Annotated in this window: 38 protein-coding genes, 1 pseudogene and 1 riboswitch; of the genes and pseudogenes, 16 read left to right on the top strand and 23 right to left on the bottom strand. The window is 69.1% G+C overall.

What is annotated here, in order from left to right:
• Positions 1 to 33: 33 nt before the first annotated feature.
• Both P7D22_RS10875 and P7D22_RS10870 read right to left on the bottom strand, forming a co-directional pair.
• Positions 34 to 969 (bottom strand): 4-hydroxyproline epimerase, encoded by a 936-nt coding sequence (locus P7D22_RS10875; protein ID WP_319934250.1) that lies wholly within the window; start codon positions 967 to 969, stop codon positions 34 to 36.
• Between the two features lie 4 nt (positions 970 to 973).
• Entirely contained in the window at positions 974 to 1,936 is a 963-nt protein-coding gene (locus tag P7D22_RS10870) for a dihydrodipicolinate synthase family protein (RefSeq protein WP_319934249.1), read from the bottom strand.
• A 134-nt stretch (positions 1,937 to 2,070) separates the two neighbouring features.
• Here P7D22_RS10870 and P7D22_RS10865 point away from each other — a divergent pair, with 134 nt between their 5' ends.
• The 5 genes and pseudogenes from P7D22_RS10865 to P7D22_RS10840 all read left to right on the top strand — a co-directional run bounded on the left by P7D22_RS10865 (position 2,071) and on the right by P7D22_RS10840 (position 12,072).
• Positions 2,071 to 2,817 (top strand): helix-turn-helix transcriptional regulator, encoded by a 747-nt coding sequence (locus P7D22_RS10865; protein WP_319934248.1) that lies wholly within the window; start codon positions 2,071 to 2,073, stop codon positions 2,815 to 2,817.
• A 100-nt stretch (positions 2,818 to 2,917) separates the two neighbouring features.
• Positions 2,918 to 4,132, top strand: a complete 1,215-nt coding sequence (locus P7D22_RS10860) for a glycosyltransferase (RefSeq protein ID WP_319934247.1) — start codon at positions 2,918 to 2,920, stop codon at positions 4,130 to 4,132.
• Positions 4,133 to 4,342: 210 nt separating this feature from the next.
• Complete coding sequence (glf, locus tag P7D22_RS10855) at positions 4,343 to 6,613, top strand: UDP-galactopyranose mutase (protein ID WP_319934253.1); 2,271 nt, start codon at positions 4,343 to 4,345, stop codon at positions 6,611 to 6,613.
• Positions 6,614 to 6,681: 68 nt separating this feature from the next.
• Positions 6,682 to 9,820: pseudogene (locus tag P7D22_RS23465) on the top strand (glycosyltransferase).
• Entirely contained in the window at positions 9,820 to 12,072 is a 2,253-nt protein-coding gene (locus P7D22_RS10840) for a glycosyltransferase family 4 protein (RefSeq protein WP_319934244.1), read from the top strand. The pseudogene P7D22_RS23465 and the gene P7D22_RS10840 overlap by 1 nt, the downstream one beginning before the upstream one ends.
• Positions 12,073 to 12,202: 130 nt before the next feature.
• Here P7D22_RS10840 and xylB read toward each other — a convergent pair whose 3' ends face one another.
• Positions 12,203 to 13,663: a xylulokinase gene (gene xylB / locus P7D22_RS10835; RefSeq protein WP_319934243.1), complete on the bottom strand. Its 1,461-nt coding sequence runs from the start codon at positions 13,661 to 13,663 to the stop codon at positions 12,203 to 12,205.
• Between the two features lie 98 nt (positions 13,664 to 13,761).
• Here xylB and P7D22_RS10830 point away from each other — a divergent pair, with 98 nt between their 5' ends.
• The 4 genes from P7D22_RS10830 to P7D22_RS10815 all read left to right on the top strand — a co-directional run bounded on the left by P7D22_RS10830 (position 13,762) and on the right by P7D22_RS10815 (position 20,401).
• Positions 13,762 to 14,184, top strand: coding sequence for a secondary thiamine-phosphate synthase enzyme YjbQ (locus tag P7D22_RS10830; RefSeq protein WP_319934242.1), 423 nt, complete (start codon positions 13,762 to 13,764; stop codon positions 14,182 to 14,184).
• A 61-nt stretch (positions 14,185 to 14,245) separates the two neighbouring features.
• Complete coding sequence (locus P7D22_RS10825; RefSeq protein WP_319934241.1) at positions 14,246 to 14,521, top strand: hypothetical protein; 276 nt, start codon at positions 14,246 to 14,248, stop codon at positions 14,519 to 14,521.
• Positions 14,522 to 14,617: 96 nt separating this feature from the next.
• On the top strand, positions 14,618 to 16,060 hold the full coding sequence (locus tag P7D22_RS10820) for a hypothetical protein (protein WP_319934240.1): 1,443 nt from the start codon (positions 14,618 to 14,620) through the stop codon (positions 16,058 to 16,060).
• 147 nt (positions 16,061 to 16,207) lie between these two features.
• Positions 16,208 to 20,401 (top strand): PAS domain S-box protein, encoded by a 4,194-nt coding sequence (locus P7D22_RS10815; protein WP_319934239.1) that lies wholly within the window; start codon positions 16,208 to 16,210, stop codon positions 20,399 to 20,401.
• 28 nt (positions 20,402 to 20,429) lie between these two features.
• Here the strand turns inward: P7D22_RS10815 and P7D22_RS10810 are convergent, their stop codons facing one another.
• From P7D22_RS10810 to mnmA, 5 genes are all read right to left on the bottom strand, one after another.
• Positions 20,430 to 21,113 (bottom strand): hypothetical protein, encoded by a 684-nt coding sequence (locus P7D22_RS10810; RefSeq protein WP_319934238.1) that lies wholly within the window; start codon positions 21,111 to 21,113, stop codon positions 20,430 to 20,432.
• Between the two features lie 56 nt (positions 21,114 to 21,169).
• Positions 21,170 to 21,295: a type B 50S ribosomal protein L36 gene (gene ykgO / locus P7D22_RS10805; protein ID WP_319934237.1), complete on the bottom strand. Its 126-nt coding sequence runs from the start codon at positions 21,293 to 21,295 to the stop codon at positions 21,170 to 21,172.
• Positions 21,296 to 21,424: 129 nt separating this feature from the next.
• Positions 21,425 to 22,837 carry an FAD-binding oxidoreductase gene (locus P7D22_RS10800; RefSeq protein ID WP_319934236.1) on the bottom strand — a complete coding sequence of 471 codons (1,413 nt, stop codon included), beginning with the start codon at positions 22,835 to 22,837 and terminating at the stop codon, positions 21,425 to 21,427.
• Between the two features lie 111 nt (positions 22,838 to 22,948).
• A complete protein-coding gene (locus P7D22_RS10795) occupies positions 22,949 to 23,617 on the bottom strand; it encodes a class I SAM-dependent methyltransferase (protein WP_319934235.1) in 669 nt (222 codons plus the stop codon).
• The gene (gene mnmA, locus P7D22_RS10790) at positions 23,614 to 24,816 is read right to left on the bottom strand and encodes a tRNA 2-thiouridine(34) synthase MnmA (protein WP_319934234.1); all 1,203 of its coding nucleotides are present in this window, start codon (positions 24,814 to 24,816) and stop codon (positions 23,614 to 23,616) included. Before mnmA ends, P7D22_RS10795 begins: the two co-directional genes overlap by 4 nt.
• A 321-nt stretch (positions 24,817 to 25,137) precedes the next feature.
• On the opposite strand from mnmA, the gene sciP reads away from it, so the two are divergent.
• Entirely contained in the window at positions 25,138 to 25,413 is a 276-nt protein-coding gene (sciP, locus tag P7D22_RS10785; protein WP_319934233.1) for a CtrA inhibitor SciP, read from the top strand.
• Positions 25,414 to 25,511: 98 nt separating this feature from the next.
• Positions 25,512 to 25,763 (top strand): DUF3297 family protein, encoded by a 252-nt coding sequence (locus P7D22_RS10780; protein ID WP_319934232.1) that lies wholly within the window; start codon positions 25,512 to 25,514, stop codon positions 25,761 to 25,763.
• 55 nt (positions 25,764 to 25,818) lie between these two features.
• Here P7D22_RS10780 and P7D22_RS10775 read toward each other — a convergent pair whose 3' ends face one another.
• From P7D22_RS10775 to hemE, 3 genes are all read right to left on the bottom strand, one after another.
• A complete protein-coding gene (locus P7D22_RS10775; RefSeq protein WP_319934231.1) occupies positions 25,819 to 26,787 on the bottom strand; it encodes a lysylphosphatidylglycerol synthase transmembrane domain-containing protein in 969 nt (322 codons plus the stop codon).
• Between the two features lie 126 nt (positions 26,788 to 26,913).
• Positions 26,914 to 27,345: a protoporphyrinogen oxidase HemJ gene (gene hemJ, locus P7D22_RS10770; RefSeq protein ID WP_319934230.1), complete on the bottom strand. Its 432-nt coding sequence runs from the start codon at positions 27,343 to 27,345 to the stop codon at positions 26,914 to 26,916.
• Between the two features lie 49 nt (positions 27,346 to 27,394).
• Positions 27,395 to 28,429, bottom strand: coding sequence for a uroporphyrinogen decarboxylase (gene hemE, locus P7D22_RS10765; protein ID WP_319934229.1), 1,035 nt, complete (start codon positions 28,427 to 28,429; stop codon positions 27,395 to 27,397).
• A 735-nt stretch (positions 28,430 to 29,164) separates the two neighbouring features.
• Between hemE and P7D22_RS10760 the strand changes: the two genes are divergently transcribed.
• Together P7D22_RS10760 and P7D22_RS10755 are read left to right on the top strand one after the other, a co-directional pair.
• Complete coding sequence (locus tag P7D22_RS10760; RefSeq protein WP_319934252.1) at positions 29,165 to 29,788, top strand: Maf family protein; 624 nt, start codon at positions 29,165 to 29,167, stop codon at positions 29,786 to 29,788.
• A gap of 79 nt (positions 29,789 to 29,867) precedes the next feature.
• Positions 29,868 to 29,965: riboswitch (glycine riboswitch) on the top strand.
• Positions 29,966 to 30,118: 153 nt separating this feature from the next.
• Entirely contained in the window at positions 30,119 to 31,375 is a 1,257-nt protein-coding gene (locus P7D22_RS10755) for a D-amino acid dehydrogenase (RefSeq protein ID WP_319934228.1), read from the top strand.
• A gap of 2 nt (positions 31,376 to 31,377) precedes the next feature.
• Here P7D22_RS10755 and P7D22_RS10750 read toward each other — a convergent pair whose 3' ends face one another.
• The 5 genes from P7D22_RS10750 to P7D22_RS10730 form a co-directional block, all read right to left on the bottom strand.
• Positions 31,378 to 32,331: a glycosyltransferase family 9 protein gene (locus P7D22_RS10750; protein ID WP_319934227.1), complete on the bottom strand. Its 954-nt coding sequence runs from the start codon at positions 32,329 to 32,331 to the stop codon at positions 31,378 to 31,380.
• A 107-nt stretch (positions 32,332 to 32,438) separates the two neighbouring features.
• Positions 32,439 to 32,999: a YceI family protein gene (locus P7D22_RS10745; RefSeq protein WP_319934226.1), complete on the bottom strand. Its 561-nt coding sequence runs from the start codon at positions 32,997 to 32,999 to the stop codon at positions 32,439 to 32,441.
• Positions 32,996 to 33,610: a cytochrome b gene (locus P7D22_RS10740; protein ID WP_319934225.1), complete on the bottom strand. Its 615-nt coding sequence runs from the start codon at positions 33,608 to 33,610 to the stop codon at positions 32,996 to 32,998. The genes P7D22_RS10745 and P7D22_RS10740 overlap by 4 nt, the downstream gene beginning before the upstream one ends.
• Before the next feature lie 16 nt (positions 33,611 to 33,626).
• Positions 33,627 to 34,202, bottom strand: coding sequence for a YceI family protein (locus tag P7D22_RS10735; RefSeq protein WP_319934251.1), 576 nt, complete (start codon positions 34,200 to 34,202; stop codon positions 33,627 to 33,629).
• 159 nt (positions 34,203 to 34,361) lie between these two features.
• Positions 34,362 to 36,119: a glucan ABC transporter ATP-binding protein/ permease gene (locus tag P7D22_RS10730; RefSeq protein WP_319934224.1), complete on the bottom strand. Its 1,758-nt coding sequence runs from the start codon at positions 36,117 to 36,119 to the stop codon at positions 34,362 to 34,364.
• 191 nt (positions 36,120 to 36,310) lie between these two features.
• On the opposite strand from P7D22_RS10730, the gene P7D22_RS10725 reads away from it, so the two are divergent.
• A complete protein-coding gene (locus tag P7D22_RS10725) occupies positions 36,311 to 36,571 on the top strand; it encodes a hypothetical protein (RefSeq protein ID WP_319934223.1) in 261 nt (86 codons plus the stop codon).
• On the opposite strand, the gene P7D22_RS10720 is transcribed toward P7D22_RS10725, so the two are convergent.
• From P7D22_RS10720 to P7D22_RS10690, 7 genes are all read right to left on the bottom strand, one after another.
• The gene (locus P7D22_RS10720; RefSeq protein ID WP_319934222.1) at positions 36,568 to 37,092 is read right to left on the bottom strand and encodes a hypothetical protein; all 525 of its coding nucleotides are present in this window, start codon (positions 37,090 to 37,092) and stop codon (positions 36,568 to 36,570) included. The genes P7D22_RS10725 and P7D22_RS10720 overlap by 4 nt on opposite strands.
• A complete protein-coding gene (locus P7D22_RS10715; RefSeq protein WP_319934221.1) occupies positions 37,089 to 37,289 on the bottom strand; it encodes a hypothetical protein in 201 nt (66 codons plus the stop codon). Before P7D22_RS10715 ends, P7D22_RS10720 begins: the two co-directional genes overlap by 4 nt.
• 477 nt (positions 37,290 to 37,766) lie before the next feature.
• Positions 37,767 to 38,594 (bottom strand): hypothetical protein, encoded by an 828-nt coding sequence (locus P7D22_RS10710; RefSeq protein WP_319934220.1) that lies wholly within the window; start codon positions 38,592 to 38,594, stop codon positions 37,767 to 37,769.
• Between the two features lie 890 nt (positions 38,595 to 39,484).
• Positions 39,485 to 41,050 carry a TniQ family protein gene (locus P7D22_RS10705; protein WP_319934219.1) on the bottom strand — a complete coding sequence of 522 codons (1,566 nt, stop codon included), beginning with the start codon at positions 41,048 to 41,050 and terminating at the stop codon, positions 39,485 to 39,487.
• Positions 41,051 to 41,364: 314 nt separating this feature from the next.
• Positions 41,365 to 42,624 carry an AAA family ATPase gene (locus tag P7D22_RS10700; protein WP_319934218.1) on the bottom strand — a complete coding sequence of 420 codons (1,260 nt, stop codon included), beginning with the start codon at positions 42,622 to 42,624 and terminating at the stop codon, positions 41,365 to 41,367.
• 298 nt (positions 42,625 to 42,922) lie between these two features.
• Entirely contained in the window at positions 42,923 to 45,031 is a 2,109-nt protein-coding gene (locus P7D22_RS10695; RefSeq protein WP_319934217.1) for a Mu transposase C-terminal domain-containing protein, read from the bottom strand.
• A gap of 325 nt (positions 45,032 to 45,356) precedes the next feature.
• A complete protein-coding gene (locus P7D22_RS10690) occupies positions 45,357 to 46,211 on the bottom strand; it encodes a TnsA endonuclease N-terminal domain-containing protein (RefSeq protein WP_319934216.1) in 855 nt (284 codons plus the stop codon).
• Between the two features lie 259 nt (positions 46,212 to 46,470).
• Here P7D22_RS10690 and P7D22_RS10685 point away from each other — a divergent pair, with 259 nt between their 5' ends.
• Together P7D22_RS10685 and P7D22_RS10680 are read left to right on the top strand one after the other, a co-directional pair.
• Positions 46,471 to 47,988: a TniQ family protein gene (locus P7D22_RS10685; RefSeq protein WP_319934215.1), complete on the top strand. Its 1,518-nt coding sequence runs from the start codon at positions 46,471 to 46,473 to the stop codon at positions 47,986 to 47,988.
• A 669-nt stretch (positions 47,989 to 48,657) separates the two neighbouring features.
• Complete coding sequence (locus tag P7D22_RS10680; RefSeq protein ID WP_319934214.1) at positions 48,658 to 48,948, top strand: exonuclease domain-containing protein; 291 nt, start codon at positions 48,658 to 48,660, stop codon at positions 48,946 to 48,948.
• Positions 48,949 to 49,117 lie beyond the last annotated feature (169 nt).

Below are 49,117 nucleotides of genomic sequence, written 5' to 3'. Positions count from 1 at the left end.
CTCGTGGGCTCGGAGATGTGTATAAGAGACAGGTCACGGAACGCCGCCGATGCCGTTCGGGAACGGGTCGGTCGGGTCGCGCAGCAGCGTCGCCTCGGCGCTGACCCAGGCCCGGCCGGTGATGGAAGGCAGCACGGTGCCGTCCGGGCCGGGCGCGTAGCGCGCCGTGAAGCGGGTGCCGATGACGCTTTCCTGCACCCAGGGGGTGTCGGGCGCGAGCCCGCCATGCGCCGCCAGGCAGGCCAGCTTGGCGCTGGTGCCGGTGCCGCAAGGCGAACGGTCGTAGGCCCCGCCGGGGCACAGCACGAAGGAGCACGAATCGGCGCCGGCCGCGCCGGGGCCGAACAACTCGATGTGGTCGATCTCACCCCCGTCGCGTCCCGTCACGCCGTGCCGCACCAGCGCCTGCTTGATGCGCTGCGCGACATCGGTGAGGCCCGGGATGTTTTTCGCCAGGATCGCGTGGGGGGTATCCTCCGTCAGGAAGAACCAGTTGCCGCCCCAGGCGACATCGCCCGTGACGGTGCCGAGCCCCTCGACCGGCACCGTCACGGCGGAGCCATGCAGGTAACTCGGCACGTTGGCGATCGTGGCGGTGTTGCGGTCGTGCAGTTCGACGCCGACGACCCCGACGGGCGTGTCGAAGCGGTGCCGGCCGGGCAGGAGCCGGCCCATATGGGCCAGCGTCACCGCGGCCCCGATGGTCCCATGGCCGCACATGCCGAGGGTGCCGGCGTTGTTGAAGAAGATCAGACCGGCGGCGCAACCCGGCTCGGCCGGCTCGCACAGGAGCGCCCCCACGATCGCCTCGAAGCCGCGCGGCTCGTTCAGCACAAAGGTGCGCACCCCGTCGTGCTCGGCCGTGAAGCGCTGGCGCCGCGCGGCCAGCGCGCCCAAGCCGAGGTCGGGGCCGCCCGAGACGACGAGCCGGGTCGGCTCGCCTTCGGTGTGGGAATCGATGACCCGCATGGGTTCAGGCGGCCCGGCCGAGCGCCGGCGCGTCTTCCCCCACCCAGGCCGCGTACCAGGCCTCGAACAGGTCGAGCTGCCCCTTGGCATATTGCGCCTGGGCGGGCGACAGCGCGTCGGTTTCGTTGAAATGCAGCCCGTATTCCGCATGGCCGCGCAAGGTCATCAGATATTTGTAGTGCAGCACCAGGTCGGTGCCCTCGTCGAAGGACGACAGGGTGCCGAGCGCCTGCTCAAGCTCGGCCGCCCGGCGGCGCGGCGCAACCTCGCCCTTGGCGGCGCGCTCGCAAAGGTCGACGAGGTGCAGCACCTCGCGCGGCAGCACGTTGCCGATGCCCGTGATGGCGCCCGTGGCGCCGCAATTGACGAAGCCGTTCACCACCTGGGTGTCGACGCCGACCATCAGGGTCAGGGCCGGGTCGCGGCCGGTGATGTGCTCGGCCGCATAGCGCAGCGACGCGGCGCCGCCGAATTCCTTGAAGCCGACGAGGTGCGGATGGCGCGACCGCACGTCGAAGAACAGGTCGGCGCGCGTTTCGAAACCGTAATAGGGGCTGTTGTAGATCACCGACGGCAGGTCGACGGCGGCCCCGAGCACGGCATCGAAATGCGCCCGCTGGGCCGCCTGCGAGGAGCCGCGCGACAGCACCCGTGGTATGATCATCAGCCCGGCCGCGCCGCAAGCCTTGGCATGGGCCGCCAGCGCCGCAGCCCGCTTGGTGTTCTGGGCCCCGGTGCCGACGATCACCGAAACGCCGGCCTCGACCAGCTTGGCGACGCCCTCCATGCGCTCGGCGTCGTCGAGCAACGGCCAGTCGCCCATCGAGCCGCAATAAACGACGCCCGACATGCCGAGCCCGACGAGCTCCACGCCCTTGCGCACCAGGGCCGCGAAGTCCGGCTTGCGCTCGGGCGTACAAGGGGTCATCAGCGCCGGGATCGTGCCGGTGAAGGGATTGGACTGCATGGGCGCCTCGCGGGTCGGCATCGGGACGGGTGGATCGGGTTCGGGGCGCAGCATCGCATCGGCGCGGCACGGCGTCTTGGCCGAAACACGAGCCGGAATTGTTCAATCGGCACGAAGTCCGGGCGGGAGGGCCGGTGGAGCCGCTTGAAGCGCTGCTGGCGCGCCTCGACCGGCCGCTGTTCGTCGAAGCGCTGTTCGACGCCGTTCCGGACACGATCTTCTTCGTCAAGGATGCCGAGGGGCGCTACGTCGCGGCCAACCAGACCCTGGCCGAGCGCACGGGCTTCGGCCACAAGCAGGCCCTGATCGGCCGCACCGCCGACCAGGTGTTCCCGGGCGCGCTCGGCCGGCGCATCGCCGAACAAGACCGCACCCTCCTGCGCGACGCCCGATCGCTGAAGGGCGAACTCGAGCTGCACCTTTACCCCGATGGGCGCGAAGGCTGGTGCCTGACCTGGAAGGAGCCGCTGTTCGACCGCGACAGCACGGTGGCCGGGCTGGTCGGCCTGTCGCGCGATCTCAGGCCCGCCAATGCGGCACCGGACGAAACCGCGGCCTTGTCGCGCGCCCTGCAGGCCGCACAGGCGCGGCCGGGCGCCGGCCTCAAGGTGAGCGACCTCGCCGGCCTGGCCGGCCTGTCGGCGTTCCAGCTCGACCAGCGGCTGCGCACCATGTTCGGGCTGTCGGCCGGGCAATGGCTGACGCGGCTGCGGATCGACGAGGCCGGCCGCCTGTTGCGCCAGGGCGAGGCGCCGATCAGCGCCATCGCGCTCAGCTGCGGCTACGCCGACCAGACCAGCTTCACGCGGCAGTTCCGCAAGCTCGTCGGCCTGTCGCCGGGCGCCTATCGCAAGCTGAGCGCCGTGCCGCCGCGGCCGTGACGCAGGGCGTCAGGCCGACACGGTCGCGATAGGGCGGTGGCTTCCGGGGTGCGGTGCTGTAAGCCTGACCTCCGCCACCATTCTTCCGGAGACGACCCCGTTGCGCCCCCCAGTCCCGCTCAGCCGCACCCGGATGATCGTCGCGATCAGCGATTTCCAGGATGGCTGGCCGCCAGCCGACACGCCGGAACCTGACGTCGACCTGCTCCGTCAGCACTGGCACGACGGTGCGCTCGGGCCGGCCCCGGGGCCCGCCGGCCGTCCGGCCGGGCCGGTCGCGGTGGAAGGCGGCTACCTCGAACGGTTGCCGCTCGCCTGCGTGGCGTCTGGCCTCGTCGACGCGGCCGAAATCTGGCACCATTGGCGCCCCGACACCCCGGCCCCCTTCGGACGCGACTCGGATGTGCTGGCGCGGCGCGCCTTCCGGCTCGGCGACGCCACCCCGCCGTTCCGCTCGAACAGCATGCTGGGCTTCGTCGAGGCCTTTGGGGCGCCGCACATCTTGTGCGCCTGGGGCCTCGGCGTCGATGCGGCGCTGCTCGACGCCTGCGCCAACAGTTTCAAGATCTACAATTCCATCGACGCCCCGGCCCTGCGGGTGCCGCCCGAGGTGAGCGGCCGCTTCGACCTCGTGCTGACGGCGGCGGCGTGGCAATCGGCCGTCGTGCGCGAGCGCCATCCCGACATGCCCTGCGCCGTGCTGCCGATCGGCCCCGACTTCGCCGACCCGGATACGTTCCGGCCGCTCGGGCGCGAGAAGCCCTACGATGTGGTCTATGTGGCGGCGGCCCAGCCCTATAAGCGGCACGACATCCTGTTCGACGCCCTCGCCCGGGCGCCGCGCCGGCTGCGGGCGTTGTGCGTCTTCGGCTATGGCCACATGGCGGACGACCTGCGCCGCGAGGCGGCCGAGCGCAACCTCGACGTCAGCTTCGTGGGCCCGCCGGGCGTCGGCTTCGCCGAGGTCAACCGCCTGATGAACCTCGCCCGGGTCGGGGTGGTGTGCGGGGTGGACGACGGCGGCCCGGCCATCCTCACCGAATATATGCTGGCCGGGCTGCCGGTGCTGGCCAATGCGCAGTTGAGCTGCGGCCTGCAATACATCCGGCCCGACACCGGCCGGGCCGCGGCAGCCGAGGACTTCGCCGCCGCCCTGGTGGCGTTGATCGACGCCGCCCCGGCCATGGACCCGCGCGCCGCCGTGCTGGCCGAATGGGCCTGGCCGCATTCGGTGGCGCGGCTCCGGGCCCTCATGGCCGAGTTTCCAAAAGCACGCTCGCTCGGTTTCGATCCCGATCGGCCGCTGCGGCCTTGAGGCTGCTCGACAACCGCCACGCCCTTGCCATAGTGGAGAACCGGGACGCGCCGCTGGGGCCGGGCCCGTTGCCGGGAGACCGTGTTGAAGGCTTTGCATTTGCCGCTGCAGGGATGCGCCGCCTTCCAGTCTCCTTCCGCCCACCCAGCCCCGCTGATCTGCTTCAGCCATCTGCGCTGGGATTTCGTGTTCCAGCGGCCGCAGCACCTGATGAGCCGCTTCGCGCGCGAACAATCGGTGTTTGTTTGGGAGGAGGCGATCGCCTGCGACCACCACCGGCCCTTCCTGGAACATCACCCCTTCCCCGAACAGAACGTGGTCGCGCTCAGGCCGCGACTGCCGCATTGGTGGGACGAGGCCGCCAAGCAGAAAGCCCTGGCGGCGCTGCTGGACGGGCTGATCGCCAGCGTGGCGGGCAGTATCAGCCCGGTGCTGTGGTTCTACACACCCGCCATGTTCGGCTTCGCCCGGCACGTCGAGGCCGCCGCGGTCATCTATGACTGCATGGATGAATTGTCGGCCTTCCGCTTCGCGCCGCCCGAACTGAAGGCGCTCGAGGCCGAGCTGATGGACCGGGCCGATGCCGTGTTCACCGGCGGCTGGAGCCTTTACGAGGCCAAGCGCGACCGGCACGACAACATCCACCCCTTCCCGTCGAGCGTCGACGGGGCGCATTTCGCCCAGGCCCGGGGCGGCGCCCTCCCCGAGCCGGACGACCAGGCCGCGATCCCGCACCCGCGGCTCGGCTTCTACGGCGTCATCGACGAGCGCATGGACCTCGGCCTGCTGGCCGCGGTCGCGGCGGCCCGGCCCGACTGGCACATCGTCATGGTGGGCCCGGTCGTGAAGCTCAATCCGGCCGAGCTGCCGCACGCCAGCAACATCCACTACCTCGGCGGCAAGACCTATGAGGCGCTGCCCGGCTACCTGGCCGGCTGGGACGTGGCCCTGCTGCCCTTCGCCATCAATGCGGCGACGCGCTTCATCAGCCCGACCAAGACGCCCGAATATCTCGCGGCCGGCCGGCCCGTCGTGTCGACGCCCGTGACCGACGTGGTACGCCATTACGGCACCCTGCCGGGCGTCAGCATCGCCGATACGGCCGAGCGCTTCGTCGCGGCCTGCGCGGCCGCCCTGGCCCTGAAGCCGGACGACTGGCGCCCGCAGGCCGACGCCGCGCTGGCGACCCAATCCTGGGACGACACCTTTGGGCGCATGCGGGCCCTCGTCGATGCGGCCGTCGAACGCGGCCGCCCCGCCCCGGAGCCGCGCCGCTCGGCCGAGGTGATGCATCCGGCCATCCGGCCGGCAGGACGCCGCAAGCCCTTCGACGTGCTGGTGGCCGGCGCCGGTTTCGCGGGCGCGGTGCTGGCCGAGCGGCTGGCCGTCGGCTCCAACGCCCGCGTGCTGGTGGTCGACCGCCGCCCCCATATCGCCGGCAACGCCTTCGACCACCACGACAAGGCCGGCATCCTGGTGCATCGCTACGGCCCGCACATCTTCCACACCAACAGCCGCGAAGTGTTCGACCACCTGTCGAACTTCACGGCCTGGCGCCCCTACGAGCACCGGGTGCTGGCCGCCGTGCGGGGCCTGCAGGTGCCAATGCCGATCAACCGCACCACGCTGAACCAGCTGTTCGGCCTCGACCTCGCCGATGATGCGGCGGCCGCGGCCTTCCTGGCCGGGCGGGCCGAGCCGGTGGCAGAGGTCCGCACCGCCGCCGACGTGGTGATCTCGGCCGTCGGGCGCGAACTCTATGAATTGTTCTTCCGCGGCTACACCCGCAAGCAATGGGGCCTCGACCCGTCCGAGCTCGACCGCTCCGTCACCCAGCGGGTGCCGACCCGCACCACGACCGACGACCGCTATTTCACCGACACCTACCAGGCCATGCCGGCGAACGGCTATACGGCCATGTTCGAGCGGATGCTCGACCATCCCAACATCGTGGTCGAGACCGGCACCGAATTCGACGACGCCGCCCGCGACGTGGTGGTCGACCACACGGTGTTCACCGGCCCGGTGGACGCCTTCTTCGACCACCGCTTCGGACCCCTGCCCTACCGCAGCCTGGAGTTCCGCCACGAAAGCCACGCCCGGCGCCGCTTCCAGCCGGTCGGGGTCGTCAACTACCCGTCCGAGGACGTGCCCTACACCCGCATCACCGAATACAAGCACCTCACCGGGCAGGTGAGCCCTTCGACCTCGATCACCTACGAGGTGCCGAGCGCCACCGGCGACCCGTATTACCCGATCCCCCGGCCCGAGAACCAGGCGCTCTACAAGCGCTACGAGGCCCTGGCGCTGGCCCGCCGCGACGTCAGCTTCGTGGGCCGGCTCGCGACCTACCGGTATTACAACATGGACCAGGTGGTCGGGCAGGCGCTGGCGACCTACCGGCGCCTCGTCGAGCGCGGGATCGTGTCCGGCGCCGCCGCCACCGCGGCCGACTCGTCGAGCGCCGCAGCCCTGGCGTGAGTCGCGCCGAACCGTTGCGGCTCTGCCTCGCCACCGACAGCCGGGAGCCCTCGGGCGTGGGCGAGCACATGCTGGCGTTGGCGCTGGCGTTGCGCGACCGCTTTGCCGTGGTGCTGGCCTGCCCGGACAGTTCCGGGGGTGCGGCCCTGCTGGCCCGGGCGGCCCGGGGCGGTGTCGGGGTCAAGCGCCTCGATGACGATCCCGAGGCGACGCGGGCGTGGCTCGCGGCCAGTGGCTTCGACATCCTGCACCTTCACGCCGGCATCGGCTGGGAAGCGCACGGGCTGGCGCGGCTGGGGCGAGAGGCCGGCGTGCCGTACCTGCTGCGCACTGAACACCTGCCCGACCTCGTCACCGACCCGGAGCAGCGCCTCGACCATGCGGCCGGGCTCGCCCTGGTGGATCGCCTCATCTGCGTATCGGAGGCCGCCGCCGCGAGCTTCCGCGCCCGGCTCGACGACCCCGGCAAGCTCACAGTAGTGCCTAACGGCCATCCGACGCGGCCGGCGGGGCGGGAACGCGCCGCCGTGCGCCAGGATTTCGGCATCGATGATGCACGGCCCGTGTTGCTCAACGTGGCGCGCTTCACGCCCCAGAAGGACCATGCCACGCTGATCGCCGCGCTGCCGGCGTTGCTGCGCCGCCATCCGGACGCAGAACTCTGGCTCGCCGGCACGGGGCCGCTCGAAGCTGCGACCCGGCAGGCCGTCGTGGCGGCGGGTCTCGACGACGCCGTGCGGTTCCTCGGCCACCGCTCCGACGTGCCTGACCTGCTGGCGGCCGCCGACCTTTTCGTGCTGCCGTCGCGCTTCGAAGGCCTGCCGCTGGCGGTGCTGGAAGCCATGGCGGCCGGCCGGGCCGTGGTGGCGACGGCGGTCGGCGGCACCGACGAGGCCGTCGCCGATGGCCACACCGGTCGACTGGTGCCGCCGGGCGACCCCGCGGCGCTGGCCAACGCCATCGCGGCGACGCTCGCGCCCGGGTGTGCGCAACGCTTTGGCGACGCTGGACGGGTGCGCTATGCCGAGGCATTCACGGCGGCCCGCATGGCGGACGACACCGCAACGCTTTACCGCGGCCTCGATCCGGGGCCGCCCAGGAGAACACGCATGGCGCGGACGCGTTTGGGCTTCATCGGGGCGGGAGGCATCGCCCATCGCCACATGGGGGTGTTGCAAGGGTTCGAGGACGTTGAATTCGCCGCCTTCGCGGACCCGGCGGAAGAGCGCGCCCGCGAAGCGGCCGAGCGCTTCGGCGCCCGCGCTTATGCGGATTTCAACACCATGCTGGCCAAGGAAGAGCTCGACGCGCTCTACATCTGCGTGCCGCCCTTCGCCCATGGTGCCCCGGAACGGGCGGCTCTGGCCAAAAAGCTCCCCTTCTTCGTCGAGAAGCCGGTGGCGCTCGATCTCGCCCTCGCCGAGGAGATCGCCGCCGCCGTGGCCGCGGCCGGCCTCGTGACGGGCGTCGGCTATCATTGGCGCTACCTCGACACGCTCGACGAGGCACGGGCCGTGCTGGCCGACAATCCGGCCCAGTTCCTGTCGGGCTATTGGCTCGATTCGACCCCGCCGCCGCAATGGTGGTGGAAGAATGCCCAGTCGGGCGGCCAGATGAACGAGCAGACCACCCACATCATCGATCTCGCCCGCTACCTCGTGGGCGACGTCGTCCAGGTGTTCGGCCTGCATGGTCACAAGGCACGCCCAGACTTCCCCGGCCTCGACGTGCCGACGGTGTCCACCGCCAGCCTCAAGTTCGCGTCCGGCGCGGTGGCCAACATCGGGTCCACCTGCCTGCTCGGCTGGAATCACCGGGTCGGCCTGCACGTCTTCGCCGACCGCCTCGCCATGGAGGTGACCGACCACAACTTCATGCTCGACGTCGGCCATGGCCGACCGTATCGCGGCACCGACGGCGACCCCGTGTGGCGCGAAGACCGCGACTTCATCGACGCCGTGCGGGGCGGCGAGAACCGCATCCGCTGCCCCTACGGCGAAGCCCTCGCAACGCTGCGCGTCACCGACGCCATCCGCCGCTCAGCCGAGACCGGACAGGCAGTGACGCTCGCCCCCGAACCCAGCCCCACCGTGAAAGAAGCCGCTCATGTCTGACCACCGCCGCATCCGCTCCCTTGGGGTCGAGCGCCCGGGCGAGGCTTATTTCTTCGAATACGAGGAAGGCCCCCCCGGCGACGGCCAGGTGCGGCTCGAAACCCTCTATACGGGCTTCTCGGCCGGTACGGAGCTGACCTTCTTCAAGGGCTCGAACCCCTACCTGCATTCGCGCTGGGACGGCGAGCGCGGGGTCTTCATCCCCGGCGAGGCGAGCGCCCATTATCCCGTGCCGTTCATGGGCTACATGGAAGTGGCGCGGGTGGTCGAGTCGCGCACCCCGGCCTTCCACAACGGCCAGGTGGTGGCCACCACCTATGCCCATAAGTCCGGCCATATCGCCAACCCGTTCCAAGACCTCCTGGTGCCGCTGCCCGACGGCATGGACCCGATCCTCGGCATCTACGTGGCCCAGATGGGCCCGATCGCGGCCAACGGCATCCTGCACGCCGATGCCGAGATCTTCGGCGCCAACGTGCCGGCGCTCGGCGTCGGCGTCGCGGGCCGTCCGGTTCTGGTGATCGGCGGCGGCGTGGTGGGGCTGCTCACCGCCCTCTTCGCCCAGCAGGTCGGGGCGTCCGAGGTGGTGATCGCCGATCCGTCCGCGTTCCGCCGCGAGCGGGCCGAGGCGCTCGGCCTCGAGGCCGTCACGGTGGAGCAGGCCCAAGCCATCGCCAAAGACCGCTGGCACCATGGCGGCGGCGACCGGGGCGCCGACTTCGTGTTCCAGACGCGCGCCGAGCCCGCGAGCCTGCAGGCCGCGCTGCGGTCGCTCAGGCCGCAAGGCACCGTCATCGACCTCGCCTTCTACCAGGGTGGGGCGGATGCGGTGCGGCTCGGCGAAGAGTTCCACCACAACGGCCTGTCGATCCGCTGCGCCCAGATCAACCGGGTGCCACGCGGCCTCGGCTTCACCTGGGACCGGCGTCGGCTGGCCGGCGAGACCGTGGCGCTGCTCGAGGAGGTCGGCGACGAGATCCGCGAGCACGTCATCACCCATGTGGTGCCAATGGACCAGGGTCCGGCCTTCCTGAAGACCCTCGCCGAAACGCGGCCGGAATTCCTTCAGGTCGTGTTCAAGGGCGCCAACTGATGGCCGGGGACCCGGACGCCCCCGGGCCCGTCCGGGTCCTGTGGGTTTTCGCCTGGCTCGTGGTCGGCGGCGAGGAAACGGAGGTCCGCCTCCTCGCCAAGGCGCTCGACCCGGCCAGGATCAAGATCGACGTCGTGGCCTGCTTCCGGCGCGACAACATGCCGGAGCAGACCCACCAGCAGCTCGAGGCGATCGGCGTTTCGGTCGACCGCCATCCTTATGGCCTGTCGTTCGATGACACCGTCAACTATCTGGCCGGCAAGATCCCGGCCTATGACATCGTGGTGTCGTCGCAGAACGTCGCCGACATTTATCCGGCGCTGGAGCGGCTGCACCACCGCCCGCCCTTGATCGAGCATGGCGGCCTCGTCAGCGAGGCACTCGACGGGCCGAAGCATTTCACCACCCGCTATGTCGGTGTCTGCGATTCCATCCGCGATGCCGCGGCCGGCCGCATGGACCGCGCCCGGCACGCGCTGGCGATCCCCTCCATGGTCGACCTGACCGAATTCTCGCCCGCCGACCGCCCGGCGGCCCGCGCGGCCTTCGGTGCGAAGGCCGACGCGCCGGTGATCGGCTGGGTGGGGCGCCTCGACCGCAAAAAGCGCGTCGAGGACTTCATCCGGGCCGCCGCCCGCGTGGCGGTTGTGCGGCCGCAGGCGCGCTTCGTCGTGATCGGCGGACCGGACGCCTTTATGCCGGATTACGCCGAGGCGCTGAAGCGGCTCGCTGCGGATCTCGGCCTCACCGAGGCCATGGTGTTCCTCGGCGACCGCCCGGACGTGCCGAAGCTGCTCGCCGGCCTCGATGTCTTTGTCTGGCTGTCCAGGAACGAGGGCATGCCGCATGTCATCGCGGAAGCCGGCGCCGCCGGCCTGCCGGTGATCGCCACGCCCGACAACGGCGCCCTCGAGCAGATCGTCGACGGCACCTCCGGGCTCTTCGTGCCGCACGAGGACCCGACCGCCGTGGCGGCGGCCATGCTGCGCCTCGTCGACGACCCCGTGTTGCGCCGTCGTCTTGGCGGCGCCTTGCGGGCCAAGGTCGAGCGTGACTACGCCGTCGCGGCCGTGGTGCCGCAATGGCAGGCGCTGTTCGAGGCCGTGCTGGCCGAGCGCCCGCCGGCGCCGCCGCCGACCTTGTTCCGCTCCTTCTTCCAGGGCGGCTTCGAGTCCTCGACGCACAGGCGTGGCAGCGATGGCAAGCGCCTCGACCTGATCGCGGCCGTCGTCCATGACCGGCACGCCGCCGCCGACTACCGGCAGCTCGCCACCCACGGCATCCGCACCGTGCGGGACGGGCTACGCTGGCACCTGATCGAGACGGCGCCCGGCCGCTACGACTGGTCGAGCGCCCTGCCGATGCTGCGGGCCGCGCGCGACACCGGCACGCAGGTGATCTGGGACCTGATGCATTACGGCTGGCCCGACGACATCGACATCTGGCGCCCCGCCTTTGTCGACCGCTTCACCCGCTTCGCGGCCGCGGCCGCGCGCCTCGTGCTGGAGGAAAGCGATGGCGTGCCGTTCTTCGGCCCCGTCAACGAAATCTCGTTCTTCAGCTGGGGCGGCGGCGACGTCGCCTATCTGAACCCCTTTGCGCGCGGGCGCGGGCATGAGCTGAAGGTGCAACTCGCCCGCACCGCCATCGCGGCCATGGATGCCATCTGGGCCGTTGAACCGCGCGCCCGCTTCGTCCACGCCGACCCGGTCATCAACGTCATCACCCACCCGGACCGGCCGCACGAGCATGGCCACGCCGAAGGGCACCGGCAGGCCCAGTACCAGGGCTGGGACATGATCGCCGGCCTGAGCTGGCCGCAGCTCGGCGGATCGCCGAAGCACCTCGATATCGTCGGCGTGAACTATTATTTCAACAACCAGTGGATCCACGGCTCGGGCCCGATCGACGTCGGCCACGGTCTTTACCGCCCGTTCCGCACCCTGCTCAGCGAAACCTATGCCCGCTATGGCCGGCCGATCTACGTGGCCGAAACCGGCATCGAGGCCGAGCGCCGGGGGCCCTGGCTGGCCGCGGTGGCCTCGGAGGTGCGCGGCGCCCGGGCCATGGGCGTGCCGGTCGAGGGAATCTGCCTATATCCCGTGGTCAACCACCCCGGCTGGGACGATGACCGCCCCTGCCCGAACGGGCTGCTCGGGTCCGAGGTGACGCCCAGCGGGCGCTTGGCCGACAAGCCCCTGGCGGACGAGCTGGCACGGCAGAACAAGCTGATGGCGCTCGAACCACGCTGAAGCCCACCACACGCGCCTCATTCCGGGGCGCCGCAGGCGAACCCGGAACCGGGGTGCTCCGGCCTGCATCGCAAAGGCATCCCGGTTCCGGATCTCCGCTGCGCTGCGTCCGGAATGACGGCGATGCCGTTCAGCCCGCCGCAGCCGCCTTGGCCAGCGGGTACAGGCGGCGGTAGCGCTCATAGGCGTCCGCATAGGCTGGCACCAGGGCCCGGTCGGGCTCGACCGTCGCCTTCAGGACGGGCGGCGGCATGAACCGCACGGGATCGCCGCCGAGCGCCGCCGCCATGCCGAGGCGGGCGGCGCCGAGCGCCGCGCCCACATCGGCGTCGGCCCCGAGGTCGAGCGGCCGGTCGAGGATCGAGGCCATGATCTTGAGCCATAAGGCCGAGTTCGAGCCACCGCCGACCGCCACCGCACGCGTCACGGCCGTACCGGCTTCCTCCAGTACCCGCAAACAATCGCGAAACGCGAAGCCGACGCCTTCCATCACCGCCTGGGTCAGCGCGGCGCGTTCGGTGGATTGGCTGAGGCCGACGAACACGCCGCGCGCCGCGGCATCGTTCCAGGGCGTGCGCTCGCCAGACAGATAGGGCAGGAACATCACATCGGACGGCGCCGCCACGCTCGGGCCGAGGGCGCCGGCCAGTGCCGGCGCCGGCTCGCCGACGACGCGGCTGAGCCAGTTGAGGCTGTCGGTGGCCGACAGGATGACGCCCATCTGGTGCCAGGTGTCGGGCAGTGCGTGGCAGAAGGCATGCACGGCGCCATCGGTGTTGGGCGAAAAGCGGGCGTTCGACACGAACAACACGCCCGAGGTGCCGAGCGACAGGAAGGCCGAGCCGGGCACGACCGCGCCGATGCCGCAGGCCGAGGCGGCGTTGTCGCCCGCCCCGCCGGCCACCACGGGTGCCGCCGTCATGCCCCAGCGGGCCGCGAGCGCCGGCAGCAGGCGCCCCGTGGCCTCCGTACCCTCGGCCAAACGCGGCATGTGCGACCGGTCGAGCCCGGTGGCGGCCAGGAGCGCATCCGACCAGTCGCGCTTGGCGACGTCGAGCCAATAGGTGCCGGCCGCGTCCGACATGTCCGACACATAGTCGCCGATCAACCGCAGCCGCAGAAAGTCCTTCGGCAGCAGCACCTTGGCGACCTGCCGGAAGATGTCGGGCTCGTGCCGCCGCACCCAGGCGAGCTTCGGGGCCGTGAAGCCCGGCATGGCGATATTGCCGGTGATGGATCGCGCTTCGGGCGTGCCGGCCTCGATGTCGAGGCATTCATCGGCCGAGCGGCCGTCGTTCCACAGGATCGCGGGGCGCAGCACCCGGTCGGTCGCATCGAGCAGCGTGGCGCCATGCATGTGGCCCGACAGGCCGATGCCCTTGACGGCCGCCAGCGCCTCCGGATGCCGCGCCTTCAGGGCGTCGAGCGTCTTCACGGTGGCGTCCCACCAATGCTCGGGGTCTTGTTCGGACCAGCCGGGACGCGGCCGCGACACCGCGACGGGCTCGCTCGCGCTGCCGAGCGTCACGCCGGCCTCATCCACCAGGATGGTCTTGACCGAGGTGGTCCCGAGATCGATGCCGACGAACATGGCGCTTCCTCCCTGTCGGCCACTCTGCGGCGCGGCCGTTCTGGAACCGGCCCGCGTCGGGGCCCGTTCCGGCTCCATCAATCGCCCGGAGTCCCCCCATGCCGCAAGCCCTGACGCGCCTGACCCATGCGACCCATGGCCAGGGCTTCTACGACCTGACGCGGCCCGTCGCCCAATGGGTGGCCGAGCAGGCGCCCGCGGTCGGGCTGCTGACCGTGTTCTGCCGCCACACCTCGGCCTCGCTGGTCATCCAGGAGAACGCCGATCCCACGGTGCGGCAGGATCTGACGACCTTCCTCGACACCCTTGCGCCCGAAGACGACCGCTACGTCCACGCCGACGAAGGGCCGGACGACATGCCGGCCCATATCCGAACCATGGTGACGGCCACCAGCCTGACGATCCCGGTCGAGCGGGGCCGCCTGCTGCTCGGCACTTGGCAGGGCCTGTATTTGGCCGAACACCGACGCCGCCCGCACCGACGCGAAATCGTGCTGCATCTTCTCGCCGATTGCGCTTGACAGATCTCGCAACCGCTCGCATGTTCCTGTTATGTTCTTGCCGTAATGGGGAGCAGGACCCTTGGCTCAGAAAACCCTCTTCTTCGTCCAACCCTATCTCATGCGGAAGCAGAAGCTGCAGGCCGAGGGGGCGCGCACCTTCATCAACGACGGTGAGGCGCTGCGGGTCGGGGCCGACATGGCACGGCGCCGGGCCGGCGTGGTCGTAATGGCGCAGTCCTACGACACCGATCGGCAGATATTGTGCCGCCCCGAGGTGCTGCGCATTCACGGCCATGTGCCGGACGAGTGGATGCGCAACCGCCAGGGCGATCTGCTGGACCGCCAGGCCGCCTGATCCGGGTTGGCGCGGGCCTCGGACGCGAGACCCCCTGGCGCTTTCGCGGATGGGACCGCATAAGGGGGCGTGCCCACCGGACCGGAGCCCGCCCGCATGTCATCGAGAACGGCCGCATGGACCCTGGCTGCCTTGCTGGCGACCACGGGCGGCGCCTTCGCGGCGGCCGCGACCCCCGACGAGGCCGCGACGATCCGAACGGCGCTGGAGCGCTACCTCGGCCAGGGGCCGGTAGCGGTGGCGCCGGCCGGCGAGGCCTATCGGATCGACATCGACCTCAAGGCGGCTTTGAAGGGCCTGGAACGCTTCGGCGTCAGCCTTGATCCCGTCACGACCAGCATGACCGCGACCCCGCAGGGCAATGGAACCTGGCGCGTGACCGGGGGTGCCCCGCCGTTGCTCACCGTCAAGGCGGGCGGCCGCACCACCAGCATCGTGGCCAACGGTTATGCGTTCGACGACATCTTCGACCCCCGCATCCCGTTCCTCACTAAGTCGACGAGCCACTACGACAGCCTCAGCCTGGGAACCGTCACCGGGGACGGCACCGGACCGGCGAGCGTACAAACGCGGCAGCTCACCAAGGGAGAGCAATCCGCGACAGCCACCGTCGTGGGCGACGGCATCGTTGACATCGCCGGCACTCAGACCAACGCCGCCTATGCGCAGGATATCGCAATCGATGCGGCGGCGGGCGGGCGTCACATCGCCTTCAAGGGCGGCGCTTCGACCGATGGCCTCACGGTCAAGGCCCTGTCGGCGCGCGCCCTCATGGACCTGTGGGCCTTCCTGGTGGCCCACCCGACACCCGATGCCCTGAAGGCGGCATCGGCCGACTTGAAGTCCAAGCTCCGGCAGGCGCTGCCGGTCTTCGCCGACCTGACGCAGGACGGCACGCTGGCAAACCTTGCGGTGGAGTCGCCCATCGGTCCCATCGCGGCGCACAGCCTGACCACGCATGTGGCCTTGGCGGGGCTGACGCAAGCCGGGTCGGCGACGCTGGGCCTCAAAGCTGAGGGCCTCGCGCTGCCCACCGCGAGCCTGCCGGCATGGACCGCGGTGCTGATTCCCACGACGCTCGATCTCCAGGACACCGTGTCGGGCTTCAGGCTCGACCAGGCGGCCCGCACCGCCATCGACCTGATGGAGCCCGGCGCGCCGCAACTCTTGTCGCCCGAGAACCTCGACAAGGTCCGGACCGCGCTCGGCAGCCGCGACACGCTGGTGGTGACGCTCGGCGAAAACCATATCGTGACCCCGACGCTCGACGCCCATGTGAGCGGCTCCGTCCGGCTGGCCGGCCCGGTGCCGAGCCTCGCCGTCACCCTGCGGGCCAGCGGCCTTGACGCCGCCATCGCGGCCGTACGGGCCAAAGGCGCGAAGGATTCAACCGCCATCCAGGCCATCACCATGCTGACGCTGGTGAAAGGCTACGGGAAGGCGGAAACCGACGGGACGATGAGCTGGGCCATGATGGGCGATGGCACCGGCGCCGTAACGGTCAATGGCGTGCCGCTGCCGATCGGCATCCCCAAGTGATCCGGTTTAACTGACCCGGAACGTGATCCGTGCTTGATAAGCACCTGCGCCGCCTGCCTTGACGGCACGGCATGCAATTTTAGTTTCATAGGCCTGCCGATCCTGATGCGGCACTTGAACGATTGGAAGGGTTAGGCGATCCCGGCCGTGCTGCACACTCCCGCTCAGATCAAGACCGCCACACTGATCGATGCCATCGACTGGGCCGCCACGGCGCTCGGGCCTCGGCCGCACTGGCCGCGCAGCTTGAACACGGTTGTCGACCTGCTGCTCGCCTCGCCGGTCGGCATGGTGCTGATGTGGGGCGACGACCCGGTGATGATCTACAACGACGGCTATGTGCCGGTCGCGGCGGCCCGGCACCCCGGCGCCTTCGGGGGTCGCGTCGCCGCCGTCTGGCCGGAGATCTGGGACTGGAACGCCAGCATCATGGCGCGCGGCCTCGCGGGCGAGTCGATGGTCTACCGCGACCAGCACCTCGTGGTGGAACGCAATGGCGGGCCCGAGGACGTTTGGTTCGACCTGTTCTACGCGCCGGTGCGCGACGATGCGGGCCGCATCGCCGGCGTGCTCTGCACCGTGATCGAGACCAGCGCCCAGATCCGCGCCAGCCACCAGCATGCCGAAAGCGAGCGCCGGCTGGCCCGCAGCGAAGCCCGGCTGAGCATGCTGGTCAACCAGGCCAGCGTCGGCATCTCGCAAAGCGACCCCGACGGCACGATCGTGGCCGCCAACGATCGCTTCTGCGACATCATCGGCCGCCAACCGGAAGCGGTGGTCGGCACCCCCATCGAAAGCTTCACCCATCCGGGTGATGTCGCCACCAGCCGCGCCGCGGCCGCCAAGCTATGGCGCGACGGCCAGGCCTATATCGCCGAAAAGCGCTTGTTGCGGCCGGACGGCAGCTTCGTCTGGGTCAGCCACCATGTGTCATTGGCGCGCGACGCCGTCGGCGCGCCCGAATTCATCATCCGCATCACGCAGGACATTTCGGCCCGCAAGCAGGCCGAGGTGCTGGCGCGCGACTCGACCGACCGGATGCAACTCGCCCTCAGCACCGGCGCGGTGCTGGGCACCTGGTCCTGGAACCCGCATAGCCAGCGCCTCAGCGGCGACGCGCGCTTTGCTCAGACGCTGTTGCTCGACCCTGTAGATGCGGCCGCTGGTGTGCCGCTCGACCAGGCGCTGCAATCGATCCACTGGGAAGATCGCGCCCTGATCCGCGATCGCCTGAGGGTCGATGGCGGCGCCTTGGCGGCGTTCCATGTGGAGTGCCGCGTCAGCCACGGCGTCGGCGCCTGGATCTGGGTCGAGGCCAGCGGCCACCTCGAATCGGGACAGGACGGTCTGCCGCAACGCCTGCCCGGCATCCTGATCAACATCGACCAGCGGCGTCGCGCCGCCGAGCGCCAAAGCTTCCTAATCACGCTTGGCGACAAGCTGCGCACGATCGACGATCCGCAAGCCATCCTGGACCGCACCACGGAGGCGACGGGGCGGCACCTCGATGCGACCCAGGTGGTCTATGGCGAGGTGAGCCCGGATGGTGAAACCATCGAGTTGCTGACCCATTGGCCGGCCGCCGCAGCCGCGCAGGAGCGGCGCATCCGCACGGACCGGCTCGGGGCCGAGGTGGCGCGACGCCTGCGCACGGGCGACATGAGCCTGTCGACCGCGGTGCCGGCCTGGGAGGACGACCATGATCCCCTGGCCCGGATGGCCGTGCCGTTGTTCCGCGACGGGCGCTGGCATGCGGTGATGATGGCGGAGGTGCGTGGCGGCCGGCACTGGGACACCTCCGATGCCGAGCTGCTGCGCGAGGTGATCGGTCGCACCTGGGACGCGGTGGAACGCGCCCGCGCCGTGGTGACGCTGCGCAAGGCACAAGGGCGGCAGGCCTTCCTGTTGAGGCTGAACGACCACCTGAGCGAGATCGACGACCCGCGCGAGGTGCTGGAAACCGTGGCGGAATCGCTTGGCACCTATCTGGGCGTCAACCGGGCCAGCTATGGCGAGGTGACGACCGAAACCAGGACGCTGGTTTTCGCGGGCGCCTGGTCGGACGGCAGCGTGCCGCCCATCAACGGGCCGGTGCCTTATGGCGGTGTGGCCGACACCGAGGTGTCCGAGCTGCTGCGCGGCCTGACCGTGAGCGAAGACGATTTCACCATCGTTCGCGAAGGCCGCCCGAATGCGGGCAGCGCCTTCGCGCAACAGCGCATCCGCGCGGTCTTGGCCGTGCCGTTGATCCGCGACGGCCAGTTCCGGGCTGGGTTGTTCCTCGCTCAGGAACAGCCGCGGCGCTGGACGCTCGAAGAAATCTCGCTGACCCAGGAGGTGGCGCGCCGCACCTGGGATGCGCTCGAACGCACCCGGGCCGAGCAGGCGCTGCAGCGCAGCGAGGCCCGCCTGCGGGCCATGTTCGACACCTTGCCGGTCGGCATCGTGTTTGCCGAGATGCCGTCCGGGCGCGTCACCGAAGGCAATGCGCGCGTGGAGCAGATCCTCGGCTATGCGGCCTTCTCGTCGCTCGACACGGCGGCCTTTGCCGAATGGGTCGCCTTCGACGAGAACGGCGTCCGGGTGCCGGTGCAGGAACATCCGCTTTATCTGGCGGTGTCGGCCGGCAGCACGGCTTCGCGCACCTTCCACCACCAGCGCGGCGACGGCACCCGGGTGTGGGTCGCCATGATCGCGGCACCGGTGCGCGACCCGCAAGGCGTCATCACCGGCGGCCTGCTGACCATCATGGACGTCGACCGCGAGAAGCAGGCCGAAGCCGCGCTGCGCGACCTCAACACCACGCTGGAACAGCAGGTGGCGGCCCGCACGCGCGAACGCGACCGCGTGTGGCGCAATTCGCGTGATCTCCTGGCGGTGCTGAGCGTCGGGGGCGGCCTCGTGTCGCTCAACCCGTCCTGGACCGAGATCCTGGGCTGGAGCTTCGAGGAGCTCGTCGGCCGCGACTTCACAGCCTTCCTGCACCCCGACGACATGGCGGCCACGGCTCACACGCTCGAGGTGCTTCGGGACGGGCCGCTCGCAGCACCGTTCGAGAACCGCCTGCGCCGCCAGGACGGCAGCTACCTGTGGTTCTCCTGGACGGCCTCGCTCGAGGGCGCCGCCATCTACGCCAACGGCCGCGACGTCACGGCCGAGCGCCTGCAGGCCGAGGCCCTGCGGCAAGCCGAGGAACAGCTGCGACAAAGCCAGAAGATGGAGGCCGTGGGGCAGCTCACGGGCGGCATCGCGCATGACTTCAACAATCTGCTGACCGGGATCACCGGCGCCCTCGACCTCCTGGGCAAGCGCCTCGCGCAAGGGCGGACCGACACGGCCGAGCGCTACATCGGCATGGCCATGAACTCGGCCAACCGGGCCGCCGCCCTGACGCATCGGCTTTTGGCCTTTTCGCGCCGGCAGCCGCTCGAAGCCAAGCCCGTGGACGTCAATCGCCTCGTCACCTCGATGGACGACCTCGTGCGCCGCACCATCGGCGAGCGCGTCACCTTCGATTTCGCCCTCGGCACCGACCTGTCACCGACCTTGTGCGACCCGCACCAGCTCGAGAACGCGCTGCTCAACCTCGTCATCAATGCTCGCGACGCCATGCCGGATGGCGGCTGCCTGACCATCACGACCGCCGAAGCCGTGCTGCAGCCAAGCGGCCCCGAGCTCGAAGGGGGCACGCGGCCGGGCCGTTACGTGTCGCTCGGGGTGTCGGACACCGGCACCGGCATGACGCCCGACGTCATCGCGCGGGCCTTCGACCCGTTCTTCACCACCAAGCCCATCGGCCAGGGCACCGGCCTTGGCCTGTCGATGATCTACGGCTTCGCCAAACAATCGGACGGCACGGTCCGGATCACCTCGGCGGTGGGCGCCGGCACCACGGTGACGCTGTTCCTGCCGCGCTTCACCGGAACCGTGGTGGACGTGGGCGAGCGCCCGAGCACAGGCCCACGGCCCGGAGCCGGCGAGACCATCCTGGTGGTCGAGGACGACCCCAACGTGCGCGACCTCGTGCGCGAGATCCTGCAGGACCTCGGCTATCAGACGCTCGAGGCGAGCGACGGCCCTTCGGGCCTCGCGATGCTGCGGTCGGACGCCCATGTGGACCTGCTGGTCACCGATGTTGGCCTTCCGGGGCTCAATGGCCGCCAGCTGGCCGAACAGGGCCGGGTGCTGCGCCCGGGGCTGCGGGTGTTGTTCATCACGGGCTATGCCGAGAACGCCAGCTTCGGCGGCAACGGCCACCTCGACCCCGACATGCAGATGATCACCAAGCCTTTCGTGGTCGAGGCCTTTGCGTCGAAGATCAAGGAGATGGTGGGCAACTGACGGCGGCCGAAGCAGAAAGCTTCCCGCCTCAGATGTCCCGTCCCTCGACCTTCAGGCTCAACTCGCCTTCGAGCTTCTCGAGTTCGGCATTGTGGGGGTAGATCGCCTCGGTACGGCGGATCAGGTCGAGCGCCTGCTTGTCCATGCCGACGCGCTGCAGGATGACCCCCATGCCGCTGAGCGCACCGAAATGGCGCGGCTCGCGCGCCAGCACCTCGGCGATGTCCTGCATGGCACCGCTGTCGTCGCCCTTGAGGAAGCGCAGGGTCGCCCGCTTGTTCCAGGCCTCGGTCCAGGTAGGATCGATGGCGACGATGCGGTCGAGCAGCTGCGCCGCGACATCGAGCTTGCCCTTGCCGATCGCCGCGACGGAGCGGACCATCAGCAGGTCCGCCGTGTCGGAGCCCGACCGCAGCCACAACCGTTCGATCGCATGCGCGAGCCCATCGGCCTCGTCCGCATCCCCCGCATGGGCAAGGCGCCCGAACAGATCGTCCAGCCGCTCGGCCTGCCCTGTCACGGGGCCGGGCGACGGTTTGGGGGCCGGCGCCAGCGGGCTCGTGACGCCTGGGTTGGCAGTGTCGGCCAGGCCACCAAAGGCCGGCCACCGCTCGGCCGCAGCCGGCGCTTCACGCAACAAAACCGGCGTCGCATGGGCAACGCCGGTCGAAATGGATGAAACGATCAGGACGGATGCGAAGAAAAGGCGCATCCCTCCAAGCTAGGGTCGGCCTCGGATGCCGTAAAGGGCATCGGGCCGCCGAAGGCTCAGCCCTGGCGCGCCTTGTAGCGCTTCTGGACCTTGTTGATGATGTAGACGCGGCCCTTGCGACGGACCAGCTGGTTGTCGCGATGGCGACCGCGCAGCGACTTGAGCGAGTTGCGAACCTTCATGGTAGTCCCCGAAACACGAAAAAGCGGGGACGACATCCTCCGCGAACGCGCTCTCCTGTGCCGCAGGCTGCGGAAAAAATCAATGCGGAAAACGCATGGCGGGGGCTTGCGTCGCCCGATCGTGCCGGTTCAGCCGTCGAGCGGCAGAATCTTGCCGGGGTTCATGATGTCGAGCGGATCGATGGCGCGCTTGATGCGGGCCATCAGGTCGAGTGTCGCGGCCGGGTATTCGGCCCGCAGGTATTTGGCCTTGCCCTGCCCGACGCCATGCTCCCCGGTGCAGGTGCCCTCGAGCGCCAACGCCCGGTGGACGAGCCGCTCCATGAAGCCATGCACGCGGGCCATCTCGGCCGGATCGTCTTCGTCGACCAACAGGCCGACGTGGAAGTTTCCATCGCCGACATGGCCCACGATGGGGCCGACAAGGTCGCTGGCCGCGATATCGGCCTGGGTGGCCACCACGCATTCGGCGAGACGCGAAATCGGCACGCAGACATCCGTCGGAATCGTCTTGGCGCCGGGCCGCAGCTTGAAGCCCGCCCAATACACGTCATGCCGCGCCTGCCACAGCCGGGTGCGCTCCTCGGCAACGGTCGCCCAATGGAAGGGCCCGCCTTCGAGGTCGGCCGCAATGGCACCAAAACGCTCGGACTGCTCGATGACACCCGCGGCCGAGCCGTGGAACTCGACGAACAGGCAGGGCGTCTCCGGCAGGCCGATGCCGGAATAGAGGTTGCAGGCCCGGACCTGCAGGGCGTCGAGCAGTTCGATGCGGGCCACCGGGATCCCTGACTGGACCGTCGCAATGGTGGCGAGGCACGCGGCCTCGACGCTCGGAAACGGACAGACGCCACCCGAAATCGCTTCCGGAATGCCATGCAGCCGCAGGGTCGCGGCCGTGACGATGCCGAGCGTGCCCTCGGCGCCGACGAAGAGCCGCGTCAGGTCGTAGCCGGCGGCGCTTTTGAGGGCCCGGCGGGCGGTTTCCACCACGGCACCGTCGGGCGTCACCACCGTGAGGGCGACGACATTGTCCTTCATGGTGCCATAGCGCACCGCGTTGGTGCCCGACGCACGGGTGCCGATCATGCCGCCGATCGAGGCATCCGCCCCGGGATCGATGGGGAAGAACAGGCCGGTGTCGCGCAGTTGGGCGTTGAGCGCCTTGCGGGTCAGGCCGGGCTCGACCACGCAGTCGAGGTCTTCCGCGTGGACGGCCAACAGGCGGTTCATCTGCGAGCAATCCACGCTGACGCCGCCGAACGGGGCGTTGACGTGCCCCTCGAAGGAGGTGCCGGTGCCATAGGGGATCACCGGCACACCCGCGGCGGCGCACAAGCGCACGATGGCCACCACCTCGTCGGTGGTCTGGGGGAACGCCACCGCATCGGGCGGCTGCCGGTTGACGCTGGTGGCCATGTTGGCGTGCTGGCCCCGCACGGCCTCCCCGGTCTGCAGGCGCGGCCCGAGGATGGCCGACAAGCGCTCCAATACCCCGTCCAGCACCGCGGGTTCGGGTTTTCGGCGTCGTGCGTCGGCCATCGGTCAGGGCGTCCCAGGGGCTGTCGAAGGCGACGGAAGGGTCGTTTCGCCGATCAGCCGATCATGAAGGCAAGCCAGAGTTCGTCCAAGCCAGACAGGACCAGACAAACGCTAGGTCGGATGAGCGTCACGCTGCAGCGTGACGACCGTGAAAAGGTTCATCAGGCCCACGGTGCGGCGGTTCGTCAAACGCAGCGTGCCGGAGCGCGCCAGCCAATCACCCAGCACCGCAAAGGGGAATTGCGGATGCCACCCCAGCGCCGCGGCATGCCGGCCCAGAAAGGCCTCGACGACCGCAACGGGCCCATGGTCGGCGCCGAAATGGTTCACCATCACCACCGTGCCACCCGGCTTCACAACGCGGGCGATCTCGTCCAGCATTGCGGCCGGGTCCGGCACGACGCTGAGCACATAGGGCGCGATAACGGCCTCGAAGCTTGCATCCGGGAAGGCGAGCCGCGCCGCATCCATGACGCAGAGCCCATCGACGTTGCCGCTGCCCCGCGCGGCCTTGGTTTGGGCGCGGCGCAGCATGGGTTCGGCAAGATCGATGCCGGTGACGCGCTGATCGGGCCCGAACAACGGCAGTTCCAGCCCGGTGCCGATGCCAACATCCAGCACCCGGCCGGCCCGATGCCCAAGGGCCGCAACGGCGGCCTGCCGCCCAGCCCGCATCACATATTCGAAGACGAGGTCGTAGACCGGCGCCCAGCGCGCATAAGCCGATACGACCTGCGTGGCATGACGGATGGTGCCGCCGTCGCGCTGAAGTTCGCTCATCCGGCCAGCGCTTCGGCGATCCGCGCGGTTGTAGCCGCAGCCCGCTCGGCCCGGGCGATGACGCCGCCACCATAGACCCGCGCATCCGGTGCGTCCGAGGCGTAGATGACGCAAGCCTGGCCGGGCGAAACGCCGTCTTGGGTTTCGGCAAGGTCCACCACCGCGACGCCCTGCTCCAACCGCAGGCGCGCCGGGCCGGGCGGCCGCGTCGAGCGCAGCCGCACCGCGACGTCGATCCCGTCGGGCGGCAGCGCCGTCAATGGCGCCGGCCCGATCCAGTTGACGTCCCGCAGCACCACGGCGCGGGTGGCCAGCATGTGGCGTGGGCCCACCACCACCCGGGCCCGTGCGGGTTCGATCGCGACGACGTACAGGGGCTCGTTGCCACTCGACGGGTTGTCGGCGAGGCCGAGGCCGCGTCGCTGACCCACCGTGAAATCTGCGATGCCGGCATGGCGGCCCAGCACGCGGCCATCCGCATGGGCGATGTCGCCGGCCGCCAGCGCATCGGGCCTGAGCTTGCGGATCAGGTCGGAATAGCGGCCGTTCGGCACGAAGCAGATGTCCTGGCTGTCGGCCTTGTCGGCGACCGCGAGCCCATATTCGGCGGCCAGCACGCGCACCTGCGCTTTCGGCAGGTGCCCCAGCGGGAAACGAAGCCGCGCCAGTTGGGCCGCCGTGGTGCCGTAAAGAAAATAACTCTGGTCGCGGGCCGGATCGGCGGCACGGAACAAGCCCCAGCCGCCATCCTCGACGCGATCCGACACAACATAATGGCCGGTGGCCAGCACATCGGCGCCGAGGTCGGCCGCGGCGGCGAACAGGTCGGCGAATTTGACCGTCTGGTTGCAGGACACGCAGGGGATGGGGGTTTCGCCCATCAGATAGCTGTCGATGAAGGGCTCGATCACCTGCTCGCGGAAACGGGTCTCGTAGTCAAGGACGTAATGAGGGATGCCGATGCGGCCAGCGGTGTCGCGCGCGTCATGGATGTCACGGCCGGCACAACAGGCCCCCTTGCGGTGGATGGCGGCGCCGTGATCGTAAAGCTGCAGCGTGATGCCGATCACCTCGTAGCCGTCCCGCTTCAGCAGCGCCGCCACGACCGAACTGTCGACGCCGCCCGACATGGCCACCACCACACGGGTGTCCGCGGGCGACTTGGCGAGGCCGAGGGAGTTGAGGCGCGAGGGTGACATCGAGGGTGATCGGTTAGAAGCCAGCCCAGCCGATGTAGCGACCCTGGGCCGAAAACACCAGGGGCAATAACGAAGCGTTAAATTGTTCTCTGTTCTGACAAGGTCGTTGTTTCAGATTGGGTCGTTTTCACCCATCAATGGTAAATACTTATTTTAAAAATCGTTAGTTCAGATGTCGGTGTTCATGATCGTGAACAGAGTCAACCGCTTTTCGATGTCCCAAAAGCGTTGAGAAAGCATAGGTTTCACTTAGGCTGAAATTAATTCCAGCCCTTTAGCGTAGGTTCATCTGGCAGTCCGCCGAGTATGTGAGTTGGACCAATGGGTGAGATGCTTCGGCCGCGCGCAAAATATGTGATCGGCCCCGACGGGTCGCCACTGACGATCGCCGACCTGCCGCCGCCCAGTACGAAGCGCTGGGTGATCCGCCGCAAGGCGGAGGTGGTGGCGGCCGTACGCGGCGGCCTGTTGTCGCTCGAAGAAGCCTGCAGCCGTTATACGCTGACGGTCGACGAGTTCCTGAGCTGGCAGATGTCGATCGACCAACATGGCTTGGCCGGTTTGCGGACAACGCGCATCCAACACTACCGCCAGTAATATCGTGGACGAAGCTTGTCCGAGGCCGTCCCCCTTGGCAGGTCGGGGCGGCCTGACTATGTAGCGGCGCTTGATCCCATGACCGCGAAGAGCCTGCCGTGAGCCCCTTGCCCCCCGATCACCTGTCCGTCGACCCGGACAGCCCGTTCTATGATGCCGATGCGCTCGAGCGCGGCATCGGCATCCGATTCAAGGGCGTCGAAAAGAACAACGTCGAGGAATATAGCGTCAGCGAAGGCTGGGTCCGGGTTGCGGCCGGAAAGGCGCGCGACCGCCACGGCCAGCCGTTGACCCTCAAGATGAAGGGCACGGTCGAGGCCTATTACCGCGACACGTCGGCCGCCGTTTAGCGGTTCCAACGGATAGGCTCGCCCGGGAGCGTCGCGTCCCTTCGAGTCTGTATCCCTAGGCGGCGTTGCGGCCGCGCAGCGTGCAGGCGAGCCGGTTGCGTTCGAAGGCCACCACGGCCAGGATGCCGAGTACCAGCGGGATGATCAGGTAGAGAAGCCTGAACACCAGCAGCGCCGCCAGGACATCGGCCTTCGGCACCTCCGGCATTCCGGCCAGGAACACGAGTTCCAGCACGCCGAGGCCGCCCGGCGCATGGCTTAGCAGCGCTGCCGAAAACGACGCCAGGAAGATGCCGAGCACCACCGGAAAGCCTGGATTGAACTCGACCGGCAGCGCGCAATAGATGATGCCGGCGGCGCCGATCAATTCCAAGGGTCCCGCCACGATCTGCCGGGCCACGACGCCGGGCCGCGGATATTCGAGGCGGATGCCGCGCAACACCACCGGTTTCAGCCGGAGGGCCGAACCCGCCAGATAAAGCCCAGCAGCGATGAGGCCGCAAAGCCCGAGCAAGCGCACCAGCGCCGACGGGAGGGCGAACAGCGCCACGATCGGCTGCGGCACAGCCAAGCACACGAGGCCGCCCAGCAGAACCGTGCCGAGCCCGAAGGTGAAGGAACAGAACGCCGTCATGATGCCGACGTCGGGCAGCGACAGGCCCCGCGTGGAATAAGCCCGGTAGCGCACCATGGCGCCGGAAAACATCGACATGCCGATGTTGTGCGACAAGGCGTAGGTGGTGAAAGACACGGCCGAGATGAACGGCCACGAGAACCGAAATCCGAGATGCATCAGGGCGATGCGGTCGTACCATGCGAGGGCCGCATAGGCCAGGATGGTGCAACCCACGGCCAGGATCCAGCGATGCGCCGGGATGGCCCCGACGGCCCCGCGCAGGTCCGCCCAGGACAGATGGCTCAATTCGCGGCTCAGCAGCCAGCAAGACAACAGGACCGCCACGATGCCGACGGCCGGCCACAGGAAATCCAACGTCCGGCGCGCCGGCGTGGGCTGGGGCCGCACCGCCTGTGGCGCTTGGATGGGCGGGGGTCCAGACAAAAGCACCTCAAGGCTGATCGCGGGGCGCCTGGAGCAGGTTCGGACTTTTGAACCGGAACCGAGCAGACGCCCGACCCCGGCGGCTTTGCGTTAGAACGGTTTGACGACCGCCAGGATCACGATCCCGACGAGCAACACCGTCGGGATTTCATTGACGATGCGATAGAATTTGGGCGAGCGCGTGTTGGCGTCGGCGGCAAAGCGCCGGGTGGAGGCGGCCAGGAAGCCATGCAGGCCGCTCATCAACAGCACCAGCACGAGCTTCACGTGCAGCCAGCCGGCATATTTGATGTAGCCCGACGCGATGCCGAGCCATAGGCCCGTGATCCAGACCGCGATCATGGCCGGGTTCATGATGGCCTTCAGCAGCCGCCGTTCCATCACCTTGAACAGGTCGCCCTGCGGGGTCCTGGGGCCCACCTCCGCATGGTACACGAACAGCCGCGGCAGGTAGAACATGCCGGCCATCCAGGCGGTCCAGCTCAGGATGTGGACGGTCAGCAACCAGGGGTAATAATCCAAGCCGGGGCTCCGAGCGGGCGACGCTTTCGCGTCCCAAGCGAGTAGCCGGTCAGGCGCCCCCGCGCAACCGGGACAGCATGCGCTCGACATGCGGCACCGGCGTCTCGGGCAGGATGCCGTGCCCGAGGTTGAACACATGCGGCCGCCCCGCCAGTCCCTCGCGAATGCGGTCGACAGCCCGGTCGAGCGCCGCTCCACCGGCGATGAGGGCCAGCGGATCGAGATTGCCCTGCACCGGCAGGCCGGGCGGCAGGGCCGCGTTGGCCCAGGCCGGATCGACGGGGGTGTCGAGCGACAGGGCGGTGACGCCGGTGCGGCTCGCGGCCAGGATCTGGGAGGCGCCGGCGCGCGGAAAGCCGATGATGCGCGCTCCGGGGCGCAGCCGCCGCAAGCCCGTCACGATGGCGCGGAGCGGCTCGAGGCACCAAGTCTCGTATTCGCCCACCGGCAGGACGCCGGCCCAAGAGTCGAACACCTGGACGGCATCGACGCCCGCTTCGAACTGCCGATCGAGGTAGGTGATCGAGGCCTCGACCAGCCGGTCGATCATCCGCCCGAACAGCGCGGGATCCGCATAGGCGAGCCTGCGGGCGGGTCCCTGGTCGGGCGTGCCCCGCCCGGCCACCATGTAGCTCGCCACTGTCCAGGGCGCCCCGCAAAAGCCGATCAGCGCCGTTTCGCGCGGCAGCAGGGCTTTCAGGGTCGCGATGGTTTCGAACACGGGGGCAAGCCGGTCGAGGTCGAGCGTGGTCCTGAGCGCGGCGAAGTCGGATTCGGAGGTCACCGGCTCGAGCCGCGGGCCATGGCCGGTCTCGAACGACACCGCCTGGCCGAGCGCATCCGGCACCACAAGGATGTCGCTGAACAAGATCGCGGCATCGAAGCCGAAGCGCCGGATCGGCTGGAGCGTGGCTTCGACAGCGAGGCGCGGCGTGTAGCAGAAATCGAGGAAGCTCGGCGCCGTGGCCCGGATCGCGCGATATTCCGGCAGGTAGCGCCCCGCTTGGCGCATCAGCCAGACCGGTGGCGGCCCGCTGGCCACCGCACCGTCGAGCACCCGGAGAAAGGGCTTGTCGGCGCTCATGCGAAGCAGGCGCCTGAAAAGGAATAAGAAAAGAAAGATTCTTCTAGATTCATGTTTGTTTCTTTTGATTGGCGGTGGGGAACCGATTCCGGCCTTTAACCACAGCCTGTCCCGGATTTATGGTTTGGTAACGGATTTGACTCAAATCTTAATCATCCCCCCGCGACGACCCGCAAGCCCTTAAGGAATCAGGCCCGAATGCGGCCTGCCCGATTTGTGTCGGATTTGATCATCACCGATTCCCCCGATTCCCACAGGCCGCCTCCGTTCCTGCGTGGTCCAGGATCTGGTGTGGAGCCAGACTTGGATAAGCCTGCAAGGAGGGGGATAAGTGGAGCGCCTCGGGTCGAGCCCCGGCATTTGTCCACAGCGATGCGCTACACCGTGGGACAACCCGGCAAGCGGCTGGCGGCCCGAGAGAATTTCGAGGCAGACCAGGCTCGGAACTTGTTCCCATCTTCGCCTTCTTTCTGACATCGAAAAGACGCCGACCAGCTTCTGTCCTGCTCATCGTGCCAGCAAGTGCGCCAGCGCCCCGCCGATGCCGGGCATCCCGTCGCAGGCCGGGTGCAGGCGCTGCGTTGCTCCCTGATCGCCTCGCCCGAGCGCATCGTGCAGATCCGACGCAACCGGCTGCTCTGCCTCGATGCCGGCCCTCACATGCGCTATGTCGACAGGACGGTCGCCATTCAGGACTTCCATCGCCATGTATCGCCTGCAGGTCATCGCCCAAGCATGATCGCCCACCCGCTTTGGCGCAGCCCCGCGCCGCTCGTCCTCGCCTCGAACAGTGCCGCCCGCCGCGTCCTGCTGCAGGAGGCCGGCATCCCGGTCGAGGTGTCGCCTGCCCCGATCGACGAACGCGCCGTCGAGGCACCGCTGCGCGCCGCTGGCGCGGCGCCCGAGGCCGTGGCGGCCCATCTGGCGGCCGCCAAGGCGCGAGCGGTGGCGCTGCGCCATCCCGGTCGCCTGGTTCTTGGCGCCGACCAGGTGCTGGCGCTCGGGGACGAGATGTTCACCAAGCCCGAGGATCGCGCGGCGGCGCGGCGGCATCTCGGCCGCCTGGCGGACCGCGCCCATGCGCTGCATGCGGCCTTGTGCCTGATGCGGGACGACACGGTGGTGTTCGAGACGGTTTCCACCGCACGGCTGACCATGCGGCCGCTGTCCGACGCCTTCCTGGACGCTTATCTCGAGGCCGAGGGCGACGCCGTTTGCGGCAGCGTCGGCGCCTACCGGCTGGAAGGGATCGGCATTCACCTGTTTTCTCGTATCGAGGGCGACCAGCCCACCATTCTGGGTCTGCCGCTGCTCGCCCTGCTGCCCGCCTTGCGGCAGGCCGGCGTTCTTTTGGGCTGACGATCCCGCCAGCTGGCCTATCTTTGCGCCGCATGGCGATTGCCGTCGAAGGGACGGTCGGTTATCCTTACGACGTTCGACAAGCGATATGGGAGAGCGTCCGAGCCGAAAGGTTTGCGGACCGCCGACGGAGCAAAGCCCCGCCAAACTCTCAGGCAAAAGGACCGTATCGCTGAACACTCTGGAGAGCGGTGCCCGTTGATGGCACCCACCGAAGGGGAAGTGTCCGCCTGGCGGGCATGAATCTCTCAGGTTCCATGACAGAGGGGGCTCAAGGCCGGTCGTCGCTTGCGCGCGACCGGATGGGCCAACCGTCTGGAGACTGCATCCATGTCCCACATCGCCGTTATCGGCGCCGGTATCACCGGCATCACCACCGCCTATGCGCTGAGCGAGCGTGGCTTCGCGGTCACGGTCTTCGATCGCCAGCGCTATCCCGGCATGGAAACGTCCTTTGCCAATGGCGGGCAATTGTCGGCCAGCAACGCGGAAGTGTGGAATTCCTGGAGCACCCTGCTGAAGGGCGTGAAGTGGATGCTGAAGGGCGACGCGCCGCTGCTGCTCAACCCGCGGCCGAGCTGGCACAAATATTCCTGGCTGGCCGAGTTCCTGGCCCAGATCCCCCATTATCAGGCCAACACGGTCGAGACCGTCCGCCTCGCCATCGCGGCCAGGACCTTGCTGCACGGCTGGGCGGCGGCCGAGCGCATCGACTTCGATTGCGAGGAGCGCGGCATCCTGCATATCTATCGCGACCGCGCCGGCTTCGATCATGCCAGTGCCGTCAATGCGCTGCTGACACGGGGCGGCCTCGACCGTCGCCCGGTGACGCCTGACGAAATGCTCGGCATCGAGCCGAACCTGCACGGCCGCTATTACGGCGGTTTCTTCACGCCGTCGGACGCCACCGGCGACATCCACAAGTTCACCCGCGGGCTCGCCAAGGCTTGCGAGCGCCGCGGCGTGCAGTTCGTCCAGGAAGCGGAGGTCGAGGCGGTGACGGCGCAGCCGGGCGGCGGCATCGCGGTGGCTTGGCATGGCGCCGCAGCCGCCACATCGACCGAGACGGCGCGCTTCGATGGCGCGGTGATCTGCGCCGGGCTGTCGAGCCGGCGCTTCGCGGCGGCGCTTGGCGACCGGGTCAATATTTATCCGGTGAAGGGCTATTCGATCACGGTGCATCTCGACGACGCGCCGAGCCAGGATGGCGCCCCCTGGGTGAGCCTTCTCGACGACCAGACCAAGATCGTTTCGAGCCGCTTTGGGGCTACCCGTTTTCGCGTGGCCGGCACGGCCGAGTTCAACGGCGAGAACCGCGACATCCGCCACGACCGCATTCAGCCGCTGGTGCGCTGGGTGCGGCAGTTGTTTCCTGCCGTCGACACCAGCCACATCGTGCCCTGGGCGGGCCTGCGGCCGATGCTGCCTTCGATGCTGCCCCGCGTCGGCGCTGGTTCCCGGCCGGGCGTGTTCTACAACACCGGCCACGGCCATCTCGGCTGGACGCTGTCGGCCGCCACCGCCGATCTCGTGGCCGAGGCTGTGATGGCCAAGCTGCCGGCCCAGGCCACCTCCAAGGCGGCGTAAGTTCAGAGCGGCGGCGTTCCGAGCCGCCCGAGCACGTGGTCGAGCACCCGTTCCGGCGGCAAGGTCGCCAGATCCGGCACCGTGATGGCTTGAAAGGTGTCGCGCAGGATGCCGGTATATTCGGGCCGGGCGTGGGGGCCGAAGAGCGCCAGACCCGGGGTGCCACCATGGGCCGCGAGGTGGGTCGGCCCGGTGTCGTTGCCGACCACGAAAGCGGCCTTGCGCAAGGCACCGGCAAGCTCGAACCAGCTGAGCCGCCCGTGTTTGGCCGTGAGGTCGATGGCCGGGATCGTGGCTGCCAGCCCGGCCTCGTCGGGACCGGGTGCGATCGCGACCGCGTATCCATGCGTCCAGAGTGCCGCCGCCAAGGCCGGGTAATGCGGCCAGCGCTTTTCCGGATGGCCGGCCGAGGCGCCGGGGATCAGCATCACATAAGGACGTTTGACCCCGGCCGCGTCGAGCAGGCTCGAGACGTCGTCGGCCATCCAGGACACGTCCGGGCGCCCGGTGTGGTGCAGCGCGACGCCGGCCTGGCCGAGCTGGACCGCAAAGCGTTCAAGGCTCGGCAAATCCTGCGGCTTCAGCCGCAGCAGCCAATCGCGCTTTTGCGTGTCGCCCGACCAGGGCAGGCCGGGAAAGATCCAGCGCCTATACGCGCCGGTGCGGCGGGAATGCTGGAGGTCGTAGACCCGGTTTACGCCCAGGGCGCGAAGCTGGGAGCGGAGCGCCACCATGCGGTCAAGGCGCCAGCGCGGCGCCCGGGCCTCGGTGACGACGCGATCGACCGACGGATGGCGCTCGAAGATCGCCCGGTACGGGGGGGTCGTCAGCACCACGATCTCGGCGCCGTCGTGATGGGCCCGGAGGTCCCGCAACGCGCCATCGGTCTGCATCACGTCGCCGAACGCCCCATGCTTGATGACCAGGATGCGTTCGGGCGTGCGGGGGTCGGCCATGGAACCTAGAGGCTGTCAGGCCCAAGCGGAATCCACTTGGGCCATTGCGGCAGCCGACCACGAGCAGAACCGGAACGAAGCCTGCCCGTGGCGGGCCCCGGTTGTTCTCAGGGCTGCCGCTTGGCTGTCAAGTCGAGCGTCACATCGACCCCGAAGCCGACATATTGGTCCGAAGCCCAGTCCCCTTGCCCGACGCCCCATGTCGTCCGGGTCAGGGTGGCCTTGCCGGTCGCGTGGGCCGTGTCGCCGTCGAGCTTGAGCGTGAACGGCAACGTCACGGGCTTGGCGGCGCCGCGGATCGTCAAGGTGCCGGCGGTCTCGAACTGGTCGCCTCCCTTGGGCGTGAAGCCGGTCGCCTCGAAGGTGGCCTTGGGGGATTTGCTGGCATCGAACCAGTCTTCGCCCGGCATCGCCTCGTCGCGCTGCGGGTCGCCGGTCGCGGCGCTGCCGGTGTCGATGCTGATCGACACATGGGCGGCTTCCGGCTTGGCCGGGTCGTAATCGATCGTGCCGGTCCAGGTCTTGAACCGACCCGTAAACCCTTCGCCGGTCTGCGTGCCGGCGAAGCCGAGCGTGCTTTTGGCAGGATCGACCGTCCAGGTGGCGGCGGTGGCCGGGGCCGCGGCGGCGAGCACCAGGGCGGCGGCGAGGGGAAGGAGACGCATCATTCGGCAGGGTTCCTGGGCATGATCGGACGGCGGCGGCCCGGCAGCATGCGTCGCAGGGTGTCGTCGCCGATGATGAAATGGTGGCGCAGCGCCGCAAGAACATGCACGCCCACCAGCGCGATCAACAGGTAGGCCCCATAAGCGTGCACGAAGGCGACCGTCGGCTCCCAGGCCGCCTTGGTGGCGCGTGGCAGGCTCGACAGGGCACTGATATGTGGCCAGGGCAGGATGCCGTAGAGCACGGTCGGCAGGTTGAAGGGCGAGATCGACACCAGTGCCCAGCCCACGAGCGGCAGACCGATCATCAGCCCATACAACACGACATGGGCGCCATGGGCGCCGGCCTTCTCGAGCGCCGGCATGTCGGCCGGCAGCGGTGGCGGCCGATGGGTCAGCCGCCACAGGAGCCGCAACACCGCCAAGGCCAGAATCGTGATGCCGACCGACTTATGCAGTTGGTACAGCTTGAACTTCGTCGCGGGTGTGAGCGGCGCATGGGCCATGGCGAGGCCCATGATGACGATGCCGATAAGCGCCAGGGCCAACAGCCAGTGGAAGGCCTGGGCGACGGCCGTGTAGCGTTCCGCTGGGGTGATGGCCTTGGCGCTCATGGGAGGTTTGGTCCGCTCAGCCCTGCTTCTCGAAGGCGCCCGCGATGGTCAGCGTCACCTCGTCGCCGATCAGCGGCACATAGGTCTTCACGCCGAAATCCGAGCGCTTGATCTTGCCCGACACTTCGAAGCCGGTGGTGTACTTCTTGTCGAGCTGGTTGACGCCGGCGCCGTTGAACTTGACCGTCAGGGTTTCGGTCTTGGTGACGCCGTGCATGGTGAGGTCGCCCGTCACCTTGGCCATGTCGGCGCCGGTCTTCACCACCTTGGTGGACTTGAACGTGATGGCCGGAAACTTGCCGGCATCGAGCCAGGCGTCGCTCTTCAGCTCGTCCGACAATTTGTCGCTCGGGGTAGTGACGCTCCCGACGTCGACCGAAACGTCGAGCTTGCTGGCGTCGGGCTTGGCCGCGTCGAGCGTCAGCGTGCCGGAGGCCTTGGTGAACTGGCCCGTATAGGTCGTGAAGCCCATGTGGTTGACGCTGAACAGCACCTGCGTGTGGTTGGGCTCGACCGCATAGGTGCCGGCCTCGACCTTGGACGCATCGGTGATGACGCCGGTCTCGGCTGCCAGCACCGGGGTGGCGAGCATCAGGGCGGCGGCGGCGGTGAGAAGCTTAGGCAAGGAACACTCCAGATCAGAACAACAGGCGGCCAATAGCCGACCCTTATGACATAACGGAGTCGCTTCAATCGAAGAATGCTGATTTGATTGAGGCGAACCATCGATAGTTTCGATGCTTGGGCCGTCTTACTCGGCAGCTTCTTCGACGGGCCCGTGCGTGTCCTGTGCCTGGACCAGCCGGGCAAAGGCGCCGCCCCGGGCCACCAGCGCCTCGAAGCTGCCGGTCTCGACGACACGGCCGCGATCGAACACCAGGATGCGGGTGGCCTGCCGGATGGTGGCGAGGCGGTGGGCGATCACGAAGGTGGTACGGCCCACGGTGGCGGCCGCGAGCGCGAGCTGCAGCTTGCGTTCCGTTTCGACGTCGAGCGCGCTCGTTGCCTCATCAAGGATGAGGATCGGCGGGTCCTTCAACAAAGCCCGGGCGATGGCGATGCGCTGACGCTCGCCACCCGACAGCGCCCGGCCCCGCTCGCCCACCGGCGTATCGAGCCCTTGTGGTTGTTGCGCCACGAAATCCGCCGCCTGGGCGAGCCCGAGCGCCGCCTCCACCTCGGCCCCCGTGGCGTCGGGTCGACCTATCCGGACGTTGTCGCCGATCGAACGGGCAAACAACATCGGCTCCTGGAACACAACGCCGATGTGGGCCCGGAGGCTCGCGAGCGGCATATCGCGGATGTCGATGCCGTCGATCGTGATGCGGCCCTGGCGCGGGTCGAAGACGCGGTGCAGCAGGCCGAGGGTGGTCGACTTGCCCGAGCCTGTGGCGCCCACCAGGGCCACGACCTCACCCGGGGCCGCCGTGAAGCCGAGGTCGCGCACCGCATCGGCACCCCCGTCGTAGGAGAACGAGACCGCCTCGAAGGCGACGCGGCCGGCGAGCCGTCCGGGGTCGCGGGCGCCCGGACGGTCGCGCACCTGCGGCTCCGTATCGAGCACGGCGAAGAAGTCGGCGATCTTGGGGGCCAGCATGAAGAGGGCGTTCAGGAACGCCACCACCTGCTCGAGCCGGGCGATCAACTGGGTGGCGAACCCCATGAAGGCCACCACGGCCCCGATGCTGGCAAGGCCATGGAAGTGCAGCGTCAGGCCGAGCCCGAAGATCGCCAGGATCGTCACCGTCGAGGCGGCCCTGGTGGCCACGGCGGCGATGGCCCACCACGACAACACCGGCAGTTGCGCCCGCAGCAGGGCCTCGATGAGGCGGCGCATGGCGCGCGATTCGGCCTCGACCTGGGTGAAGCTCTGGATCACCGATACGTTGCCGAGCGCGTCGGCGGCCCGTTCGGCAAAGGCCGATTGGTAGCTTTCGACGCGGCCCTGAAGCCCTTGCGTCTTGCGCAGCACGAAGGCCGACAAAGCCCCGAAGCAGAGCACCAGCCCGACCAGCAGGCTGCCGAGGCGCCAGTTGACGACGAGCGACACCGGCATCAGCACGAACAAGGCCGCGAGCGCGGCGCAATGGTCGCGGAAGAACGACAGCCACAGGCCCGCCATGCCGTTGGCGCCTTCCAGCATGGTTTTCAGCAGCCGCCCCGAATGGGTGGCGCCGTGGAAACTCAACGGCAGGCCGAGCACGTGGTCGAAGAAGCGCGCCATGATGCCGAGCCGGCTGCGGTGCGACAACCGGTCGGCCTGCAGCGCCACCACGGCCGCGCAGGCGATAACGAACAGCCCGAAGCCGGCCCAGGCGGCGCCGAGCGGCAGCACGTCCGGCCAGCCCACCGCCGGGCCGGGGCGGGTCAGCCTGTCGACGATGCGGCCGAACAACATCGGTTCGGCGAATTGCGCGCCGGCCAGCAGCAGGTTGGCCAGCACCAGCAGGGCGGCCGTGCGGGCGTCGGGTCGCAGCGCCCCGAGGACGCGGGCATAGGTGCGGAACATCGAACCAGGGGTTGCTTGCGGGCCCGTTTCCCTGCCGCGTCGGGGGCCGCGGCGCAAGGCCGAACGCCAAAACGGCCCGGCACCGCCCCGGAGGGCGGCACCGGGCCGAGGGAAGGGAAACCAAGCACGGGAGTCGGGCATTGGCCTTGGAGGCCGTCAATGAAAGGCGGTCCAGCACGGAGGATATTGCGATGCCGACCGACCTCCCCCCGGACTACAAGCCGCAGCCGGCCAACGATCCCGGCTCGACGCCCGCCTATCCGCCGATGCCGGGCGAAGACTCACCCGGTGAGCCGATCAACGTGCCGCAGCCTGGTCCGGGCGTCGGGATGCCGGGCCCGGGTGGCGACGTGGTCGACCCGCCGGGCTGGAGCGAGCCGGCCATCAGCCCCGGCGGGTCGCCCTCCGAGGTGCCGAGCCCGGCCGGGACCCCGACCTTCCGCACCGCCTAGTCGATGTGGATCGGCAGGTCCGGCAGCACCAGCGTTACCGGGTAAAGCGTTTGCAGGTAGTTGCCGGGACATTGGAAGGCCAGGACGACGCGGAGGCGGCCGCTACCGGGTGCAGCCTGCGGTGGCGTCGCCCAGGCGCGGGTATAGGTTTCCTGCGCCGGTAGGCCCGCCGCTTCGATGTGCAGCGGCCCGAAGCTGTGGATTTCACCTGCGCCATCGTAGATCGACCAGGTCAGGTCGGTGGCGCAGGTCCGGAAGCGCGTCAGGGTGTAGGAAACGCGGACCGGATCGCCGGGGCGCAGGTGGGGCGTCAACACCGTGGCGGCGCGGATCGTCACCGGCGGGTCCCGGTCGATGACCTGCGAGGCAAGCCAGCCGAGTGCCGCCATGACGCTGAGCCAATAGGCCAGGTTGCCACATCGCATGACCAAGGCCATGCGCCGGCTCGGGCCGACCAGGATGCCCAGCGCACGGGCGTAGAACTTTTCGTCCGTCGTCGGGTCGTCATAGGAGGCCGTCATGGATGCGGCACCCCGCCCTTGGCAATCACGAGGCCCAGAATGGCCACGATCACAGCCCCGATGATCAGCTTGATCACCCACCCCTGATTGTCCTGCACCTTGCGGACCTTCTCATCCACGATGGAAAGGTCGGTCTTGGTCGCATAGGTGCTCTTCAACTCCTGGGTGAAGGCATCGAACTTCTTGTGAAAAGACAACAAAGTTCTTGATTGCGCCGCGACGATTCCCAAGCAGAATCAATGTGTCCACCGCTCGTCCACTATGGCGAAAGTTGTTGACGGAGACGGCCCCTTTAAGCGCCGGGCGTTTCGCGAAAGTTATTGACGGCGGCCGGGTCCCTCCTCCAAGGTCCGGCACTGATGTATTCGCCAAGTAAAGCGAAAGCGATCTGAGATTGGCGTCCGACGTCCAACTCGAACGCGTCGCCCATCGCGTCGTCGGCGTAACTTCGGCACTGCGCGCAGCTCCCCTTGTTGAACGCGTCCGGTATGGGTCGGCCACGAATCGGGCGCCCCCTCCACCCTCCGATCTACCGGTGACAAGGCACCAGGCAGATCCGAGTCGCACGCCCCACCGGCCTTCAGCTTGCTCGATTGATGCCGAGGCGGTCCCTCGGCTTGGCGGTCACGCCGTCGCCGCCTCTGCCCGCGGGCGGGACGCGGCGGCAAGGCCCGTCACGATCCCGCAAGGGTCGTGGCGTTCCTCAGGCCGGGCAGGACCACGTCCCGGTACAGGTCGCCGGCGAGCCTCCCGTTCCATCTCCGGCTTTTGATCGCGTCTAGGTCCGGTGCGGATGAGACGGCGATGCCGCTGACATTGTACCTGAGCCGCGTGGCCCCCGACCCTACCTCGATCGACGGGAAGCTGGCGACCACCCGCGCCATCTCGGGCACGAGTTGCAGGTGGGCGTCCGGCGGCAGGTGGCCGTTCCGAGCCACCGCATCCGCCAACACCTGCGGCGAGCAGTACTCGTCCACCGTCCCGGTAATCCGCTCCCCCCGCTCCACGCAGAGCACCTCGGGGACCAGGGCGGCCTCGTGGCGCTCGTACGGCTGCGCGCGGAGGGACACGTCGACAATCTCGAAGGGCGGGGCCGCGACCCAGACGTGGCCGGGGTTCTGTTTCTCGTCCAGGACCCAGAAGTACGTCGGGTCGTCGAGCTCCGGGGACGTGATCGTGAGCGCCCCCCGGAGCGCGTAGCACCAGATCCCTTGCTCCTCGAGCATCTTGGTCAGCATCATTGAGGCGTCTACGCAGGCGCCCAACTGCCCGTCGGTCACGACCTCCCGGGCCACAAAACCCGCGACCGCGGGCACGACCTCCCTCGCCATCTTGTCGTACCCGGGGTCCCTGGGCCTGGCGCGCACCCAGGCGGCGTAGAAGTCGAGCACCGAGCGGTCCCTCCCCTCGGCCTCAAGGAACTGGGGAGAGTTGTAGAAGCCGATCGCGTCGGTGGGGATCCGCCTGTTCGCGAAGAAACGGGACAGGACCTTGCGATCCATGGGCACTCGGTCGATCACGCCACGCTCCTCGTTCGGGTTGCCACCCGCACCAACGCCGTCGTGGACGGGGGCGGATCGGGTTGACCCGCTCGGCGATGCTTCGGCGACCGGGCCCGTGTCAAAAAAGCCGGGACCGGGGACGGGGTTCCACTCGTGTCCGCCCGGCCGTGAGTCCGTGGGCTGAACCCTCCGTTCCCGCCCGTCTCGCGCGCGACGGTCCCTTCGGTGGCGGGCAGGGATCCAGCGAGCGGGGCTAGTTTGGTTCGGAACCGATCCACGCGCTCCAATCAGCGCTCCTTCCACCGCGGCTCCAGCGCGCGTGGTTGGTATCCTTCCTGATTGCCTCGAGGAGATCGCGCATCGAAAGCGCCGTTGGGCCTCCATCCAGCGTGGTCGAGCCCCCCGGGTCGCGCCGCGTGTTCCGGTCCGACGCTGTGCACGGGTGATGGAACCTTGGTGGGAACGTTGGGTGACGATCCCTCGCCAGCCCAGTCGGCACGCCGATCAACATCCTCCATCCCGCCATCCTCTTTCCTGGGGTTAGACCTCCGAGGAGGCCTTCACCTCCTGGGAAACGCGACATCCCCCTCCGCATTCCGAGCTGCGGACCCCGACGCGGTCCACGGACATCGCCGGGTCACCGGGTCGTGGCCCGCATGTGCGAGCGAGCCGGGCCTCGGACGTGCTCCTCCCGTCGGGATCGGGAACGGTCATCGAACTATGCGTGGGGGCCGGTCATGGCCGGTGTGCCTCTCGCCCGCCATCGTGTCGCACCGTCCCGGGAGACGGTCGCTGGAGACGAAGCCGTTCGCTTGGCCCACGGCCGCGGACGTGCGGGACGGCGAACCCTGAGCGCGGGGGCGCGTCCCGGGAACCACTGAAACGGCCGATCACGATGTTCGCGGTTGTCGGCGAACCCGGCGTAGCGGTCCGAGGGCGCCATCCTCCGGGAGCAGCGTGCAGAGGCTCCTGGCGAAGTTGATGGTGTCCGGTCCCCTCACGACGTCATACCCAAGCCTGCTCTCCGTGGCGAGGCTCGTCGGGGTCGGCCTGCGCCCTGACGCGAGGAGGCGCGCCGCCGCGAGCCGGAGCTTGCGCCGGCGGTACGACGCGTCGTCCTCGACGTGCCGGTCCAGGAAGGCGACCGCCTTGGGAAGCGCGTCGGTGATCCATCCGGGCGTGACGTTCGCCCGCACGACGATGGCGCGCCTGCTCCTTTGGGGACCATCCTCGTCGGCGACCAACGCCCGATGCGCCTCCTCGAGCTTGGCGACCACCTCGGCATCCCGGGCCACGTAGTCGACGCTGCTCCCCCTCAGGGCCCGATGCCGCGCGTTGAACGCCAGGTACCATTCCCGGTCCCAGGCGCGCAGCTTGAGCACGAGGCCCTGCGCCTGCCGCCGTGCGGTGCTGACCTTGGGCGGCGCGGCCGCCTCCATGGTCCGCGCCCACTCTGCCCGCCAGAGGTCCAGCTCCCCCGGCCTGGGTGCCCGTGGCGGATGGCCCCTGCCCCGGGTGAACGGCCTGGGCGGCGTGGGCAGGTCCGGCAACGCGTCGAGGGCCGTCGCGAGCACCACGGCGGTGACCGGGAAGACGTTGTGGTGGAAGTCGACGAAGTGCCGCTTGACCCAGTAGAGTTCGCCAGCCGGGGACGGCTTCGCCGGGAGGTTCATCGCCTCGACCAGGTCCGACCCGTAGAACGCGAGGACGTGGGCGGCCAGCCGCGGGTGGGCGATGCCGCCCCAGGCGCCCACCATGCCCTTACGCCGCGCGAGGTCGCGGGCCTCCCCGAGGTCCAGCGGGCTCCGCGCGTGGTTCCAGGGCTCGTCGAGCAGGGGCGAGCACCGCCTCGCGACGGCGTGCGCCCGCTCGACCTGCCACGGCTCGAACGGGGAGGCGTCGTCCCGCACGTCCTGCAGTACCGAAGTCGCGTCCCGGTACCCGAGCTCGATCATGGACTTGGCTCGCACGTCGGAGGTGGCCAGCATCGCGGGGTGCCGGGCGCAGGCGACCACGCCAGGGAGCTGGTGCGAGCGGCGCCAGTAGGTCTCGCCGAGGCGTTCGAGGTCCTCGTCCCTGCACCTCGGGCAGTACCTCAGGCGCGTCGGGCGCGGGATGGATTGCGCGAGGACGCCGAGCCGCGCGTGGGCGTGGTGGCTCGTCCCTTCCCGCAGGAGCTTGGCCACCTCGGCCCGGACCTTGGGCGCGGCGCCGGCGGCGTAGAAGGGGAACAGGGTGAGCCGGCTCAGGATGTCGTCGCCCGTCATCGGCAGCTCCGGGCCGAGGTTCGACGCCAGGGCGTCGAGGCGGCCGCACAGGTCGACGTTGCACCACGTCCCGTCCCCGAAGAGTTGGTTCGCGGTGATCCGCGGCGTCCAGCCGGTGCGCGTGATGAGCCGGCAGACGACGCTGTAGAGCAGTTCGTCCGGGTGGGGCGTGGGGAGGTGCACGCTCATCTTGCGCGCGATCTCAGGAAGCGAACGGTGCCGCCGGCGTCGGGTACCCCCGACGCTGGTGGGTTCTTTATGGTCGTCATTCGCTGCTCCCCCATGGGCGTCGGGACGACACCTCATGGAGTGCAAGCGAAGGGAGTGGGCGAAATCGGAAGCGGGCCGGATCCGTTCGGGGACCTGCGGCGCCCTGCGCCGCGGGTGCATGTGGGACGGCCACGCGCAGTGAGGCTCTCAGCGACCGGGGCCGCTCCCGGGATCACCGGTCCGGGGACGACTGCGCTCCCTCGCCCCGCACGGTCCTGGGGGCAGGTCCCGGCTCACGTGCTGGGACGGGCGGCGGCGTCGCGCAGCTCGGCGGCGAACGCGGCGTCGTCCTTGCCGTCCGTGGCGACGTCCGCCAGCGTGCGGACGCCCCTACGCCCAGTCGCCTTGGCCCTTCTGCCCAGGGCAGCCTTGATGATTTCCTTGCCGCCCTGGTTGCCGTCGCCCGGCAGCACCGCATTAACCATGTGCTCAGCCTCCTGCGGGTCGTAGCCGAGGTTCCGGAGGCTCGCCACCGCCGCGTCGGGGGCGTCCATCCCGCGCGACGCTTCCTTCTCGAGCGCCTCGTCCAGCTTCTTCAAGCCGTCCCCCAGGTCCGGCAGCTCGACGCCCCTCCTGCCCGCCCTGAGCGCATCGAGGAGGGGGCGCATCAGGGTGAAGCGTGCCTCGGCCAGAGCGTGCACGAGGGCCGCCGTGACCTCGTCCTCGTCACCGTCGTCGATGACGTGGCGCTGGCACAGCTGGTGGAGGCGCACGGCAAGGCCGGTGATGCCCATGGTCTCGTCGTGGTAGGCCTTGGAGAGCTCCGGCGTGAGGGGATGCTCCCTCCTTGTCCACTGGTGCGAGAAGAGGGCGGACATGTAGTGGTGCCACTCGCTGTCCTCGTCGCCGTGGGCCATCGGCTCCCAGACGAAGGTCTCCCCCGCCCGGCGGGCGAGGTGGAGCGTGCTCGAGAGCGCCTGCCGCGCGTGGATGGTGCCGAGCAGGAGGATGGGGATGCGCAGCACGTTCGCGAGCATGACGAAGAAGCGGATCAACTGGGTCTCGTCGTCCCCCCTGGCCTTGAGGAGGCTCTGCGCCTCGTCGAGCACGAGCAGGCCGATGTGGTGGCGTCGGGCTGCTTTGCCGGCCAGCTGGACCAGGGGCCCGAGCGAGACTTTCCTGCACGCCAGCGCGTAGTCCGAGCCCAAGAGGTGATCGATCGTGTCGACGAAGTTCAGCACGAGCGACTTCACGCTGCCGTCCGAGGGGCATTCGAGCTTCATGTGCACGATCTGGTGGAGGTTGTGGTCCGGGTGGATGAGCACCTGCGGCAGGAACGACAGCACCCTCTCGACAGCCGTGGTCTTGCCGAGTCCCGAGATGCCGAGGAGCGTGCCCGCGGGCGCGATCGACGGGCCGGACTCCACCAGGGGCCGGAACGATCCGTCCGGCTCGGCGTGGTAGCTCTCGTTGACCGACCTCCGGAACGCCGGGTTGCAGGGGTTGCGGTCGCCGTAACCCTCGAGGACCATGCCGAACACGTGGTCGAACACCGGGAACTGATCCGGGAGCGGCTCGATGAAATTCCGCAGCCCCCCAACGGCGAGCCTCCTGTAGGGTGCGGGGAGGCGTCGCTCCCTCTGACTGCTCGTCGGCACGCGGCGTATCGCGGCCTGGATGTCCCATCCGGACCGGATTTGCGGGAGTGCCTCGATGAGCGGGTTTCCCCGGTGGGCCGGGAGCAGTGCTGGCTTATACTGTGCCAAGAAGGTCGACACCGGACCCCGCGGAGGGGCTCCTTCCGACCCTGGCGCCTGCTTCGAACCTGATGCGATGCTGTTTCTCAAGGGATCAACCTCCGTTCTCGTTCGTCTTGAGGCGAGCCAGTGCCTTGCGCCTGCGCTCGTCGAGCGGGTTCCTGGACGCGGGGAGGCGCCCCGCTACTCCGGCCGTGGCCGGCGCCACGGTTTCCCTGCGGGCCTCCGCGGCCTTCTCCACCTGCCTGTTCCTCCTGATCCCCTTGGTGCGGTCGCCCGCGTCCGGGTTGTCCTTCAGCTTGGCGGCGAGCCGCTTCGACCCGTCCTCGCCGATGCGTCGCATCTGCTCCTCGCGTTCGGCCATGGTGACGGCGCGGTCGGCCTCGCCCGCTGCCTCGACGCGCTTGCGCTTGGCCTCGTTCTCCTCGAATTCGAAGAGGGACTTGCCATCGAGGTCGCCGTACGCGGGCAGGAGGTCGAGCGCCTGGATCGTCCGGGCATCGGGCTGGAGGTAGACGCGACCGAGGTTGCCCGGGTCGTAGCAGACCTCCACCTCCCATGTGCCGCCGGAGCGGGCCCTCTCGTACCAGGAGTCGCGCTGGGCGAAGCCGCAGTCGTAGTAGCCGCCCTTGAACTTGATCCCGCGCGCGGTGACCCGCGCCCTACCCCGGTGCATGACCGCCCAGGCGACATGGTCGACGCTCAGCTGCTGTAGGCGGGGCCCCCGGTTGCGGACGCCCCACCGCCAGAAGTCGATCGGGGCGGCGGCGAGCTCCTCCGACACCATCTCCGGGAGGGGGAGGTGGGTGGTCGAGGGCTTCGCGTTGTGGACCAGCACGGCGAGGATGTGCTGCTTCGTGAACTCGTGGAGCGTCAGGGCGCCCTTCTTGCGGTAGTCGATCGCGCCACGCTCCCCGAAGTCGGGCTTCACGTACCCCGGGTTGAAAGGTCCCCAGGTCCTCTGCAGCGTTCCGTGCGTGCGTTCGACGATGCCCTTCATGTCGCCCCTGTAGGGGCGCACGTTCGAGATTCCGACGTGCAGGTCCCTGACGATGCGCTGGCCGAGGTTGTCGCTCATGAGCTCGCCCCGGTCGGCCATGATCTCGACTGGGGCGTGGTGGCAGGGCCACTCGTCCGGCTCGATGTGGATGTCGTACTTGGCGCAGAACGCCACCTTGTCGGTCATCATGTTGACGAGCGCCATCATGGCACCCTTCCAGCTAGGCCCCTCGAATCCGACATACGCGCCGACGACCATGCGGCTGAAGACGTCGACTACCGAGTAGATGACAGGCCGCCCGACGATGCGCGTCTCGTCGTAGGCGGAGACGAGGTAGGTGTCGGCGATCGTGGCGTCGATCTCGTAGCGGTCGCCGGGGGCGTTGACGTCGCCGTCGGCCCGGCCCGTGATGGCCCGGTCCGCGAGCTCGTACGCGTGGTCGCCCAGCCTCATCCTGCGCCGGACGGTCGTCGGGTAGTTCCTGGTGATGTAGTACTGGAGCTGCCTTTGGCTGGGTCGCGCGTCCAGGAGCACCCGTCGCAGCCGCCCCGCGTCGTCCTCCCGGAACTCCGAGTAGAAGTTCAGGCAGACGGACCGGTGCGCCTGGGCCAGGGTGAGGCGCCCCTTGAGGAAAAACGCGGCCCCAACCTCGAGGCGAGGCCAGTCGCCCTCCGTCACGTTCATGCCCACGTCGGGCGAGGCGACCGTGTTCGGGCGACCCACCTTCTCGCCACGGTTGTCCCGACGCTGGCCCGGGCCGCCGCAGCGGTCGTAGCGCGTCGCGAGCGCGTCGTAGGTCATGCCGCCGTCCCACCAGGCCCGGAGCAGGTCCGAGAAGTGCTGGGAGGATGTCTTGACCCCCTCGCATGCGAGCTCGTCGACCCTGGCCTTGATCAGGGCAAAGCGGTCGGTCCGCATCAGCAGGTCGGCCTTGCCCGCGTCGAGCAGCGGTTTGACCAGCGCGTAGCGTCTTTCCTGGCGCTCCAAGGCCACGGGTGTGTTCGGCACGCTCGGCATGTTCTCGGCCTTGGGGATCCATTCGCCAGCGACGAGGCCCGCTACGAGTTTGTCGATGGGCGATGGGATGGGCCAGGCTGTCTCGCCGACCGGGTGGAGCCACGCGAGGCCGGGCTCAAGGTGGACGACGCGGAACACTCTGTCCGCCCCGACTTCCTGCAGCAGCATGCGGATGGCGAGTTGCATCACGGCCTCCAGCCGGACCGCGAGGCGTCCGATCCCTCGCCATCGACGTGAATGCCGATGATCACGCGCGTCTCGGGGTCGAACGCCACGCGTACGGACGGCCGCTTCCCGGCGGATTGCCCGTCCCACGTCTGCCAGGAGAGGGTCGCCGGGGTTTCGGCGACCACCTCGCAGGGATCTCCCGCCCTCTGGATGCCGGGAGCCTCTCGTGCCGCCTGGGTGCGGGCCGCGGGACCGGCGGCCTGACTGGGCCACCTCGCCTCGCCTCGACCACGGTGGGTTCGGTTGCCCGCCCCCGGGTGCTTGCGCGGATCAGGCTCGTGCATCAGAAGGCTCCCCCGATGAGACTGGCACGCGGTCGCGGCGACCGGGGCGGTGGCGGTGGCGGCTCGCGCCAGGTAAACAGGGATGCCGGCTGCCTCGAGATGTGCCGCGCGGCCATGTCGGTCTCGATCATGCGCAGCCCCAGCAGGACGCGGAGGAGCGACATGCCTCGCCCGGCCTGGAGACCATGGGTGGCGTCGAAGACCGCGCAGGCTTGGAAGACCGGCCTGGTCCCTTGCGTGTCGAGGGTGCGCAGGAGCGCGTCGGCGACGCGGCGCGCGTCGCCGACGTCCTCGCCCATCACGCCCCTGACCCAGGCCACGTTGCGGGCCAAGTCGGTCTTGACCTCCACGTCGAGCATGAAGTCCCAGTCGACGCCCTGCTCTGTCCAGTGGACGCGTTCGATGTCGAGCTTCTCCCGCGTCCGCGGGGAGCGCAGGTCCGCGGCCGTCTTCACGGCGCGGGCGAGGAGCCGTGGACCGTCCGGCCCGGCGACGGTGGCCAGGAGATCGGTCGTCTGGACGAGCACGGTGCGCGACCTCGGGTCGACCGGGTGCCTCACCCCGAGCGCCGCGGCGATGTCGAGGGTCCGGGCGCGCAGGATCGGGAACTGCTCGCGAAGGTCAACGACCGGCTCGTTCCACCATAGCAGGTGGAACGCGTAGAACTCGCCGTCGCTGAGCAGGTGGTGCTGACGTCCGGTGAGGGGGCAGAAGACGCGGTGAGACCGGCCGCGTGACGGGACGTCGCCGACCTTGATCCAGGGGACGTAGTCGGGACCATCGCCGCGACCTCGACCCTCGCGCACGAATCGACGGTACTTGGCCTCGTCAAAGGCGTACCTGCTCTTGCCCACCTGCGCCCCTCCCCGATTGCCTCGGGCGCCGAACGGACCGCGCCGCTCGACATCCCCATGGTGCAAGCGCGTCCACGATCGGAAACCGGAAGCTCGAGCGGGACGCGTCGCACCACGCGCGTCCGCGTTACGTTGACGCTATATGGTATTTATAATATCATTACTATGGTTTCAACGGGTGTGTCATGGTCTCAAGGCGGCCGTCCCTTCCTTACAGACATCGGGCGCGCCGCCCGGGTTGCCTGCCGACCTCGCGCGCGTGAGCGTCCACCTGCCCACCCCGTATCCGGACGAGTTGCTGTACGGGGTCATCTCCCGTCTGGTGACCCAGACCGGTTGGAGCGGCAGAATGGCCTCCACGCAGGTCTTCGGTGCGCCCCTGCCCTGCAGCGTGGACCTGCCCGGCATGCTGGACGCGGTCGCCGCGAACGCCGGCCCGTCGCTGTCGCTGACGGGGGACGGCCTCCTTCGCGGGACGACGCTCTTCCCATTCTACGCGGCTGGAGCCCCCCCAGCCGTTGCCGCGGAGGTCGCGTGCGCCCTGACATCGGGTCCGGGTCGCGGCGCCCACGCGAGGCTCGGGTTGCCCGCGCAGTCGATCAAGCGCCCGCGGGAGCTCCGCTTCTGCCCCGCATGCCGGGACGAGGACCTCCACCTGCTGGGCGAGACCTACTGGCGCCGCGCGCACCAGCTGCCAGGCGTCCTCGCGTGCCCCCGCCATCCCCGCATGCTGGTCGGGACCGGGATTCCCATGAGCCAGGCCATGACCGGCACCTATCATGACGCAAGCGCCGTCACGGGGGGCGTCGCCGAGGCGGAGCGTCACGTGGACGCTGCCATGGTCGCGTTGGCCCACGAGGCCGCCGCCCGTTGCGCGGCCCTGCTCGACGCGCCGCCGACGTGCGCGGGCGTCGACGACTTCCGGGGCCTTGCGCTGAGGAAGGGGCTATGCGGGGGGAAAGGCGGCATCGACCACGTCCGCATGGGTCGGGTGGTTGCAAGCCACGTCGGCGCGAGATTCCTCGCGGCGATCGGGCTCGCGCACGAGGGCTCGGCTTCCGGCCTATACTGGGTTAGAAGGCAGGTGGTAGGGTACGGTCAGTCGGTGTGCCCGACCACGGGCGTCCTCGTGTCCATGGCGCTTGAGGCCCTGCCGGATCAAGGGCTGCCGCCCGCCGCCCCGCGCGGCAGGACGCCGGCTGCGCAGCCACGGCGGCCCGGGCCGGGCGAACTCCCGGGGATGCGGGCCAGGTGGCGTCGCCTCTTCTCGAACGCGGAGGCGCCGAAAGTCACGCGCGCCCGGCGCACGCATGGGTACCTCGCCGCCCGCCTCCGCTTCTGGGATCGCGCCTGGTATGACGCGTTCAACGCGCGGCACCATGTTCGCCGCGAGGGAGCGTCCCCACGGTCCAGGGACCGCGACATGCTCCGTGCGCTCCAGGCTGCCGAGCGGAGGCTGAGGGCGGCCGCCGGGTCACCGCGCAGGAGCCGGTCGGCCATCCTCGCGTCGGCCGGGGTGCACCGGGACCGGGTCAGGGGCATGCCACGCTGCGAGGCCTTCCTATCGAGCCGCTCGGAGACGACCCTCGATCACCGCCGTCGCAAGCTGGAGTGCGCGGCGGCGGTGATCGCTGGCAGGGGGCGGCGACCGACCGCGTCGTCGCTCGCGGAGGTGAGCGGGCTCGGATGGGGCGCCGTCGTCGACCCCGCACTCGACGCGCTCGTGCGAGCCCTGTGCGGACCCCATCCATGGGAGCGCGACGGGACCGTGTCATGAGGCCGGCGCCAACGTCCGCCCCGCCTGCCACCCGGAACGGCCAGATCGAGCCAGCGAGGATGCGGATCGCGTCGCGCCAGCCTCGCATGCGAATTGGTCGCCCGATGTAACCCGATCGCCTTCGTGCCCCGACGGAGGAAGCGTATCCCCGTTTTTACGGAGGGTTGGGCAGAGGTCTCGCCGGGCGCGGGTGGTCCACGACGATACGGGATCAATCCACGGGGCTCGTCTTGGGACGGGCTTGGATCGGTTCGGCGAGACCTCTGGAGGTGCATGCGCCCAGCCGCGGAGGACAGGCGTTGGTCGGCATCCTCCTCGTTTGTGGAACCACCAGGCATCCCGAGCACGAAGTGTCGCGGCAACCAGGTGGGGTGGCTGGAACCGGAATGCCTGAGGAGCGCGAAGCAGGACTGATCCGCCGCCACAATGCGCTCGACATGAACCTCACGGCACAACCAAGATCCTGACCAAGATCATCGCCTGCATCGCGATCCGTAAGCGGAATGTTCCAGCAATGTCATCGAGGGGCTGGATGGGCATGCTTCTGCCGCCTTTGATGCTTAGGATTGAGACGTGCCCTGGCAAGCCGACCTATTCGACCAATCCGAACCCGACAGTGTCAGTGGGAGCGTAGAGCGGATCCTTGCGGCTCGGCGGTCTTCCCGAGGCTTGCGTGCCATCACGCCTGAGGCCGCGGCCAAGGTGTTGGATGCAAGTGACGACTACCGGGTGTTGCGGCGCCTCCGGCCGCGGGAGATCGCTGATTCTCGCCCTCTCGGGCCGGGTGAAAGGCTCGCGGTCGCCGTTGATACGGAGACCACAGGGCTCGATCACCGGCATCACGAAGTGATCGAACTCGGCATGGTCGCGTTCGTCCACGATGACCACGGCGCCCTCCTGGCTGTCACTGGCGAGTTCAGCTCCCTGCAGGAACCCTCGGGGCTCTCAACGGCGATCTAAATTCAGGCCAGCGGAGCGGAGTAAAACCAGGCCAGTGGATGGGGCACGCCGACATGGAAAGGGCCCCGATCGGGGCCCTTTCCATGTCGGCGAGGATTTTCGATCAGGCGGCCGTGATCTCGCCGGTGTCGGGGTCGATGCTTTCGGCGGTGGCCTGGTTTTGCTCTGC

The organism is Lichenihabitans sp. Uapishka_5 (assembly GCF_033947565.1).
GTDB lineage: Bacteria > Pseudomonadota > Alphaproteobacteria > Rhizobiales > Beijerinckiaceae > Lichenihabitans.
This window is presented reverse-complemented; position numbering and strand designations above follow the sequence as displayed.

Coding starts and splice junctions, on each gene's coding strand:
- P7D22_RS10870 (WP_319934249.1), bottom strand. CDS start 1,936: ATGCAGTCCAATCCCTTCACCGGCACGATCCCGGCGCTGATGACCCCT.
- mnmA (WP_319934234.1), bottom strand. CDS start 24,816: ATGTCACCCTCGCGCCTCAACTCCCTCGGCCTCGCCAAGTCGCCCGCG.
- xylB (WP_319934243.1), bottom strand. CDS start 13,663: ATGTTCGTCGGCATCGATCTCGGGACCACCTCGGTCAAGACCATCCTG.
- glf (WP_319934253.1), top strand. CDS start 4,343: ATGAGCCGCTTCGCGCGCGAACAATCGGTGTTTGTTTGGGAGGAGGCG.
- P7D22_RS10720 (WP_319934222.1), bottom strand. CDS start 37,092: ATGACGGCCTCCTATGACGACCCGACGACGGACGAAAAGTTCTACGCC.
- hemE (WP_319934229.1), bottom strand. CDS start 28,429: ATGAGCGCCGACAAGCCCTTTCTCCGGGTGCTCGACGGTGCGGTGGCC.
- ykgO (WP_319934237.1), bottom strand. CDS start 21,295: ATGAAGGTTCGCAACTCGCTCAAGTCGCTGCGCGGTCGCCATCGCGAC.
- P7D22_RS10795 (WP_319934235.1), bottom strand. CDS start 23,617: ATGAGCGAACTTCAGCGCGACGGCGGCACCATCCGTCATGCCACGCAG.
- P7D22_RS10755 (WP_319934228.1), top strand. CDS start 30,119: ATGTCCCACATCGCCGTTATCGGCGCCGGTATCACCGGCATCACCACC.
- P7D22_RS10875 (WP_319934250.1), bottom strand. CDS start 969: ATGCGGGTCATCGATTCCCACACCGAAGGCGAGCCGACCCGGCTCGTC.
- sciP (WP_319934233.1), top strand. CDS start 25,138: ATGGGTGAGATGCTTCGGCCGCGCGCAAAATATGTGATCGGCCCCGAC.
- P7D22_RS10740 (WP_319934225.1), bottom strand. CDS start 33,610: ATGAGCGCCAAGGCCATCACCCCAGCGGAACGCTACACGGCCGTCGCC.
- P7D22_RS10840 (WP_319934244.1), top strand. CDS start 9,820: ATGGCCGGGGACCCGGACGCCCCCGGGCCCGTCCGGGTCCTGTGGGTT.
- P7D22_RS10695 (WP_319934217.1), bottom strand. CDS start 45,031: ATGCAACTCGCCATCCGCATGCTGCTGCAGGAAGTCGGGGCGGACAGA.
- P7D22_RS10730 (WP_319934224.1), bottom strand. CDS start 36,119: ATGTTCCGCACCTATGCCCGCGTCCTCGGGGCGCTGCGACCCGACGCC.
- P7D22_RS10710 (WP_319934220.1), bottom strand. CDS start 38,594: ATGGATCGCAAGGTCCTGTCCCGTTTCTTCGCGAACAGGCGGATCCCC.
- P7D22_RS10705 (WP_319934219.1), bottom strand. CDS start 41,050: ATGAGCGTGCACCTCCCCACGCCCCACCCGGACGAACTGCTCTACAGC.
- P7D22_RS10760 (WP_319934252.1), top strand. CDS start 29,165: ATGATCGCCCACCCGCTTTGGCGCAGCCCCGCGCCGCTCGTCCTCGCC.
- P7D22_RS10750 (WP_319934227.1), bottom strand. CDS start 32,331: ATGGCCGACCCCCGCACGCCCGAACGCATCCTGGTCATCAAGCATGGG.
- P7D22_RS10745 (WP_319934226.1), bottom strand. CDS start 32,999: ATGATGCGTCTCCTTCCCCTCGCCGCCGCCCTGGTGCTCGCCGCCGCG.
- P7D22_RS10800 (WP_319934236.1), bottom strand. CDS start 22,837: ATGGCCGACGCACGACGCCGAAAACCCGAACCCGCGGTGCTGGACGGG.
- P7D22_RS10725 (WP_319934223.1), top strand. CDS start 36,311: ATGCCGACCGACCTCCCCCCGGACTACAAGCCGCAGCCGGCCAACGAT.
- P7D22_RS10735 (WP_319934251.1), bottom strand. CDS start 34,202: ATGCTCGCCACCCCGGTGCTGGCAGCCGAGACCGGCGTCATCACCGAT.
- P7D22_RS10830 (WP_319934242.1), top strand. CDS start 13,762: ATGCCGCAAGCCCTGACGCGCCTGACCCATGCGACCCATGGCCAGGGC.
- P7D22_RS10810 (WP_319934238.1), bottom strand. CDS start 21,113: ATGCGCCTTTTCTTCGCATCCGTCCTGATCGTTTCATCCATTTCGACC.
- P7D22_RS10820 (WP_319934240.1), top strand. CDS start 14,618: ATGTCATCGAGAACGGCCGCATGGACCCTGGCTGCCTTGCTGGCGACC.